General features: G+C 66.6%; 50 protein-coding genes, 1 tRNA gene and 1 other RNA gene (2 of these 52 running past the window's edge). 29 read left to right on the top strand and 23 right to left on the bottom strand.

Annotated elements, in window-relative coordinates; all coding sequences use genetic code 11:
* On the top strand, window positions 1–1,479 hold the 3' portion of the coding sequence (locus AC5P8U_RS06355; protein WP_262090967.1) for a penicillin-binding protein 1A. It extends 945 nt beyond the left edge of the window; 1,479 of the gene's 2,424 nt are visible here — the last part of the coding sequence; its start codon lies beyond the left edge, outside the window; it ends in the stop codon at window positions 1,477–1,479.
* A gap of 191 nt (window positions 1,480–1,670) precedes the next feature.
* Window positions 1,671–2,315, top strand: coding sequence for a hypothetical protein (locus AC5P8U_RS06350; protein ID WP_049411389.1), 645 nt, complete (start codon window positions 1,671–1,673; stop codon window positions 2,313–2,315).
* A gap of 680 nt (window positions 2,316–2,995) precedes the next feature.
* Here the strand turns inward: AC5P8U_RS06350 and AC5P8U_RS06345 are convergent.
* The 15 genes from AC5P8U_RS06345 to gmk all read right to left on the bottom strand — a co-directional run bounded on the left by AC5P8U_RS06345 (window position 2,996) and on the right by gmk (window position 24,069).
* Complete coding sequence (locus AC5P8U_RS06345) at window positions 2,996–3,742, bottom strand: hypothetical protein (protein WP_334271247.1); 747 nt, start codon at window positions 3,740–3,742, stop codon at window positions 2,996–2,998.
* 69 nt (window positions 3,743–3,811) lie between these two features.
* Complete coding sequence (locus AC5P8U_RS06340; RefSeq protein ID WP_495213994.1) at window positions 3,812–8,692, bottom strand: ESPR-type extended signal peptide-containing protein; 4,881 nt, start codon at window positions 8,690–8,692, stop codon at window positions 3,812–3,814.
* A 65-nt stretch (window positions 8,693–8,757) separates the two neighbouring features.
* Entirely contained in the window at window positions 8,758–9,468 is a 711-nt protein-coding gene (locus tag AC5P8U_RS06335) for a pilus assembly protein (RefSeq protein WP_495213992.1), read from the bottom strand.
* A gap of 18 nt (window positions 9,469–9,486) precedes the next feature.
* Window positions 9,487–10,620, bottom strand: coding sequence for a CblD like pilus biogenesis initiator family protein (locus tag AC5P8U_RS06330; protein WP_495213990.1), 1,134 nt, complete (start codon window positions 10,618–10,620; stop codon window positions 9,487–9,489).
* Window positions 10,617–13,343, bottom strand: a complete 2,727-nt coding sequence (locus tag AC5P8U_RS06325; RefSeq protein WP_495213988.1) for a TcfC E-set like domain-containing protein — start codon at window positions 13,341–13,343, stop codon at window positions 10,617–10,619. The genes AC5P8U_RS06330 and AC5P8U_RS06325 overlap by 4 nt, the downstream gene beginning before the upstream one ends.
* Window positions 13,344–13,394: 51 nt before the next feature.
* Window positions 13,395–13,904, bottom strand: coding sequence for a CS1 type fimbrial major subunit (locus AC5P8U_RS06320; protein WP_227837925.1), 510 nt, complete (start codon window positions 13,902–13,904; stop codon window positions 13,395–13,397).
* Between the two features lie 281 nt (window positions 13,905–14,185).
* A complete protein-coding gene (locus AC5P8U_RS06315; protein ID WP_111007626.1) occupies window positions 14,186–14,548 on the bottom strand; it encodes a NirD/YgiW/YdeI family stress tolerance protein in 363 nt (120 codons plus the stop codon).
* 236 nt (window positions 14,549–14,784) lie between these two features.
* On the bottom strand, window positions 14,785–16,062 hold the full coding sequence (locus AC5P8U_RS06310) for a citrate synthase (protein WP_061480588.1): 1,278 nt from the start codon (window positions 16,060–16,062) through the stop codon (window positions 14,785–14,787).
* A gap of 296 nt (window positions 16,063–16,358) precedes the next feature.
* Window positions 16,359–16,601, bottom strand: a complete 243-nt coding sequence (locus AC5P8U_RS06305) for a type B 50S ribosomal protein L31 (protein ID WP_005410871.1) — start codon at window positions 16,599–16,601, stop codon at window positions 16,359–16,361.
* 88 nt (window positions 16,602–16,689) lie between these two features.
* On the bottom strand, window positions 16,690–17,628 hold the full coding sequence (locus AC5P8U_RS06300; protein ID WP_005418952.1) for a nucleoside hydrolase: 939 nt from the start codon (window positions 17,626–17,628) through the stop codon (window positions 16,690–16,692).
* A 395-nt stretch (window positions 17,629–18,023) separates the two neighbouring features.
* The gene (recG, locus tag AC5P8U_RS06295; protein WP_072168456.1) at window positions 18,024–20,135 is read right to left on the bottom strand and encodes an ATP-dependent DNA helicase RecG; all 2,112 of its coding nucleotides are present in this window, start codon (window positions 20,133–20,135) and stop codon (window positions 18,024–18,026) included.
* Between the two features lie 7 nt (window positions 20,136–20,142).
* Window positions 20,143–20,529 (bottom strand): RidA family protein, encoded by a 387-nt coding sequence (locus AC5P8U_RS06290; protein ID WP_005418954.1) that lies wholly within the window; start codon window positions 20,527–20,529, stop codon window positions 20,143–20,145.
* 195 nt (window positions 20,530–20,724) lie between these two features.
* Window positions 20,725–22,887, bottom strand: coding sequence for a RelA/SpoT family protein (locus AC5P8U_RS06285; RefSeq protein WP_005410876.1), 2,163 nt, complete (start codon window positions 22,885–22,887; stop codon window positions 20,725–20,727).
* Between the two features lie 106 nt (window positions 22,888–22,993).
* Window positions 22,994–23,293: a DNA-directed RNA polymerase subunit omega gene (gene rpoZ / locus AC5P8U_RS06280; protein WP_005410877.1), complete on the bottom strand. Its 300-nt coding sequence runs from the start codon at window positions 23,291–23,293 to the stop codon at window positions 22,994–22,996.
* 110 nt (window positions 23,294–23,403) lie between these two features.
* On the bottom strand, window positions 23,404–24,069 hold the full coding sequence (gmk, locus tag AC5P8U_RS06275) for a guanylate kinase (RefSeq protein WP_005410878.1): 666 nt from the start codon (window positions 24,067–24,069) through the stop codon (window positions 23,404–23,406).
* A 290-nt stretch (window positions 24,070–24,359) separates the two neighbouring features.
* Between gmk and fdnG the strand changes: the two genes are divergently transcribed.
* From fdnG to selD, 8 genes are all read left to right on the top strand, one after another.
* The gene (fdnG, locus tag AC5P8U_RS06270; protein WP_353080572.1) at window positions 24,360–27,428 is read left to right on the top strand and encodes a formate dehydrogenase-N subunit alpha; all 3,069 of its coding nucleotides are present in this window, start codon (window positions 24,360–24,362) and stop codon (window positions 27,426–27,428) included.
* 10 nt (window positions 27,429–27,438) lie between these two features.
* On the top strand, window positions 27,439–28,356 hold the full coding sequence (gene fdxH / locus AC5P8U_RS06265) for a formate dehydrogenase subunit beta (RefSeq protein ID WP_151354765.1): 918 nt from the start codon (window positions 27,439–27,441) through the stop codon (window positions 28,354–28,356).
* Window positions 28,353–29,000, top strand: a complete 648-nt coding sequence (locus AC5P8U_RS06260) for a formate dehydrogenase subunit gamma (protein ID WP_061480581.1) — start codon at window positions 28,353–28,355, stop codon at window positions 28,998–29,000. Before fdxH ends, AC5P8U_RS06260 begins: the two co-directional genes overlap by 4 nt.
* A gap of 460 nt (window positions 29,001–29,460) precedes the next feature.
* Window positions 29,461–30,444 carry a formate dehydrogenase accessory protein FdhE gene (gene fdhE, locus AC5P8U_RS06255; protein ID WP_088497265.1) on the top strand — a complete coding sequence of 328 codons (984 nt, stop codon included), beginning with the start codon at window positions 29,461–29,463 and terminating at the stop codon, window positions 30,442–30,444.
* 3 nt (window positions 30,445–30,447) lie between these two features.
* A complete protein-coding gene (gene selA, locus AC5P8U_RS06250; RefSeq protein WP_088497266.1) occupies window positions 30,448–31,872 on the top strand; it encodes an L-seryl-tRNA(Sec) selenium transferase in 1,425 nt (474 codons plus the stop codon).
* The gene (selB, locus tag AC5P8U_RS06245; protein WP_252745101.1) at window positions 31,869–33,800 is read left to right on the top strand and encodes a selenocysteine-specific translation elongation factor; all 1,932 of its coding nucleotides are present in this window, start codon (window positions 31,869–31,871) and stop codon (window positions 33,798–33,800) included. Before selA ends, selB begins: the two co-directional genes overlap by 4 nt.
* A gap of 24 nt (window positions 33,801–33,824) precedes the next feature.
* Window positions 33,825–33,920 (top strand) — tRNA-Sec (locus tag AC5P8U_RS06240).
* Window positions 33,921–33,946: 26 nt separating this feature from the next.
* Entirely contained in the window at window positions 33,947–35,026 is a 1,080-nt protein-coding gene (selD, locus tag AC5P8U_RS06235) for a selenide, water dikinase SelD (protein WP_495213981.1), read from the top strand.
* Window positions 35,027–35,083: 57 nt separating this feature from the next.
* On the opposite strand, the gene AC5P8U_RS06230 is transcribed toward selD, so the two are convergent.
* Entirely contained in the window at window positions 35,084–35,944 is an 861-nt protein-coding gene (locus AC5P8U_RS06230; protein WP_072168451.1) for a YicC/YloC family endoribonuclease, read from the bottom strand.
* 124 nt (window positions 35,945–36,068) lie between these two features.
* Here AC5P8U_RS06230 and rph point away from each other — a divergent pair, with 124 nt between their 5' ends.
* The 7 genes from rph (at window position 36,069) to pepQ (ending at window position 43,316) form a co-directional block, all read left to right on the top strand.
* A complete protein-coding gene (rph, locus tag AC5P8U_RS06225; protein WP_049426699.1) occupies window positions 36,069–36,794 on the top strand; it encodes a ribonuclease PH in 726 nt (241 codons plus the stop codon).
* Entirely contained in the window at window positions 36,791–37,180 is a 390-nt protein-coding gene (locus tag AC5P8U_RS06220; RefSeq protein ID WP_061480722.1) for a VOC family protein, read from the top strand. Before rph ends, AC5P8U_RS06220 begins: the two co-directional genes overlap by 4 nt.
* Window positions 37,177–37,773, top strand: a complete 597-nt coding sequence (gene rdgB / locus AC5P8U_RS06215) for an RdgB/HAM1 family non-canonical purine NTP pyrophosphatase (protein WP_005410891.1) — start codon at window positions 37,177–37,179, stop codon at window positions 37,771–37,773. The genes AC5P8U_RS06220 and rdgB overlap by 4 nt, the downstream gene beginning before the upstream one ends.
* A 56-nt stretch (window positions 37,774–37,829) precedes the next feature.
* On the top strand, window positions 37,830–39,056 hold the full coding sequence (gene hemW, locus AC5P8U_RS06210) for a radical SAM family heme chaperone HemW (RefSeq protein WP_227837605.1): 1,227 nt from the start codon (window positions 37,830–37,832) through the stop codon (window positions 39,054–39,056).
* A gap of 202 nt (window positions 39,057–39,258) precedes the next feature.
* Entirely contained in the window at window positions 39,259–41,538 is a 2,280-nt protein-coding gene (locus tag AC5P8U_RS06205) for a DUF1631 family protein (protein WP_072168448.1), read from the top strand.
* A complete protein-coding gene (locus tag AC5P8U_RS06200) occupies window positions 41,535–41,909 on the top strand; it encodes a PilZ domain-containing protein (RefSeq protein WP_005418979.1) in 375 nt (124 codons plus the stop codon). Before AC5P8U_RS06205 ends, AC5P8U_RS06200 begins: the two co-directional genes overlap by 4 nt.
* Before the next feature lie 75 nt (window positions 41,910–41,984).
* Window positions 41,985–43,316 carry a Xaa-Pro dipeptidase gene (gene pepQ / locus AC5P8U_RS06195; RefSeq protein ID WP_495213978.1) on the top strand — a complete coding sequence of 444 codons (1,332 nt, stop codon included), beginning with the start codon at window positions 41,985–41,987 and terminating at the stop codon, window positions 43,314–43,316.
* Window positions 43,317–43,847: 531 nt separating this feature from the next.
* On the opposite strand, the gene AC5P8U_RS06190 is transcribed toward pepQ, so the two are convergent.
* Complete coding sequence (locus AC5P8U_RS06190) at window positions 43,848–45,170, bottom strand: aminopeptidase P N-terminal domain-containing protein (RefSeq protein ID WP_088123875.1); 1,323 nt, start codon at window positions 45,168–45,170, stop codon at window positions 43,848–43,850.
* A gap of 5 nt (window positions 45,171–45,175) precedes the next feature.
* Window positions 45,176–45,724: a UPF0149 family protein gene (locus AC5P8U_RS06185; RefSeq protein ID WP_005418994.1), complete on the bottom strand. Its 549-nt coding sequence runs from the start codon at window positions 45,722–45,724 to the stop codon at window positions 45,176–45,178.
* 154 nt (window positions 45,725–45,878) lie between these two features.
* On the opposite strand from AC5P8U_RS06185, the gene AC5P8U_RS06180 reads away from it, so the two are divergent.
* The 8 genes from AC5P8U_RS06180 to AC5P8U_RS06145 all read left to right on the top strand — a co-directional run bounded on the left by AC5P8U_RS06180 (window position 45,879) and on the right by AC5P8U_RS06145 (window position 49,974).
* Window positions 45,879–46,100 carry a TIGR02449 family protein gene (locus AC5P8U_RS06180; RefSeq protein ID WP_005418996.1) on the top strand — a complete coding sequence of 74 codons (222 nt, stop codon included), beginning with the start codon at window positions 45,879–45,881 and terminating at the stop codon, window positions 46,098–46,100.
* Window positions 46,097–46,393 (top strand): cell division protein ZapA, encoded by a 297-nt coding sequence (locus AC5P8U_RS06175; RefSeq protein WP_006467013.1) that lies wholly within the window; start codon window positions 46,097–46,099, stop codon window positions 46,391–46,393. The genes AC5P8U_RS06180 and AC5P8U_RS06175 overlap by 4 nt, the downstream gene beginning before the upstream one ends.
* 97 nt (window positions 46,394–46,490) lie before the next feature.
* Window positions 46,491–46,676: non-coding RNA, 6S RNA (ssrS, locus tag AC5P8U_RS06170), on the top strand.
* Between the two features lie 83 nt (window positions 46,677–46,759).
* Window positions 46,760–47,353, top strand: coding sequence for a 5-formyltetrahydrofolate cyclo-ligase (locus AC5P8U_RS06165; protein WP_032954483.1), 594 nt, complete (start codon window positions 46,760–46,762; stop codon window positions 47,351–47,353).
* Window positions 47,350–47,829, top strand: a complete 480-nt coding sequence (locus AC5P8U_RS06160; RefSeq protein WP_005419001.1) for an EVE domain-containing protein — start codon at window positions 47,350–47,352, stop codon at window positions 47,827–47,829. Before AC5P8U_RS06165 ends, AC5P8U_RS06160 begins: the two co-directional genes overlap by 4 nt.
* A gap of 23 nt (window positions 47,830–47,852) precedes the next feature.
* Window positions 47,853–48,500 (top strand): ribose-5-phosphate isomerase RpiA, encoded by a 648-nt coding sequence (rpiA, locus tag AC5P8U_RS06155; RefSeq protein WP_005419003.1) that lies wholly within the window; start codon window positions 47,853–47,855, stop codon window positions 48,498–48,500.
* Window positions 48,501–48,521: 21 nt separating this feature from the next.
* Window positions 48,522–48,968 (top strand): DUF192 domain-containing protein, encoded by a 447-nt coding sequence (locus tag AC5P8U_RS06150; RefSeq protein ID WP_014648292.1) that lies wholly within the window; start codon window positions 48,522–48,524, stop codon window positions 48,966–48,968.
* A 160-nt stretch (window positions 48,969–49,128) separates the two neighbouring features.
* Complete coding sequence (locus AC5P8U_RS06145; RefSeq protein WP_005419007.1) at window positions 49,129–49,974, top strand: SirB1 family protein; 846 nt, start codon at window positions 49,129–49,131, stop codon at window positions 49,972–49,974.
* A 40-nt stretch (window positions 49,975–50,014) separates the two neighbouring features.
* Here the strand turns inward: AC5P8U_RS06145 and AC5P8U_RS06140 are convergent, their stop codons facing one another.
* Entirely contained in the window at window positions 50,015–50,239 is a 225-nt protein-coding gene (locus AC5P8U_RS06140) for a rubredoxin (protein WP_014038358.1), read from the bottom strand.
* A 34-nt stretch (window positions 50,240–50,273) separates the two neighbouring features.
* Between AC5P8U_RS06140 and thiE the strand changes: the two genes are divergently transcribed.
* The gene (gene thiE, locus AC5P8U_RS06135; RefSeq protein WP_072168443.1) at window positions 50,274–50,900 is read left to right on the top strand and encodes a thiamine phosphate synthase; all 627 of its coding nucleotides are present in this window, start codon (window positions 50,274–50,276) and stop codon (window positions 50,898–50,900) included.
* A gap of 18 nt (window positions 50,901–50,918) precedes the next feature.
* Window positions 50,919–52,208 (top strand): glutamate-1-semialdehyde 2,1-aminomutase, encoded by a 1,290-nt coding sequence (gene hemL / locus AC5P8U_RS06130; protein WP_438915055.1) that lies wholly within the window; start codon window positions 50,919–50,921, stop codon window positions 52,206–52,208.
* A 72-nt stretch (window positions 52,209–52,280) separates the two neighbouring features.
* On the opposite strand, the gene azu is transcribed toward hemL, so the two are convergent.
* Entirely contained in the window at window positions 52,281–52,730 is a 450-nt protein-coding gene (gene azu, locus AC5P8U_RS06125) for an azurin (protein WP_151354947.1), read from the bottom strand.
* Between the two features lie 123 nt (window positions 52,731–52,853).
* Here azu and AC5P8U_RS06120 point away from each other — a divergent pair, with 123 nt between their 5' ends.
* Window positions 52,854–53,456: an HAD-IA family hydrolase gene (locus AC5P8U_RS06120; protein ID WP_447897503.1), complete on the top strand. Its 603-nt coding sequence runs from the start codon at window positions 52,854–52,856 to the stop codon at window positions 53,454–53,456.
* A gap of 51 nt (window positions 53,457–53,507) precedes the next feature.
* Here the strand turns inward: AC5P8U_RS06120 and AC5P8U_RS06115 are convergent, their stop codons facing one another.
* Window positions 53,508–54,734 (bottom strand): acetylornithine transaminase, encoded by a 1,227-nt coding sequence (locus AC5P8U_RS06115; protein WP_072168439.1) that lies wholly within the window; start codon window positions 54,732–54,734, stop codon window positions 53,508–53,510.
* A gap of 63 nt (window positions 54,735–54,797) precedes the next feature.
* Between AC5P8U_RS06115 and AC5P8U_RS06110 the strand changes: the two genes are divergently transcribed.
* Window positions 54,798–55,670 (top strand): ion transporter, encoded by an 873-nt coding sequence (locus tag AC5P8U_RS06110; protein WP_069139259.1) that lies wholly within the window; start codon window positions 54,798–54,800, stop codon window positions 55,668–55,670.
* A gap of 102 nt (window positions 55,671–55,772) precedes the next feature.
* Here the strand turns inward: AC5P8U_RS06110 and AC5P8U_RS06105 are convergent, their stop codons facing one another.
* Window positions 55,773–56,714 carry a YiiG family protein gene (locus AC5P8U_RS06105; RefSeq protein WP_088497617.1) on the bottom strand — a complete coding sequence of 314 codons (942 nt, stop codon included), beginning with the start codon at window positions 56,712–56,714 and terminating at the stop codon, window positions 55,773–55,775.
* 160 nt (window positions 56,715–56,874) lie between these two features.
* A protein-coding gene (locus AC5P8U_RS06100) for a YiiG family protein (protein WP_088497618.1) crosses the window boundary here: on the bottom strand, window positions 56,875–57,162 show its end. 705 nt of this gene lie beyond the right edge of the window; 288 of the gene's 993 nt are visible here — the last part of the coding sequence; the start codon falls outside the window, past its right edge; its stop codon occupies window positions 56,875–56,877.

Raw genomic sequence — 57,162 nt, 5'->3', positions numbered from 1 at the left:
TACGACCACCGCCACGGTTGGCACGGCGTGGAGAAGCAGGTGCAGCTGGGCGCCGGCGACGATACCGCCGCGCTTGCCGAGCACCTGCGCGGCATGTACGGCCAGGCCGGCCTGCTGCCGGCAATCGTCGCCAGCACCGCTGCCGATGGCAGCGCCACGGTGGTGCTGGCCAACCGCACCGAGATCGTGCTGCCGGCCGGTGCCGCCAAGTGGACCAACAAGACCCCGGGCAAGCTGGTGCAGCGCGGCGACATCGTGCGCGTACGCGCCGGTGCCAAGGAAGGGGAGTGGCTGCTGGACCAGATCCCGCGCGGCCAGTCCGCACTGGTCTCGCTGGATGCCCACAGCGGCGCGCTGAAGGCGCTGGTGGGTGGCTTCAGCTTCTCCGGCAACAAGTTCAACCGCGCCACCCAGGCCCGCCGCCAGCCGGGTTCGAGCTTCAAGCCGTTCGTCTACGCGGCCGCTTTCGACAAGGGCTACAACCCAGCCTCGATCGTGCTCGACGCCCCGGTCGTGTTCCGCGATCGCCGCGGCAAGACCTGGGCCCCGCAGAACGACGGCGGCGGCTTCCGCGGCCCGATGCGCCTGCGTGAAGCGCTGGTGCAGTCGCGCAACCTGGTCTCGGTGCGCCTGCTCGATGGCATGGGCGTGGACTATGCGCGCAAGTACATCAGCGAATTTGGCTTCGCCGAATCGGAGCTTCCGCCGAACCTGTCGATGTCGCTGGGTACTGCCTCGCTGACCCCGCTGTCGGTGGCGCGTGGCTACGCGGTGTTCGCCAATGGCGGCTCGCGCGTGGATACCTGGCTGATCGACCAGGTCAATGACCGCGACGGCAACCTGGTGTTCAAGGAAAACCCGGCGCTGGCCTGCCGCGACTGCGCCGGCAGCAGCGATCAGCCGGTCAACCAGGTGGTGGATGGCTTCAACTTCGGCGCCCCGGCCCCGAAGGTGGACCCGGCCGCTGTGGCCAAGGCCGAAGCCAAGACCGAGACCCCGGCCGCGCCGGCCAACCCGGATGCCCGCACCGCCCCGCGCGCGATCGACGCCCGCACCGCCTACCAGTTGGTGTCGATGATGCGCGACGTGGTCCAGCGCGGTACCGGTGTGCAGGCCAAGGTGCTCGGCCGCGAGGACGTGGGCGGCAAGACCGGCTCCACCAACGACCATCGTGACGCCTGGTTCTCCGGCTTCGGCGGCCCGTACGTGACCACCGTGTGGGTGGGCCGCGACGACTTCCGCTCGCTGGGTTACCGCGAGTACGGTGGCAAGGCGGCGCTGCCGATCTGGATCGACTACATGCGCACCGCGCTGAAGGACACCCCGATCGCGCAGAACGAGCCGCCCAGCGGCATGGTCCAGGCCACGCTCAACGGCGCGACCGAGTGGGTGAAGGTGGAAGACATGGATCGCCTGACCGACTACGACCTGAACCTCAATACGCCACAGGCCGACGCCGCCGCGTTCGATATCTTCTGAGGAAGGGTGCAGTGGGTGCCAACCGTGGGGTTGGCACCGATGCGGCTGTGGGGCCGAGCCCATGCTCGGCTCAGGGCCCCCGCGTAGAGCAGCCGAGCGTGGGCTCGGCTCTACATCCCCTCCGTGAAATACCTACGCGGATGTCACATCCGTGCGCTAGTCTGTAGCCAGGTCGCAACAGGAGTCATCGCATGCATCGCGCCCGTCAGCATGCTGCCAGCCAGACCCGCGAGCGGCGCCACCGCCTCGCCCACGAAGCCGCCCGCCTGATGGCCGAAGGCGGCATCCGCGACTATCACCAGGCCAAGTTGAAGGCCGCCAGCCGGCTCGGCATCCACGACGATGCCTCCCTGCCCCGCAACACCGAGATCGAAGACGCCTTGCGCGAATACCAGCGGCTGTTCGCCGGGCCCCAGCACGGCAATGAACTGCAGCGCCGCCGCGAGGCCGCGATGCGCGCGCTGGAGTTCCTGCACGGCTTCGCCCCACGGCTGGCCGGCCCGGTGCTGGAAGGCACCGCCGATGCCAACAGCCCGGTGCAGCTGCACCTGCACAGCGACGACCCGGAAGCCGTGCATCGCTTCCTGGACGAGCACGGCATTCCCGCTGAATCGCGGACGCGCCGCCTGCGCATGGACCGCGAGCGCAGCCTGGACGTGCCGGTGTGGGTGTTCAGTGCCGAGGAGCTGACCTTCGACCTGGCCGTGCTGCCATACGATGCGCTGCGCCAGGCGCCGCTGTCGCCGGTGGATGAGAAGCCGATGCGACGCGCGTCTGTCGCGCAGTTGCGGCAGCTGCTGGCCGAAGCGGAGATCACCGCGTATATCGGCGGGTAACGGCTGCGCCGGTTCTGGTGGGTGCGGACCGTTGGTCCGCACGGTGCATCAGGCATCCGGACACCTGACCGAAGAGCAGCCGAGCATGGCTCGGCTCTACAGAAAGCGCGCTACCTGCTTCCTTCTTCTGGTGGGCGCGGACCGTTGGTCCGCACGATGCATCAGGCATCCGGACACCTGACCGAAGAGCAGCCGAGCATGGCTCGGCTCTACAGAAGACGCGTTGCCTGCTTCCTTCTTCTGGCAGGTGCGGACCGTTGGTCCGCACGGTGCATCAGGCATCCGGACACCTGACCGAAGAGCAGCCGAGCATGGCTCGGCTCTACAGAAAGCGCGCTACCTGCTTCCTTCTTCTGGTGGGCGCGGACCGTTGGTCCGCACGGTGCTTCAGGCATCCGGATAGCTGACCGAAGAGCAGCCGAGCATGGCTCGGCTCTACAGAAAGCGCGCTACCTGCTTCCTTCTTCTGGTGGGTGCGGACCGTTGGTCCGCACGGTGCATCAGGCATCTGGACACCTGACCGAAGAGCAGCCGAGCATGGCTCGGCTCTACAGAAAGCGCGCTACCTGCTTCCTTCTTCTGGTGGGTGCGAACCGTTGGTCCGCACGGTGCATCAGGCATCCGGACACCTGACCGAAGAGCAGCCGAGCTTGGCTCGGCTCTACAGGAGGTGCGTTGCCCTACCAGACATCATGGTGCTGCTCCTCCGTCTCATCGCCAAGCAGGCGCATCAGCCAAGGAGCTCCCACCCGCTGCGGGTACGCCATCATCATCCGCGCGTGCATGTTCTGCAGATCGCCCAGCAACCAGGTCTGGTTGTAGACATCGCCGAACGGGTCCGACCACGCCGTCTGGATCCGCGCGCGCTCACCGCCGTTGAGGTTGGGCATCCTGTCCAGCGGCACCTCCAGCACCGGCTCCAGCGCCCGGTTGATGGCCGCGTTCTCCGCCTCCGCCGCACGCATGAGCTCCAGCCGATGGCTCACCTGCCAGCACGGGAAAGGGAAGCAGCTTCCCGTGGCATCGATGTACGCCGCGATGTCGGCCAGCATGTGGGCCTTCAACTGCCACACCATCGCACTGTCAAGCAGCTGCCGCACCCGCAGTGTGCGCAGCGTACCGGCACGGACATCCTCCGGGGTGGTGAACGGCTCGCCCGGGGTTGGGCCGCCATGCCGCACCAGCACGATGCGATGGATCGCCTCCTGGGTGATGTTCTCCACGCGCAGCGCGGCGGCCTCCGGATGCACGCGCGGCGGCGGCACGCTCGATACCCGCCAGGTGTACCAGGCCGCCAAGCCCATGCCCGCCACGCACAGCAGGGCGAACAGCAGCCAGCGGTCCAGATTGCGGGTGTAGTAGTAATACCGCGCCCGCCAAAGGTAGAACGTGCGGTAGCTGATGAACCGGCTTACCCATCGATACACTGCCATCTCCTCGGCAAGGACCCCGGCGCGGCGGGGCGGATTACGCGCGTCACGCCGGGGCTCCATCGCTTACCAGCCGATGCCGACGCCGACGCCCATGCTGCGCTCACCGCTGTTGGTGAACGCCCCATTGAGGCTGAAGGTGGCCGAGCCCTTCTCGTTGAGCACGCGCTGGTAGCCCACCGCCATCGCCGACTCACCCTCGCTGTAGCCCACGCCCGCACCCAGGCGGTTGTAGGTGGCCAGGCCCGCGGTGTTCATCGCCATCGCGGTCTGTGCGCTGCTCATCGCCGCCATGCGGTTGAAGCGCTTGTCCATCTTGTCCAGGCGACGCTCGAAGTTGCTGATCGCGCCATCGGTATACTCGTTGGCGCGTGCCAGCATCTTCTCCAGTTCAGCGGTATCGACCTGGGGCTTCGGGGTGTCCTCCTTCTTCGTCTTCGGCTGCGGTGCAGGTTTCTCACCCTCGCCGACCGACGCCACCTGCTGGCCGCCTTCGGCCTGCGGCACCGGTGCTTCTGGTTCGGGCACCGAAGCGACGGCCATTGCCCGCGGCTGCGGCGCATCGATGCGCTCTTCCAGGCCATCGATACGGCCGTTGAGCTGCTGTTGCATCGAGTGCAGCTGGCCGCCATTGACTGCATCCCGACTGCCAGCCGCGATCAGGCCATTGGCCACGTTGGAAATGACCATGCCGTGGGTTCCGGCGAGGGTGAGCTGGTTGAGACCGTCGGCGCGGACCGAGGGGGTGTCCTGGAACACGGAGCGGAGCTGGGATTCAACCTGGTTCACCCGCGAGCGGTTGCTGACGACTGCGCCGTCGAGCGCTTCCAATGCGCCATTGAGCGTGGTCTGGGACTGGCCCTGCACGGTGAAGCTGGGGCCGACGATGTTGCCGTTGGCATCGACCTCACCGCCGAGCGCGGAGAGCGCCCCGCGCAGCTGGCCGACGGTGGCAGCGTTGTGGTTGGCCGTGCCGTTGGCGATGTTGGTGAGGCGACGCTTAAGATCGCTGTTTCCAAATGAAACAATGCCCTTCTCACCGGCCACCGACCCTTGGCCCAAGGCAACACTCAATTGGGCGCCGGCCTTAACTTCAGATCCCGTGCCGAGAGCCATCCCCCCCTTCTCGGCGACGTAGGATGCGGCTCCCAATGCGAAGCCAGCTTCTGCGTTTTCCGCCACGGTCGCGGCACGCCCAAGTGCGACCGAGTTCTTCGCGTGCGCCCCTGAGAATGCTCCTATTGCGGTGCCGCCCTCTGCAGTAACGGAAGCTAGTGCACCGTTTCCAAGCGCTACGCTGTACTGTCCAGCGCGCGCGGGAGCCATCCCATCTTCCCTTCCAGCGTCAAAGAACATGCTCTTTCTTTCAACCGCCAAAATGCGGAGATTCGAGGAGAACAGCTGACTTCCCGTCACGGCGTCATTGCTACCGGCGCCAAGGCTAGCATCAGCTACCCCAGTGACTCTTCGGTTAGCGCCACCGCTGTTCCGCACATCGATCAGGGCGCCACTGTTCCTTTCACCCAAACGGACAGCTCCCGTCTCTACCACCTGCCCGACCAGACCACTCAGCGCGGATGTTTCAACCAGAGCCCTGCTCGATTCCAGTCTCGCAACATCCGCTGTACTTTGAGCAGCGATCACGCTTGCGTTTGTCTCGTTCAGCTGCGCGCCATTGACGGCATCTCGGCTGCCGACCGAAACATCTCCGTCTGCAACACCAGTCAAACGCGCGCCGCCGAAATCAATCGGACCGCTCGCATCCAATCCACGCATGGCCTGCTCGCCCACCTCTCGCTGCTTGCGCATCGCCTCCAGATCATTCCGATTCTGCGAGATCTTCTGCTCTGCGGCGTACAGCTGATTGCCAGTTACGGCATCACGGCTTCCTGGCGCCACCCGACCGTCAGCCAGATTGGTCAATACCATGCCGTTCGCGCCATTGAGCGCGATCTGGTTCATGCCATCGGCACGGGCCGACGGCGAATCCTGGAAGATCGAGCTGAGCTGATCTTCCACCTTGCCCGCTCGACGACCTGCAGAGATGACGGCGCCATCAAGCGCCATCAATGCGTCTTCGACCGAGTTCTGCGTTCCGGCCTGCACCGAGTAGGTTGGGGCGATGATATTTCCGCTGGCGTCCATGCCTGCTCCGCCGCCAAGGGTAGCGAGGGAGTCTTTGAGCTGGGAGACGGTAGTGGCATTGTGATCGACAGTACCTCGAGCAATGTTCACGAGGCGACGCTGCATACCGCTGTTGCCGAAGGATACAACTCCAGCTTCATTTGCCTGTGCGTCTCTTCCAAGTGCCAGCGAACCATGGGCTCCGCTTCCGATCTTTGCACCCGCACCAATAGCGACACCGTCATTTGCTCCGCCACCTGCAGCCCCCACCTCCGCACCAGCCCCCATTGCAAAGCCATTCTCGGAGTCCTCGAAAACGGTAGCTCCTCGCCCAATCGCAGTTGAATTCCTACCCATTGCTCTGGCTCGCGTCCCAACAGCTGTGCCACTTTCAGCACCGGTTTTGGCCGAGTTACCGATAGCGACCCCTCCCGCTCCAGCTTCAGCAGGTTCACTAATGGGGGCCACGCCGATACTCAGATATTGACTCACGCCTTCTAAAGCTGAGATCCGTGAGTTACTTGAATGCAGTTGCTTCCCAGATACAGCCTCACTACTGCTGGTACTCAGCAAGCCATCCGCCACACCACTGATCTTCCGGTTGGCATTGGCGCTATTGCGAACATCCAACGTCGTTCCGCTGTTCCTTTCGCCCAGACGCACATTGCCGGTCGTAGACACTTGTGCCACAAGCCCGCCAAGCGCTGCGGTTTCGACCAACGCCTTGGCTGCATCCGTCTTTGCCGCCGCCGCCTCTGTGCCCGCAGCCCTGGCAATGCTCTCCACCGCCGCCACCTTGTCATTGGTGGCATTGAGCTGCCTGCCGTTGACGGCTTCATAACTGCTGGCATTGACCAGACCATCGGCCACACCAGTCAGCTTTCGACTCGCATTCGCACTATTGCGCACATCCAACACCGTTCCGCTGTTCTTCCCACCCAGGCGGACATTGCCGTTGGCGGCGGTCTGGCTGACCAGTCCTTCCAGCGCGGTGGTGCTGACCAACGCCTTGGCAGCATCTGCCTTCGCAACCGTTGCATCCGCCTGCGCAGCTGCGGCCGCCTTCTCCACGGCAGCCACCTGCACATTGGTGGCATTGAGCTGCTTGCCGTTGACCGCTTCATTGCTGCTGGCGCCTACCGTGCCATCCGCTACACCGGCAACCTTCCGGCTGGCGTTGGCACTGTTGCGCACGTCCAGTACAGTGCCGCTGTTCTTCTCGCCCAAGCGGACATTGCCGCTGGCGGCGGTCTGAGAGACCAAGCCGGCGAGCGCGGTCGTCTCGGTCAGTGCCTTGGCAGCATCGGCTTTTGCGGCATTGGCCGCCGTCTGCGCGCTTGTAGCCGTGCTCTGCGCAGTGGACACGGCCTGGTTGGTCGCGAACAGCTGATTGCCGGTGATGGCATCGGTACTGCCATTGCTGACCGCGCCATCGGCAATGTACTGGATCTTGCGCTTGAGAGTGGCACTGCCCACCGATACGGAGTTGACCGACGCTGTGACGGCGCCAGCACCCAGTGCCACCGCATTGTCATGGCGGGCGTTGGCCCGATCACCCAGTGCCACGGCACTGGTATTGGCCGATACCGCAAGATTGCCCAGCGCGGTGGCGAACTGCGCCTTGGCCTCGCTGCCACGCCCCAGCGCCGTGGACTGCTTTGCCGTGGCTTTGCTCAGGTACCCCATTGCAGTGGCATGTTCGGCGGCCGCATTGGCGTCACCGCCTACGGCAATGGAGAAGTTTCCGCTGGCAATGGCCCGGAAGCCGGTCGCGACCGCGCCGTTCGCGCTGCGCGTGTTTGCACCGATGGAAACGCCGGCATTCTGGCCGGTCACTCGATTGCCCTCCGCATCGACGCCGGCCAGCGCGTCGAATCCGAGTGCGACACTGCGGCCGTTGTAGGCCTTGGCATTGTTGCCGATGGCGGTGCTGATGCCGTAGCTGCCCGATTCTGCGACCGCGCCCTTGCCCAGTGCCAGGGTAGTGGCATCGATGCGATTGGTGGCGGACTGCGCAAGCGTCCGAACCGCTGTCAGATCATTCTTCATGGTGCCGACGTTTGCTTCGACCGCACCCAGCTTGCTGTTGGTCGCGTACAACTGTTTGCCCGTGACGGCGTCGGTACTGGCTGCGGTGATCCGCCCATCGGCTACGTTGACGATCCGCCGCTTCTCCTTGTCGCTGCCGACGGAGACGGTGTTCACTTCACTGGCAAGGGAATTTGCACCGATCGCCACTGAATTCTCGCTCTGCGAGAGCGATCCGCTACCGATGGCGATCGAGTTCTGCCGTGTGGCCGAGGCTTTGTTTCCGAACGCGGTAGAGCCGATGCCCTTGCCATAGGCGTTGGCACCGACCACCGTACTGTGCCCCAGCTGGGCACTGGCGTTGTAGCCCACGGCAACGCTGTCTACGCCGTTGATGTTGGCCTTGTGGCCCAATGCCGCGTTGTAGTTGCCAATGATCTGGGCCTTGGGACCAAAGGTAGCGTTCCAGGAGCCGTCGTTGTACGAACCTCCCCCCATGATCAGATAGTCCTTGGAGGTGGAGATCTTTGCATTGGCAGAGGTTTTTCCATCCTCACTTTGTCCTGACATGGGCACGCAATAGACGTCCGCCTTGTCCCAATCGAAGGGCGAACATCCCCAGTACATGCTGCCCGCGTTCGCGGAAATGGAGCCGGCCGCAGACATCGATAGTGGAATGACTAGTAGCCGGAGTCTTCTCGGCGATGAGGAACACTGCCTTGCGACAGCCAGCTCGCTCGCTACCACCCAGCACTGGCGTGCAGCATTCCAGATACGTCGATAGATTCGATTCATGGTCTTTCTCCTTAACAGTTTACGGAAAAGACATCCCGCGCCATGCGCGGGACGCAGGGAGGGGGTCAACTGGACTGGATGGCCACGTCCTGGACATGCTCGCGATAACCGTCCTGGCTAAGCCGGTAGCGCAGGCGCAGCGAATTGCCCGGCTGCGGCTGGAACGGCAGGGTGAAATCGGCATCCGGGTACAGGCTGTGCGAGAGGTCGTGTGGCGTGCAGACGCCGGCGGCCGTGCATTCGGCCGCATGGACGATGCCGACGCGCAGGGTGCCGCTGTTGTGCAGCGTGTTGCCGCGTACACTCAGGTTGACCACGCCGTCGGCGGGCACCACGTTCACCAGCGCGCCCCACACCAGGCTGACGCCAACGTCGGCGTGCGCAGCGTCGTCGCTGCTTTCCAGTTCAGTGCCTTCCGGGCCGCGCACACCTTCGAAGTACACGCGGTATGCGGTTTCCTTCTGTACCGGCTGCAGTGGGATCAGCCGGATCAGGCGATTGCCACCGCCTGACAGCGCGAACTTGCCGGGCGTGATGGCAATGGCCGAATCGGCGACCTCGATATCCTGCTCCTGTTCGCGGGGCGTTGCCGGGTTGTCGATGCGTCGCAGGCTGGCCTGTACATACTGCGGGCGGGTGGACTGCGAGTAGACGCGGATCTGCGCACCGCGCTTGGCATCCATCGCGGTTCGCATGGGATGGATGGACAGGTTGGCGTGTGCTGATGGCGCAAGCAGCGCACTCAACGGCAGCATCCAGACGATCAGTTTTTTCATGGCAGGCTCCGTGTGGGATCAGGGTTTGGCGGTGGGTACGCGCAGTTCCACCGTCAGCTCGCCCTCGTAGAGACCGGGGCGCTTGCTGGCGACGGGGGTGGGAGGTGTCAGCAATGTCAGCGGCGTGGGCACGCAATAGACCGGCTGGCTGATGCCGGGCAGCATCACCAGGCGCAGTTCGGCGCTGTCGATGCCATGCAGCAGTTCTTCCACGCCATGCCGCATGCGGATATCGCGCCCGCCGTAGTTCAGGCTGACGTGGTAGTCCAGGCGCTGGCGGTCGTCGCTGCCACCATCGCGGTGCCAGACCGCGAAGTCGCTGCCGGGTGGCGGGCGCGGCCCGCTGTCGCGCACGGTGACGCCGAGGAACTCGCTCTGCGAGCCGAGGCCGTCGTAGAGGCACATCTCCAGCTGCTTGCGGCCGCCCACCATCTGCTTGATGGGGTCGTAGCGCAGGTCCATGTTGACCAGCGGCGCAATGGTGTCGAAGGCTGGGAAGTAGATCGAGATCGCGTCGTAGTCGGTGACGGTGAAGTCGAAGTTGAAGGTGGCTGTGGCGACGGGTGCTGCGGCGGGGTCGGCCTTGATGTTCAGGCGCATCGTGGCCTTCCAGTGACCTGCGACGAGGCGCGCCAGTTCTGATGGTGGAAGCGCAAGCCTCGCACCCGTACCGATTGGCTGATCGATACCACAGGTGTAATAGAAGGCTTCATAGAGCGCCCGCTGACTGCTGTCCCAGTAGTCCGGGCTGCAAGTCCAATCGCTCAGTATTCTCTGAAGGCTTCCGAGCAGCCGAAGCTCTGCCTGCAGGCCGGTCCGGATCTCTACAAGCCGCAAAGCGACTTCGGACGGTCCGCTAACTATCGATGAATCTCCTTCGGTCGGGCACCGACCGAATTCACTGTCTGAAGCAGACTCACACACCACATGGATCTGCCCATACTTCATCGCCACGTCATGACTGAACCCCAGCACCGTCCTCGGCGCCCACAGCTCCACGTCACCGGGCACGGCCGAGCGGTCCCACGTCATCACGATGTCCCGGCTCTGATCGGTGGGATGCGTCTCCGGCGGCCACTGCGCCCACGCCCGTGGCATCAGCACGGCCAGCGCGCACACCAGCATCAACACGAACAACACACGCCGGCTCATGGCGTTCCTCCTGCAGCAGCGGTCTGGGGCGTGGCGGCGATCAGCGCGCGTTCCTGCAGCAGCCGGGTTACCCGGGCCTGCTGGCGGATCTCCGCCGGCAGCTGGGCTATGGCCAGCGGTTCGCAGCGCACGGCGCCGACCAGCAGCACCACCTGGCGGCGCTCGCGCACCTGCAGCGGGCAGTGCAGCAGGCGGTCGTCCTGCAGCAGGTAGAGCGTTGTCTCGCGACGCGGGAAGTCGGCGACGAAGCCGCCATTGGCGCTGGTGCCGGGTACCGGCGCATTGAGGATGCGGGCGCCGCCCAGCGGCACGCCGGCAAGCGTGCGGGCGGTGCCGATGAAGGTATAGGTCACTTCGATCGGCACCGGCATGCGCATCAGCCGTCCTGGCGCCAGGAACATCGGGCGCGCACCGCCTGCGCCGCTCACGCGGATGGCGGCCATGCTGGTGTCGATGCTGGCGTCCTGCAGTTCGGCCCGGTGCGATTGGTAGGCGGCCAACGGCAGCAGCCGGCGCTCGCCGATCTGCAGCCGTTGCCGGCCCGCGCCGCTCACCTGCAGTTCGGCCGCCACGCCCTGCAGGTCCAGGTCATCGGTGGCGGCTACCTGTACCGCCAGCCCGGCGTCGGCGCCGGTGCCTGCGCCCCAGTAGGCACCGCGCCGGCCCAGCGCGAAGGCCGAGCTGTGCGTGCCGCTGTAAGCGGTCTCGCTGCGGCCATGCTGCTGGTAGTACGCCACGGTGGCGCCGGTCTGTCCGTAGCGGTTCTGCAGCTGCCCGCCCAGCGATGCACTGTAGCGGTCGTTGTTGTTGGCGCGCAGCTCGGAGGTCAGCTCACGCAACTGCGCGTCCACCTCCTGGCGATAGCTCTGGCCGACGCTGTAGTTGATCTCCGGCCGCTGGTGCTGCGGCTGGCGCATGTCCACCGCGTAGCGGCGCTGGCCGTTGCCAACATGGCTGCGTTGCAGGCGGGTGAAGCTGACGTTGAGGTAGATGCCACGGTCGCGCGTGCGGGTGTCACGGGCACTGTCGTGGCTGTGCTGCTGCCACAGGCCCAGCCGCGTGGAGACGCTGAAATCCTGCCAACGATGGCTGCGGCTGAAGCTGGCCTGCCAGGTGCGGCTGAGCTGCGGCTCACGGTGCGGTTGCAGCGGTTGCGGCGGCAGGAACGGATCCAGTGGCGCCAACGGATCATCGTCACCGGGACGGCTCCAACCGGTGCGCCAGGTCTGGCGCCGGGTGTACCCCAGGTACGCCGTACCACCGGCGATCGGCAGCGAGACCGATCCGCTGAGCGAGTTGGTGCAGCCCAGGCGGTCCCGTGCATCGGCCTCGAACTGGCAGGCCTTGCCGCGCATGCGCTGCTGGTAGATGTTCCAGGAGGCCTTGCGCCGGTATGACAGCTGATGCTGCTGGCCGTGGCTGCCATCGCTGCCGCGCATGCCGCTGAACGTTGCGCGCATCTCCTGCGTGGCCAGCACGCGGCGCAGGTCGATCCGCAGTTCGCCATAGCTGTGCCCGCCCAGGTGGGCGACGCCCGCAGTGGCCGCCAGATCGCGAGCCAATGGCACGCGCGTGCCGGCCACCGTTACCTGCTCACCATCGAAGCGGTCGCTGCGGCGCTCGTTGCGGCGGCCACCCTGCACGAACCACTGCCATTGGCTGTCGGTCCAATCGCCGCCCTTGTCGAAGGGGGCCTCTTCGGTACGCACCAGCACGCCATCCTCGTAGATGCGCATGCGCACCAGGTAGCTGCCGAACGGGAAGTTGCGGGTATCGATCTGGTTGATGCCGGCCTGCAGGTAGTAGGTCTGCAGCAGGCGCTCGCCGTCGAACACGTCCACGCGCGCATCGCGGGCGAGCAGGACCGTCAGTGGCGAGGCCTGCACGGCAGCATCGCTGTCCACGTAAGCCTGGGTGGTGCCCACGCGGGCACCGTCGAAGCGGTCCAGCGGCAGCATGCTGAAACCGAAGGTGCCGCCCTGTGGACTGGACAGGTTGCGGCGGTCCATGCGCCCGGCCTGCAGGTAGTACTGCTGGCCCAGGTCATGGCGGTAATAGACGTTGTCGAATTCGAAATGCGCATCGCCACCGTTGCTGCGGTAGCGCTGCTGGGTGAAGTACCAGTCGGCGGACATATGGCCCCGCTGGAACAGGCCGAGGACGCCGGTGCCGCGCGCACTGAACGACTGGTAGTCGCGCCCACCGGTGAGGTTGAGCACCTGCTGGTGCAGGAAAGCGTTCTCGGCATTGCTGCTGAGCGCGTGGAAGCGTTCCGCGGCGGGCTCGCCACCGATCCACTGGCGAGCCACGAACAGGCGCACGGCGCCCTCGCCTTCGTCGTACAGCGCACGCGCGGCGGCAGGGTCTTCCGGGGGATCCAGATAGCCGCAACCGGCCTCGGCACCACCGAAGCGGCAGGCCAGGTGGCTGTTGCGTGGCAGCGGCTGAGACAGCGCCGGCAGCAGCGCGGCCTGCGCCTCGGCGGACAGGTCCAGTGCCTGCAGCACGCGCGCGGGATCTTCCAGCTGCACATGCTCCAGGGTGACGCGCACCGGCGACAGCCCGGCCGAGCGGCCGAACAGCCGGATGTCTAGTTGTTCGGTCTGTCCTTCGACCAGATCTTCGAAACCGGGCGGGACGCCGCGCGCGGCCGCCAGCGGAGTGGACAACGCCAGGGCGAGCGCGACCGCCAGCCGGGTGACGGCGGGGGCGTGTGAGGTCATGGGGGTACCGCTGGAGAAGCGGCCGGCCCGGGAGCCGGGCCGGCGCGGGGATTACAGCGTGGTGGTCTTCTGGGTCAGCACGACGTTGACGATGCCGCTGTAGCGACCCTTGGTGGTGATCGGGCCCGGGGTGGCCTGGGCAATGGTCAACGGCATCGAGATCGAGGCGCCCGGGGTAGAGCCGGCACCGTTGAACAGATCGACTGCCTTGTACTCGATGGCGGCGGCACCCAGTGCGCGGTTGTTGAGGCTGATGGTCATCGGCACGGTGACGGTGCCGGTCTCATTTGCGAGGGCAAACGCACCATCGATACGGGCCTCGATATCGGCGGTTTCGTCGTTGGAGTGAATGCGCACGCGCTGCGTGTCCGGAATCAGGCCGCGCAGCGGATCGTGGGTCAGCGTGACCAGGTCCGGCAACGGGGTGCCGTCATCACGCAGCAGTGCCAGGGTCGGGTCGACGTCGGCATAGACGGAGATCTTGGTTTCCAGCGCGTGCGCGGACAGCGAAGCGGTGGCCAGCGCTGCCGCGAGCGCGGTCTTCTTGATGATGGCGTGCATGGTTGTCTCTCTCGGACAAAGGGGGAATATGAAAGCTCCCCTCCCCAAGGAGAAAAGGGAGGGGAGCATCGCCCGCGGGGATGGGTGCGGGCGACGGAGAGAATGTTAGAAATCCATTGCCATGCAGGCCATTCAAGCATTCCTAAAACGTTGAACGTTAAGGGGAATTCTTGAATTCGCTCAATGTTTGAGGGTTATGCAATTTCCCTCATCGGTTCAATGCAACAAACCTCATTGCATTGAATTTGTAGAGCCGAACCCACGCTCGGCTGCCGTTCGCTTCAACCTGCAGGCACGACGGTGACGTGATCGACATCGATGTCGGTGGGCTTGAAGCGATGCGTGTCGACCTTGCCACGCAGCTCGACCACGGTGTCGGCACCGATGGCCTGCGGCGGCAGGTCTTCGTCATCGATCTCGACCTCGATCTGGCCGCTGGCATCACGGAACTGGTAGCGCTCGTCACCGATCTTGGCGATGAGGGTGCCACGCAGCACCACCGGATGGTCATCGCGCTGCGCACGTGCGTCAGCGACGGTGCTGGCAGCGGCCCCTGCCCCCGGCCCCGTGTACTGCGCAAAGGCCTGCGGGCTCAGCAGGGCCAGCGGCGTGGCGATGAAAGCGATGGCGATCAGTCGGTTCATGGCGTTCTCCATACAGGGATCAGTACGCACAGGTTCTATCGCCTTCGACGTGATACCCATGCAATAGATCCGAAAAGATGTGAATGCGACATTCATTGTCAGAACGCGTTCAGATCCGGAAGCGGGCTCTTATCGTGCGGACCAACGTGCCGCAGTCGGCATCCGCCGAAGACGATCAGGACAAAAAAAACGCCCCGCGGATGCGGGGCGTTCTCAGCACAACCTGCTGCGGGCGATCAGCCCTGGTAGTCGCGCACGTCGCTGCCGGTGTAGACCTGGCGCGGACGGCCGATCTTCATTTCCGGATCGACCTGCTGTTCCAGCCAATGCGACACCCAGCCGGAAGTACGGCCCAGGGCGAACATGACGGTGAACATTTCGGTCGGGATCTGCAGCGCCTTGTAGATGATGCCGCTGTAGAAATCGACGTTCGGGTACAGCTTGCGGGCGACGAAGTACTCGTCCTGCAGCGCAGCCTGTTCCAGCTTCACGGCCACGTCCAGCAGCGGATCCTGCACGCCCAGCTGCTTGAGCACCTTGCTGGTCATCTCGCCGATGACCTTGGCGCGCGGGTCGAAGTTCTTGTAGACGCGGTGGCCGAAGCCCATCAGGCGGAAGCCGGAGGTCTTGTCCTTGGCCTTGACCACGGCGGACTCGACGTTGTCGGCGCTGCCGATCTCTTCGAGCATCTTCAGCACGGCTTCGTTGGCACCGCCGTGGGCCGGACCCCACAGCGCGGTGACGCCCGCAGCGACCGACGCGTACGGGTTGGCACCGGTCGAGCCGACCAGGCGCACGGTCGAGGTCGAGGCGTTCTGCTCGTGGTCGGCATGCAGGATGAACAGCAGGTCCAGTGCCTTGACCACGTCCGGGTTCAGGTCGTACTGGCCGTCAGCGGACTCGAAGGTCTGCTTCAGGAAGCGGCTGACGTAGTCCAGCGAGGTGTCCGGCTTGTTGGCCGGCAGGCCCTTGCCGTGGCGGTAGATCAGCGCCGACAGGGTCGGCACCTTGGCGATCAGGCGCACGGCGGCCTTGCGGCGCTGCTCGGCGTCGGACAGGTCCAGCGAGTCGTGGTAGATGGCCGACAGCTGCGCGATCGCGGCCGCCAGGATCGCCATCGGGTGGGCATCCTTGGCAAAGCTGCCGATCAGGGTGTTGATCGACTCATCGACGTTGGCTTCGGCGGTCAGCTCATCGGTGAAGGCCTTCAGCTGCTCGGCGCTCGGGCGCTCGCCGTTGATCAGCAGGTAGGCCACTTCGACGTAGCTCGACTTTTCCGACAGCTGTTCGATCGGGTAGCCGCGGTACAGCAGCACGCCCTTGTCGCCGTCGATGTAGGTGATGGCGGACTTGCAGCTGGCCGTCGCGGTGAAGCCGGAATCGTAGGTGAAGAAACCCGTTTCCTTGGTCAGCTTCGCGATGTCGACGCAGTCGTTGCCAAGGGTGGGTTTGATGACGGGCAGAACGACGGACTTGTCGCCGGCGTTGAGCGTGACCTGATCAAGATCGGACACTGTGTGCGCTCCTTCATGGGAAGGCGCCTGCCCAAGCGCATTGGTCAGGCACGTGAATGACGTCCTCGGCCTGTGCCGGGGATCATGTCATTATCGCACAGCAGCATTTGTCGGGTGCTAGACGGAAGTCGTATACGACAGGCGGCCAGACACCGGCCGTTGAGCGGCCCGGATCGGCAAAAGCGTTGTCACACGAACGCAGTGTTCCGTCCATCCAAACGCCCGTTGGGTTGGCGTTGGGGAAAAACAAACGGCCGCGCAGAGCGCGGCCGTCGGTTCGAAGCTGGATCGACAGATCAGCGCGCGTAGCGCTTCTGGAACTTGTCGATACGGCCCGAGGTGTCGATGACCTTGTGCTTGCCCGTGTAGAACGGATGCGAAGCCGAGGAAATTTCAACCTTGACCAGCGGGTATTCGTTGCCGTCTTCCCACTGGATGGTTTCCTTCGTCGCCATGGTGGAGCGGGTCAGGATCTTGAAATCGGAGGTGACGTCATGGAAGACGACGTCGCGGTAGTTCGGATGGATATCGGCCTTCATGGGCTCACACCGTAAATGGGCTGGTGGTCAAGAGCGGCATTATAAGCACCGGTTGCCGCTCGGGGCAACCGGTGCGGGGCAACGGACGTCAGTCCGCGCCCAGGGCCTGGCGCACCAGGGCCTCGAAACGCTGCTGGTCGTAGGCCATCAGCAGATCGCAGTTGTCCGGCTGGCCGGTCTGGCGGTTCCAGTCGACGATGGTGGCGCCGCGGCTGAACGTGCCATTCAGCTCGACGTTCAGCGGCCGCGACTCGACCTGCAGCTGCCCTTCCGGATTCAGCGCCCACGCCATGGCCACCGCATCGGCGGTATACCAGCGGCCGCCCTTGGCATCTTCCGACAGCGCGCGGGTCTTGCGCGAGATCAGTTCGTAGAAGCGGGCGCGATCGGAATCGGCCTGCAGCCATTTCTCGGCGTCCTCCAGCGGCAGGCCGTGGGCAACGGTGGCCTCCCAGTCCGACACCAGCAGGTGCTTGAACGAGGTGAACACCACGTGCGCGGCTTCCGGATCGAAGGCAATGTTGAATTCGGCTGCCGGGGTGATGTTGCCGTGGCAGGTAACCGCACCGCCCATCACCACGATGCGCTTGATGCGCTGGGGCAGGGTCGGGTCCAGCTTCAGTGCCAGCGCCAGATTGGTCAGCGGGCCCAACATCACCAGCATCAGTTCGCCGGCGTGTTCGTGCGACAGGCGCAGGATGGCCAGGGCCGCGTGCTCGGCCTCGGCCTGGCGGCTCGGCGGCGGCAGGTCCACGTCGCCGTAGCCATCACGGCCATGCACGTGGGCAGCGTCAACGGAGGGGTGCAGCAGCGGATCCGGGCTGCCGGCAAACACCGGTACGTCGGGGCGGCCGACGATGTCACAGAGCTTGAGGGCGTTGCGGACGGTGTATTCGAGGCCGACATTGCCGGCGGCGATGGTCAGGGCGACCACGTCGTGCCGTTCATCGGCAAAGGCCATCAGCAGGGCCAAGGCGTCGTCCACACCGGGATCGGTGTCGATCAACAGGGGGATCTTGTGGGTCATTATTGCCGTCTTCAGATCGGCAACGAAGTGTGGACCGGGATGATGACCGTTGCAAGTACGGCGGTTGGGGTTCTGGCAGGGCTGCGCCCTGCACCCGCAGAGGCAGGAGCAACGGCAACGGCAAAAGCTGGTTTCCTGAGCGATGGCGGGGTGGGTCCGGTTGCGGGGGACGCTGCAAGTACGTCCATGTAAGCTCGGTCGCCGCATCCATGCGGCTCACGCCCCCGCAACCGGCCCCACCGCGCCTTCGACAGATCGCTACCGCTCTTGGTAGGTGTCGACCTTGGTCGACATATCCGCGAGATGATCGAAAAGGCTGTCTGTAGCGTCGAACCATGCTCGACTCCCGCGCGCAGCGCGAACGGCAGCCGAGCATGGGCTCGGCTCTACAGGGATCAGGCCGAGGCGTAACGCACCGCGGTGCCGATCCAGCGCTGCACCACGCGATCAGCCAGGGCCGGTTGCTGGGCCAACAGGCGCTCGGCCAATTCATGCACGCCGGGCAGCAGGCCAGCGTCGCGGGCCAGGTCGGCAATGCGGAAACCGGCCAGGCCGGTCTGGCGCGTCCCGAGCAGTTCGCCGGGGCCGCGCAGTTCCAGGTCCTTCTCGGCGATGACGAAACCATCGTTGGTTTCGCGCATGGTCTGCAGGCGCTCACGCGCCATCTGCGAGAGTGGTGCCTGGTACAGCAGCACGCAGCGCGACACCGCCGAACCGCGGCCCACGCGGCCACGCAGCTGGTGCAGCTGGGCCAGGCCGAGGCGCTCGGCGTTCTCGATCACCATCAGCGAGGCGTTCGGTACGTCCACGCCCACTTCGATCACGGTGGTCGCCACCAGCAGGTCGATCTCGCCGGCCTTGAACGCCACCATCGTCGCAAGCTTCTCGGCGGCCTTGAGGCGGCCATGCACCAGCCCGACGCGAACACCGGGCAGCAGCGCCTGCAGTGATTCGTAGGTGGCCTGCGCCGGGGTGGCATCCAGCTCTTCGCTTTCCTCGATGAGCGTACACACCCAGTACACCTGCCGCCCTTCCTGGCAGGCAAGTGCGATGCGCTCGATCAGCTCCGGGCGACGATCATTGTTGAGCGCGACCGTCTGCACCGGTGTACGTCCCGGCGGCAGTTCGTCGATCGCCGACACATCCAGGTCCGCGTACTCGGACATCGCCAGCGTGCGCGGAATCGGCGTGGCGGTCATCACCAGCTGGTGCGGCACGCTGTTGCCGCCCGCGCCCTTGTCGCGCAGGGCCAAGCGCTGGTGCACGCCGAAGCGGTGCTGCTCGTCGACGATGGCCAGCGCCAGGTCCTGGAACACCACCGCCTCCTGCATCAGCGCGTGGGTACCGACCACCACCTGTGCTTCGCCGTTGGCGACCTGCTCCATCACCTTGGCGCGCGCCTTGCCGGTGACCTTGCCGGCCAGCCAGGCGATGCGCACACCGAGCGGTTCCAGCCAGCCGCGCAGATTGTTGAGGTGCTGCTCGGCCAGCAGTTCGGTGGGTGCGGCCAACGCAACCTGCTTGCCCTGCTCCACCGCCAGCATGGCGGCCAGCGCGGCCACCACCGTCTTGCCGGAGCCGACGTCGCCCTGCACCAGCCGCAGCATCGGGCTGGGGCGCGCGAGGTCTTCACGGATCTGCTTGAACACGCGTGCCTGCGCGCCGGTCAGCGCGAACGGCAGCTGCTTCAGCAGCGCCTTGGCCAGCTTGCCAGGACCGGCCAGCGGCGGCGCATGGTGTGCCTGCAAGGCAATGCGCTGGCGGCGCAGGCTGAGGTGATGGGCCAGCAGTTCTTCCATCGCCAGGCGACGCTGCGCCGGGTGGGTACCGGCGGCCAACGCGGCCAGATCGGCATCCGGCGGTGGCCGGTGCACGGTCAGCAGCGCGCTGCGCAGCGAAGGCAGGCCCAGGCCATCGAGCCAGCCGCTGGGCAGCAATTCCAGCGTGCTCTCCTCGGGCAGGCGGTCCAGCGCCTGGCCGATCAGCTTGCGCATGGTCATCGGGCCGACCCCTTCGACGGTGGGATACACCGGGTCGAGGCGGTCGCCGAGTTCGGGATCGTCGTTGCGGCCCAGCACCTGGTAGCTGGGATGGACGATTTCCAGGCCGAGGTGGCCGGGCTTGGGCGTGCCGAAGCAGCGCAGCCGGGTGCCGACCGCGAACTGCCCGACCTGCTGCTGGCGGAAGTGGAAAAAGCGCAGCACCAGGGTGCCCTGCCCTTCGTCTTCCACCGCCACTTTCAGCATCGGCCGGTAGCGCATGCCGCGCTCGACCGCGACCACCCGCCCTTCCACCTGCGCCGGCACGCCGTTGCGCAGGTCTTCGATGCGGGTCAGCCGGGTCCGGTCTTCATAGCGCAGCGGCAGGTGAAGCCAGAGATCCTGCAGGGTGGCCAGGCCACGCGCCTGCAGCTTGGCGGCCACGGCCGGACCGACGCCGGCGAGCATCGCCAGGGATGCTTCGCCGGACGGTGACAGGACCGGGGTGACCGCCGCCTTGCGTGCCACGTGGCGGTCAGTCGATGACCATCACCGCGTCGACCTCGAAGCTGGCGCCCTTCGGCAGGCCGGAGACTTCGATGGTGGAACGGGCCGGGTACGGGGCCTGGAAGTAGTCCTGCATGACCGCGTTGACCTTGGCGAACTCGCCCAGGTCGGTCAGGTACAGGCCCAGGCGCACGACCTTGTCCAGCGAACCACCTGCGGCTTCGGCCACGGCCTTGAGGTTGTCGAAGGCGCGGCGGGCCTGTGCTTCGACGTCACCGGCGCCGACGATGTCGCCGGTGGCCGGGTCGAGCGGGATCTGGCCGGAGAAATACACGGTGTTGCCGGCGCGCACGGCCTGCGAGTACGGGCCGATGGCGGCGGGAGCCTTTTCGGTGTTGATGATCTGGCGGGACATGGGTCGCTCCGGTGCTTGGGGGAAAACAGAGCGGTGATTGTACCGGCTGGGGGTGCATCCACGCATGGCGTGGATCTACCGCAGTCCGGGCATGTGATGCGCCGCCTGTAGAGCCGAGCCCATGCTCGGCTGCTTCAGGCAAGAGCAGCCGAGCATGGGCTCGGCTCTACAAAATCCACCACGCATGGGGTGGGGTTATTGGCGGCGTACCGATTGCACGACCGACAGGCGGCGCAGGCGGCGCATCACTTCGGCCAGGTGGTTGCGGTCGCGCACCTGGATGTTGAACGCCAGCACGGCGGCGTTGAAGTCGCGGTCCAGGTAGTCCACGCGCTCGATGTTGGAATGGCTCTGTGCGATGGCGGCGGCCAGCTGCGCCAGCACGCCGGTGCCGTTCTCCACTTCCACCACCAGCGAGGTGTCGTAGTCGCCGGAGACGGTGGTGTCCCAGCCGATCGGCACCCAGCGCTCGGGCGACTTGCGCAGCTCGGCCAGGTTCGGGCAGTCCATGCGGTGCACCACGATGCCCTTGCCGGCGGTGTGGTAGCCCATGATCTCGTCGCCGGGTATCGGCTGGCAGCAGCCGGCGAAGGTCACCACGCCGCGTTCGCTACCGTTGATCAGGATCTTCTCCTGCGAATGGTGACGCGAATGCGGGCCGCCACGCAGTTCGGCGTAGGCCATCAGCGCCTGCGCGGCCTGGGTCGGCATCCAGTTGCCCAGTGCGACCTCGGCCAGCAGCGCTTCCAGGCGCGGGAAGCGGTGTTCGGCCAGGAACGCGTCCAGGCGGCCTTTCGGCAGGCGCTCCAGCGATGAATCCATCGCTTCCAGCGCGCGGTCGAGCATGCGATGGCCGAGCTGCACGGCATCTTCGTGCTCCAGCTGCTTGAGCTGGTGGCGGATGGCGGTGCGCGCCTTGCTGGTCACCACGAATTCCAGCCACTGCGGTTTCGGCGTGGCCGAGCGAGCGGTGATGATCTCCACCGACTGGCCCGACACCAGCTTGGTGCGCAGCGGCACCAGTTTCTTGTCCACGCGCGAGGCCACCGCCATGTTGCCCACGTCGGTATGCACGGCGTAGGCAAAATCAAGCGCGGTGGAGTTGCGCGGCAGGGCCAGGATCTTGCCCTTCGGGGTGAACAGGTAGACCTCGTCCGGGAACAGGTCGACCTTGACGTTGTCGAGGAATTCCAGCGAGGAACCGGCGGCGCGCTGCGAGTCGATCAGCTCGACGATCCAGGCGTGGGCACGGCTCTGTGCGCTGTTGGGCGAATCACCACCGAACTTGTAGGTCCAGTGCGCGGCCACGCCGCGTTCGGCGATCAGGTCCATTTCCTCGGTGCGGATCTGCACCTCGATCGGCGAGCCATACGGCCCGAACAGCACGGTATGCAGCGACTGGTAACCGTTGGCCTTGGGAATGGCGATGAAATCGCGGAAGCGCCCATCCAGCGGCTTGAAGGTGGCGTGCACCGAGCCCAGCGCGTGGTAGCAGCTGGGCACGCTGCGCACGACCAGGCGGAAGCCGAACACATCCATCACCTGGTCGAAGGATTTGTTCTCGTCGCGCATCTTGTTGTAGATGCTCCACGGGGTCTTGATGCGGCTGATCAGCCGATGCTCGATCCCCTCCTTGGCCAGTCGCTGCGACAGCTGCACTTCCACCTGCGCCATAGCTTCGCGGCGCACCACCGGCTGGCTGCGGATGTGTTTTTCGATGATGGCGTGGCGCCATGGGTAGAGCGCCTTGAACCCCAGGTTCTGCAGCTCGCTCTTGACCAGGCTCATGCCCAGGCGCTGGGCGATGGGCGCGTAGATCTCCAGCGTCTCGCGGGCGATGCGGCCACGCGCTTCGCGGCTCTGCGCGCCCAGCGTGCGCATGTTGTGCAGGCGGTCGGCCAGCTTGATCATGATCACGCGCAGGTCGCGCGACATCGCCAGCAGCATCTTGCGGAAGCTCTCGGCGGCCGCCTCCTGGCGGTCACGGAACTTCAGCTTGTCCAGCTTGGTGACACCGTCGACCAGTTCGGCCACGGCTTCGCCGAACTCGGCGGCCAGCGCCTCGCGGGTCAGCGGGGTGTCTTCGATGGTGTCGTGCAGGATCGCGGCGATCAGCGCTTCCACGTCCAGGCCGAGTTCGGCCAGCACCTGGGCAACGGCCACCGGATGGGTGATATAGGGCTCGCCCGACTTGCGCGTCTGCCCAGCGTGTGCGGAGGCCCCGACTTCCCAGGCACGGCGCAACAGCGGCAGCTGTTCCGGCGGCAGGTAATGGGCGGCGCGTTCAAGCTGGAGGACGTAGTCGGGTACGGCGGCAGCGGGGGCTGCGGCGACCTTGGCAGTGGGGCCTGGGTTCATGCCCGAAGCCTATTCCAGCGCGACGTTTACGGCAAATCCTGAATGCGAAACAGCCCGCACGGGGCGGGCTGTTCGGTGTATCCAACGATTACGTTGATCGATGCGATCAATCGTCGTTCTTGGACATGTCTTCGTCGGCGACCACTTCGGCGGCAGCCCACTCCAGCGCTTCGCGCTCGGCGCGCTCACGCTCGGCCTTCTCGACTTCGTCGATCAGGGCGTTGTCGATCTTGCGGGCGGCGATTTCGCGCAGCGCCAGCACGGTCGGCTTGTCCTCGGTCTCGCTGTTGTCCAGCGTAGCCTGCACGCCGTTGGCGAGCTGGCGGGCACGCTTGGACGCCATCATGACCAGTTCGAAACGGTTGTTAACGACTTCCAGGCAATCTTCTACGGTGATGCGGGCCATACGGGCTCCCGGCGACCGGTCGGCCGCTCAGTCGAATGAGGGAAAGGGGACGGAGTGTACTGGCAGGGGCTGGACAAAATCAAGCCAACCCCTACCCGATTCTTTTGGAATCAGTCAGTTGCACCCGGATCGGGGGTCAGCAGCGCCTGGATCAGGCCGGCGTGGCGGACCTTCTGGGCCTCCCGGCGCAGGCGGCTGGCAGTGAAGATGGCGCACAGCTCGTCCACGGCAGTGTCGAACACCTCGTTGACGATGACGTAGTCGAACTCGTTGAAGTGCAGCATTTCATCGCGGGCTGCCCCCAGCCGCTGGGCGATGACCGCTTCGCTGTCCTGGCCGCGCTTGCGCATGCGGTCCTGCAGGGCCTGCTTGGACGGCGGCAGGATGAACACGGTGACCGTGCCCGGCACCAGCTGCCGCACCTGCTGCGCGCCCTGCCAGTCGATCTCCAGCAGCACGTCCTGGCCGGCGGCCAACTGCGGTTCCACCGACTGCCGGGCCGTACCCTTCCAGTCGCCGTGCACCCAGGCGTGTTCGAAGAAGTCGCCCGCGGCGATCATCTGCTCGAACTTCTCGGCACTGACGAAGTGGTAGTGCTGGCCGTTCACCTCACCGGGGCGCATCGCGCGCGAGGTGAAGGAAATCGACAGGGCGATCTGCGGGTCACGCGCCAGGGTGGCATTGACGATGCTGCTCTTGCCGGCGCCGGAGGGGGCGGCCACGATGTACAGCGTGCCGCGCGCAACGGCGTCCGACGGCTTCGACGGGGCGCTCATGCGCGGAACCCAATTGGTTGATTTCGCAAAATTTTTCCTCGGTGTTCCAGGTCCGGCGCGGAGGATCGCGCCAGGACGGCGGGGGCTGCGCGGAACATCCTGGAACCAGGCCCGGCAGACGCTTCCCCAGGGGGCGGGCACGCAACTTTACCAGAGCAGGCCCTTTCCGGGCCCGTCCGGCAGGCGCCGCGCCTTGTGCCACATGGGCATCCGGAGGCCTGTGCTATAACCGGCCCGTACCCAACGACAGCCCGGAGGCCTGCGCCTCCCCGCCATCCCAGGAGAACGGCATGCCATCGATGAGCCGCCGCCAGTTCCTGAAAGTGACCGGGACAACCCTGGTCGGCTCCAGCCTGGCACTGATGGGCTTCGCGCCCGGCATCGCGCTCGCGGAGGTCAGGCAATACAAGCTGACCCGCGCGACCGAGACCCGCAACACCTGTACCTACTGTTCGGTGGCCTGCGGCATCCTGATGTACAGCCTCGGCGATGGCGCCAAGAACGCCGAGCCGAGCATCTTCCACATCGAGGGCGACCCGGACCATCCGGTCAACCGCGGCACGCTGTGCCCGAAGGGTGCCGGCCTGGCCGACATCATCCACAGCAAGTCGCGCCTGCTCTACCCCGAGTACCGCGCGCCGGGCTCGAACGAGTGGAAGCGGCTGAGCTGGGACGATGCGCTGGACCGCATCGCGCGGCTGATGAAGGAAGACCGCGATGCCAACTTCGTGCAGAAGAACGAAGCCGGGCAGACGGTCAACCGCTGGCTGACCACCGGCATGCTGGCGGCCTCGGCCACCAGCAATGAAACCGCGGTACTGACCCACAAGGTCGTCCGCTCCCTTGGCATGCTGGCATTCGACAACCAGGCACGTGTCTGACACGGCCCGACGGTGGCAGGTCTTGCCCCGACGCTAGGCCGTGGTGCGATGACGAATCACTGGGTCGACATCAAGAATGCCGACCTGATCCTGATCATGGGTGGCAATGCCGCCGAGGCGCATCCGTGCGGGTTCAAATGGGTGACCGAGGCCAAGGCGCACAACAAGGCCCGGCTGATCGTGGTCGATCCGCGCTTCAACCGCTCGGCCGCGGTGGCCGATGTGTACGCGCCGATCCGTACCGGTACCGACATCGTGTTCCTGGGCGGCCTGATCAACTACCTGCTGACGGAGGACCGCATCCAGCACGAGTACGTGCTGAACTACACCGACATGTCGTTCCTGGTGAAGGACGAGTTCGCCTTCAAGGACGGCCTGTATTCGGGCTACAACGAAGAGAAGCGCAGCTACGACCGTTCCAGCTGGGACTACGCCTACGGTGACGATGGATTCGTGCGCAGCGACCCGACGCTGAAGGACCCGCGCTGCGTCTACAACCTGCTGAAACAACACTACGCGCGTTACACCGTGGAGATGGTCGAGCGCATCTGCGGCACGCCGGCCGACAGCATCCGCCAGGTGTGGGACATGATCGCGTCCACCGCCGGCAAGGACAAGGCGATGACCATCCTGTACGCGCTGGGCTGGACGCAGCACTCGATCGGCGCGCAGAACGTGCGTGCCGGCACCATGGTGCAGCTGCTGCTGGGCAACATCGGCGTGGCCGGTGGCGGCATGAACGCGCTGCGCGGGCACTCCAACATCCAGGGCCTGACCGACATCGGCCTGATGTCCGACCTGCTGCCCGGCTACCTGACGCTGCCGAAACAGGATGAGCAGGACTACGAGGCCTACATCGCCAAGCGCACGCAGAAGCCCCTGCGCGCCAACCAGATGTCGTTCTGGCAGAACTACCCGAAGTTCCACGTCAGTCTGATGAAATCGTGGTGGGGCGATGCTGCCACCGCCGACAACAACTGGTGCTTCGATTACCTGCCCAAGCTCGACAAGCCGTACGACATGCTGCAGGCGTACGAGCTGATGAACGAGGGCAAGATCCACGGCTACATCTGCCAGGGCTTCAACCCACTGGCTTCGGCGCCGAACAAGGGCAAGCTGATCAGTGCGTTCTCCAAGCTGAAGTTCATGGTCAGCATGGATCCGCTGGAAACCGAGACCATCGCCTTCTGGCAGAACCACGGCGCACTGAACGACGTCGACCCGAGCACGATCCAGACCGAAGTGTTCCGCCTGCCCACCACTTCCTTCGCCGAGGAGAACGGCGCGGTGGTCAACTCATCGCGCTGGCTGCAGTGGCACTGGAAGGGGGCCAACCCGCCGAGCGAAGCGCGCAGCGACATCGAGATCATGTCCGAGCTGTTCCATCGCATCAAAGCGATGTACGAGAAGGATGGCGGTGCGTGGTGGGAGCCGGTGCGCGACCTGGCCTGGAAGTACGCCAACCCGGAGCTGCCGACGCCGGAAGAACTGGCGATGGAATACAACGGCAAGGCGCTCGTGGACGTGTTCGATCCGAAGGACCCGACCAGGCTGGTGCGCAAGGCCGGCGAGCAGCTGGCCGCGTTTGGCGACCTGCGCGACGACGGCAGCACCGCCTCCGGCTGCTGGATCTACATCGGCGCCTGGGGTCCGACCGGCAACATGATGGCGCGGCGTGACAACAGTGACCCGACCGGCATCGGCAACACGCTGGGCTGGGCCTGGGCGTGGCCAGCCAACCGCCGCGTGATGTACAACCGCGCCTCGTGCGACGTGGCTGGCCAACCGTTCGATCCGCGCCGCACGCTGCTGGCCTGGAACGGCAAGAACTGGGGCAACGTGGACGTGCCGGACTTCAAGGCCGACGAAGATCCCGCCGGCGGGATGGGCCCGTTCATCATGAACCCGGAAGGCGTCGCCCGCTTCTTCGCCAAGGCCGGCATGGCCGAGGGACCGTTCCCGGAGCACTACGAGCCCTTTGATACGCCGCTGCGCAGCAACCCGCTCAGCCCCGGCCAGGCGCTGACGCTGAACAACCCGGCGGCACGCGTGTTCGCCAGCGACCGTGCACAGATCGGTTCGCCGGACGAGTTCCCGCATGTGGCCACCACCTACCGCCTGACCGAGCATTTCCACTTCTGGACCAAGCACGGCAAGTTGAACGCCATCATCCAGCCCGAGCAGTTCGTCGAGATCGGCGCGGCATTGGCCGACGAGCTGGGCATCACCAACGGCAGCCGCGTGCGGGTGAGTTCCAAGCGTGGCCATATCGAAGCCGTTGCGATGGTGACCAAGCGGATCAAGGCCCTGCAGATCGATGGAAAGACCGTGCACCAGGTGGGCGTGCCGATCCACTGGGGCTTCCTCGGTGCGGCCAAGCCCGGATATATCGCCAATACGCTGACCAATGCCATCGGTGACGGCAACTCGCAGACGCCCGAATCGAAGTGCATCCTGGTCAAGGTCGAGAAGGTGTAGGAGAAACGCCATGTCACTGCAATCGCTGGACATCATCCGCCGCTCGGCCACCACCACGCCCTCACCGGAGGCGCGCGGTGCGCACACCGGCCAGGTCGCCAAGCTGATCGATGTGAGCAAGTGCATCGGCTGCAAGGCCTGCCAGGTCGCCTGCATGGAGTGGAACGACCTGCGCGACGAAGTGGGCAGCTGCGTTGGCAGCTATGACAACCCGCCCGATCTGAGCGAACAGTCGTGGACGGTGATGAAGTTCCGCGAGTACGAGGACGAGAAGGGCAAGCTGGAGTGGCTGATCCGCAAGGAGGGCTGCATGCACTGCAGCGACCCGGGCTGCCTGAAGGCCTGCCCGTCGCCCGGCGCGATCATCCAGTATGCCAACGGCATCGTCGACTTCCAGGAAGAGAACTGCATCGGCTGCGGCTACTGCGTGACCGGCTGCCCGTTCGACGTACCGCGCATCTCCAAGAAGGACCACAAGGCCTACAAGTGCACGCTGTGTTCGGACCGGGTGGCGGTCGGCCAGGAGCCGGCCTGTGTGAAGACCTGCCCGACCGGGGCGATCACCTTCGGCAGCAAACAGGCGATGACCGAGCATGCCGCCGGACGCGTGGAAGACCTGAAATCACGGGGTTACGAGAACGCCGGGTTGTACGACCCGCAGGGCGTCGGCGGTACCCATGTGATGTACGTGCTGCAGCACGTGGACAAGCCCGAGCTCTACGCCGACCTGCCCAAGGACCCCCGCATCAGCCCGATGGTGGAAGTCTGGAAGGGCGTAGCCAAGCCGCTGGGCGTGCTGGCGATCGCCGCCACGGCCTTTGCTGGGTTCCTGCATTACATCGGCATCGGCCGCAACACGGTCAATGACGAGGAAGAAGAAGAAGCCGAGCACGAGGCGAAGACGATCGAAGAGGAGCAGCGGCCATGAAGTACGCCCCGCACCCGCGGCAGATCGTCCGCTACCGCGCGCCGACCCGCATCAATCACTGGATCGTGGCGATCTGCTTCGTGCTGACCGCGCTGTCCGGGCTGGCGTTGTTCCACCCTGCCCTGTTCCCGTTGACCCAGCTGTTCGGTGGCGGCCCGTGGACGCGCATCCTGCATCCGTTCATCGGCCTGGCCATGGTGGTGGGCTTTGCGCTGCTGGCGTTGCGCATGTGGCGCGACAACCTGCCGACCGCCGATGACCGCGCGTGGATGCGTGGCATGCGCGACGTACTGCGCAACGAGGATGAAAAACTGCCGCCGGTCGGTCGCTTCAATGCCGGCCAGAAGCTGCTGTTCTGGGCCATCATCGGCTGCCTGTCGGCACTGCTGCTGACCGGCTTCGTGATCTGGCGGCAGTATTTCAGTCATTTCTTCCCGATCGGAGTGATTCGCTTCTCGGTGCTGGCCCATGCGCTGTTCGGCTGGGTGCTGGTCTGCGCGATCGTGGTGCACATCTATGCGGCGCTCTGGATCAAGGGATCGGTGCGGGCGATGACCCAGGGCAAGGTGACCTATGGGTGGGCGTACAAGCATCACCGTCAGTGGTTCCGCGACATCCTGCGCGGGCGCCGGGAACAGGGGTAGCGGCAGGGCCTGCGGCCCTGCACCCGCAGAATCAACGTCAAGAGCGGGCCTTCTGAGGGGTGGCGGGGTGGGCCCGGTTGCGGGGGACGCTGCAAGTACCCCTCCGGGGCCCGGCCCAGCCGCTGGCGGCTGTGCGTTCGGGCGCTTGCGAAGCAGTGCTTCGCAAGCAAAGCGCCCTCACCCATGTAAGCTCGGTCGCCGCATGCGGCTCACGCCCCCGCAACCGAACCCACCCCGCCTTCGACAGTTGGCCGCGATCTGTCGGTGGGTGCCGACCGTTGGTCGGCACTGATCGAATCCCGACCAACGCTCGGGATCCACTTTCAACAACCGATGGGGTCAGATCCGTTTTTCTTTGGAAAACGGATCTGACCCCAACCATTTCAGATGGCCGGCAACACGCTGGACGCCAGCGCCGACAACAGCGACGATGGAGCCTGGTTCTTCTGGCTGGCCCTGCATGGCGCAACGCATCCTTGAACCCGGTGAGATCGAGACGCTCGCCTCGCGCGATGTGCCGCGCATCATCCTGCCTGATACCGAGTCACTGTTTGCTACGCGCGCGGCACGCCTGCGCAGCCTCGCCGCGCACAGTGCCATCGGCGGCTACCTGCAGCTGCTGGCGGCGCTGGCCGATGCACAGCAGGCGCTGCTGGAGGATCTGACACCGCAGCAACGCGAGGACCTGCAGGCACAGGCGCGTGCACAGCAGTCGAGCGCGGCGGCCGGCGCCGGCATGCCATTGCGGCCGGCCAACTCGCTGCAACTGGATGGGCGCTGGCGCGACTGGCTGCGCACGCTGTGCCAGCACTGTGCCGACGAAACGGGCCTACCGGTGGAAACCCGGCAGGAGCTGCAACGCGTCGCGGCTGCTGATGATGCGTGGCTGGATGCACAGGCGCATGCGGTGCTGGAACGCGATGACGCGCCCTCGGTCGACGCCGTCGCTGCGCTGCTGGTGATGAACGCGCTGCAGGTGTACTGGGCGGTGCTCGCCGCCAGCTTCCATCCGACCGACCTGAAGCCGCTGGCCGATGCACCAGGGCTGTGCCCGCTCTGTGGCACGCTGCCGGTGGCCAGCGTGGTGCAGGCGCGCCCGCCCTACGCCGCCTATCGCTACCTGTCGTGCTCGCTGTGTGCCTGCCAGTGGCATTACGTGCGCGTGCAGTGCAGCCAGTGCGGCGCCGCAGGCAAGGACATTGCCTATCGCGCCCTGGCCGATGTGGACGGTGACCGCGGCGAGGCGGTGCGCGAGAGTGCGGTGCGCGCCGAGACCTGCGACCACTGCCACAGCTATCGCAAGATCCTGTACCTGGAGAAAGATCCGTCACTGGAGCCGGTGGCCGATGACCTCGGCACGCTGGCGCTGGACCTGCTGCTGGCCGAGGAAGGCTATGCGCGCGCCAGCCAGAACCCGCTGCTGTGGCAATCCGACGGCGACTGACCGATGCCACGCACGCACGCCACACCGGCATCGGCCGCCGCCCTGCCTTCGCTGGACCGGCTGCTGCGCCTGCCTGCGTTGTCGGCCATGATCGAACGCCACGGCCGCAGCCGCATCACCCAACTGCTGCGCGCACACCTGCAGGAACTACGCGACCGTATCAGCGCCGCGCAGCTCTCGGCCGAACGCCTCGAACAGGCCATCAACGGCCCGTCGCTGGTCGCGGCGCTCGACGCCGCACTGGCGGCCGATGCACGGCTGGACCTGAAGCCGATGTTCAACCTGACCGGCACCGTGCTGCACACCAACCTGGGCCGCGCGCTGTTGCCCGATGCCGCCGTGCAGGCGGTCACCCGCGCAATGACAGCGCCGGTCGATCTGGAATTCGACATCACCCGCGGCCGCCGCGGCGACCGTGATGCACGGGTGCAGGCGCTGGTCTGCGAACTGACGGGCGCCGAAGCCGCCACCGTGGTCAACAACAATGCGGCGGCGGTCCTGCTGCTGCTCAACAGCCTGGCCAACCGCCGCGAGGTGGTCGTCTCGCGCGGCGAACTGGTGGAGATCGGCGGCGCCTTCCGCATTCCCGATGTGATGCGCAGCGCCGGCGCGCGACTGCTGGAAGTGGGCACCACCAACCGTACCCACCCGGCCGACTTCGCCCATGCCATCGGCGCCCGTACCGCGTTGCTGATGGAAGTGCATGCCAGCAACTACGCGATCACCGGTTTCACCGCCAAGGTCGACACTGCGGCAATGGCTGCGATCGCGCACGAGCACGGCCTGCCGCTGGTGGTGGACCTGGGCAGTGGCAGCCTGTGCGACCTGGCGGCCTTCGGCCTGCCCCACGAGCCCACCGTGCAGGAAGCACTGGCGGCCGGCGCCGATCTGGTTTCGTTCAGTGGCGACAAACTGCTGGGCGGCCCCCAGGCCGGGATCATCGCCGGCCGCGCCGACCTGATCGCGCGGATCAACCGCAACCCGCTCAAGCGGGCGCTGCGCCTGGACAAGATGGGCCTGGCCGCACTGGAAGCCGTGCTGGCCCTGTACCGCGAACCGGAACTGCTGGCACTGCGGCTGCCGACCCTGCGCAGCCTTTCGCGCCTGCGGGATGCCATCGACGAGCAGGCACAACGCCTGCTGCAGCCGATGCGCGCGTCGCTGGCCGCCGACTATGCGTTTGAACGGGCTTCGATGTACAGCCAGATCGGCAGCGGCGCGCAGCCACAGGCGCAGCTGGCCAGCGCCGGACTGCGCGTTACCAGCGCGCGCCGCGGCGGGCTGGATCGCTTGGCCAAGCGCTTGCGCCAGCTGCCGCGGCCGGTGCTGGGCCGCATTGCCGATGACGCGCTTTGGCTGGACCTGCGCTGCCTGGAACCCACCGACGAAGCCACCTTCCTCGCGCAATGGAGCACGCTGCAGGCATGATCGTCGGCACCGCCGGGCATATCGACCATGGCAAGACCAGCCTGGTGCGCGCGCTGACCGGCATCGAAACCGATCGCCTGCAGGAGGAACGCACGCGCGGCATCTCCATCGAGCTGGGCTATGCCTATGTCCCGGTGGAGAACACAGGCGGCGGCAATGCCGAGGCGACGCTGGGCTTCGTCGATGTGCCGGGCCACGAGCGCTTCGTGCATACGATGGTGGCCGGCGCCACCGGCATCGATGTCGCCCTGCTGGTGATCGCCGCCGACGACGGTGTAATGCCGCAGACCCGCGAGCACCTGGCGATCCTGCAGTTGCTGGGCGTGGATCGCGGTGCAGTCGCCCTGACCAAGATCGACCGCGTGGACGCCGCGCGCATCGCCCGGGTCGAGATCGAGATCGCCGCGCTGCTGGCCGGAACGCCGCTGCAGGATTCCCCCGTATTCGCCTGCAACAGCACCGTACCCGACGATGCTGGCATCAACGCGCTGCGTACCCAGCTGCACGCGTGGGCGTCGGACGACGCCAACACGCGCCAGGCCGAACTGCGCGGCGAGCTGTTCCGCATGCCGGTGGACCGCGTGTTCTCGCTGGCCGGCCACGGCACGCTGGTGACCGGCGCAGTGCACGGCGGCATCGCTGCCGTGGGTGAGCATCTGCAGCTGATGCCGGCCGCCACGGACGTGCGCGTACGCAGCATCCACGCGCAGAACCAGGCCAGCGAACACGCCATGGCCGGGCAGCGCTGCGCGTTGAACCTGGCTGCCATCGCCCGCGACGACATCCACCGTGGCGACTGGATCGCCGACCCGCGCGCCCTGCTGGCGACCCGTCGCGTCGACGTGCGCCTGCGGCTTTCCGCACTGGCCACACCGTTGCACGACTGGGCGCCGCTGCACATCCACTGGGGCACGATGCACCGGCAGGCCCATGTGGTGCTGCTGGAGGATGTCGATCATGGCGACGGACAGTTGGTGCAACTGGTGTTCGATGCACCGGTCTGCGCGATGTGCGGTGATCGATTCATCGCCCGTGATTCAGCGGCCATCCGCACGCTGGGTGGTGGCATCGTGCTCGATCCGGACCCACCACAGCGGCGCCGGCGCAGCCCGGCACGGCTCGCCTGGCTGGGCGCACTGGAGCAGCTGGCCACAGGTGCGGGAATCGGCCCACTGTTGCAGCAGGCTTCCTTCGGCATAGCCATGGCCGCCCTGCAACGCTACTGCCGGCGCGCGGCCGACCGGATCGATCTTCCTGCGGGCACGCGGCGCATCGTCACCCGCGAAGACACGGTGGTCATCCTTGCTTCGCACTGGCAGGCGCTTCGCGAACAGGTGATCACGTCGCTGCGCAGCTGGCACGAGCTACGTCCGGACGAGCCCGGTGTTGATAGCAGGCGCCTGCAGCGCAGTACGCTGCCCGCGCTTGCAGCGAGCCTGTGGAATGCCCTGCTGCAGGGCCTGCTGGACGACGGCAGCGTGCAGCGCGTGGGCGCCTGGTGGCGCCTGCCCGGCCATGACCATGCGCCACCGGAACGCGAACGACTTCTGCTCGAACGCGTGCTGCCGCAACTGCACGCCGGTCGCTTCGATCCACCGTGGGTGCGCACGCTGGCCACCGACGCCGGTCTGGCCGAAGACGAGGTCCGCGCCGTCCTGCGCCGCGCCACCGCGCGTGGCGAACTGTTCCAGGTAGTGCCGGACCTGTTCTATGCACCGGCCCGCATTGCCGAGCTGGCCGCGATCGTCGCGCAGCTGTCGCAGGCCACCGGCACGGTGGATGCGGCCACCTTCCGCGATGCCATCGGCCTGGGCCGCAAGCGCAGCATCCAGATCTTGGAGTTCTTCAACCGCGTTGGCTACACTCGACGCGTCGGTGACCAGCATCGGCCGCGCGGCGACCTGCAGTGGAACGCAGCCCGCGAATGAGCCCACCGGTGCCGCCGTACTTTCGGAAGGCATGCGCATCCGGGCATGCGGCTGGGCTTCAAACCCAGTAGGGGGCGTCGATCGTTCCCTGGTAGGTTCGACTCCTGCTGCCTTCCGCCATTGGTGTTTCCGCAGGAGATGTCGGCATGGCCACGCACGCGCAGTCCCCCGCCCCTTCAACGGCCGATGCCCCGCAACGACTGACTTCGCTGGCACACGGCGGCGGCTGCGGCTGCAAGATCGCGCCGGGCGCGCTGTCCGAACTGCTGCGGGGCGTGCCAGCGCTTCCGGCACCGGCCGAACTGCTGGTCGGCCGCGAGACCAGCGACGACGCCGCGGTGTACCGCCTCGATGACCGCAAGGCAATCGTCGCCACCACCGATTTCTTCATGCCGATTGTCGACGACCCGTTCGACTTCGGCCGCATCGCCGCCACCAACGCGCTGTCGGACCTGTACGCGATGGGGGCACGACCATTGTTCGCGCTGGCCATCGTCGGCATGCCGATCAACACGCTGCCGCAGGAAACCATCCGCGGCATCCTGCAGGGCGGCGAGCGTGCCTGCGCCGATGCCGGCATCGTGGTCGCTGGAGGCCACAGCATCGATTCGGTGGAACCCATCTATGGCCTGGCCGCGATCGGCGTGCTCGACCCGCAGCGGCTCAAGCGCAATGCTGATGCCCGCGCCGGCGATGTACTGGTGCTGGGCAAGCCGTTGGGCGTGGGCGTGTATTCGTCGGCGCTGAAGAAAGAAGTGCTGGACGCCGACGGCTACCAGCAGATGATCGCGTCGACCACCCACCTGAACACCGTGGGCGTGGCCCTGGCCGCGCTGGACGGTGTGCACGCGATGACCGATGTCACCGGTTTCGGCCTGCTCGGCCACCTGCTGGAAGTGTGTCGCGCCAGTGGTGTCGCTGCGGAGGTGGACAGCGCACAGGTGCCGCTGCTGCCTCAGGCCCTGGAGCTGCTGCAGCGCGGCTGCTTGACCGGCGCGTCCAACCGCAACTGGGCCTCGTATGGTGCGGAGGTGCGTTTCGCCGATGGGTTGCCGGCACACTGGCAGCCGCTGCTGACCGACCCACAGACCAGCGGTGGGCTGCTGGTGTCCTGCGCCCCGGAAGCGGTGGCCGCGGTGCTGGCCTGCTTCCACGACGCAGGGTTCGGCCAGGCAGCCGTCGTGGGGCGATTGAGCGCGGGCCTGCCGGGTGTCAGCGTCCGCTGAGACGCTGTAATGAGAAGGGCGCCCGAAGGCGCCCCGGCTGTAATGCTGGATGCAACATCACTCGATGTTCTGCACCTGTTCGCGGATCTGGTCGATCAGCACCTTCAGCTCCACCGCGGCATTGGACGTACGGCTGTCCACCGACTTCGAGCCCAGCGTATTGGCTTCGCGGTTGAACTCCTGCAGCAGGAAGTCCAGGCGACGACCGACCGGCTCGCGCTGCTTGAGCACGCGGCGGATCTCGACAATGTGGCTGCCAAGGCGATCCAGCTCCTCATCCACGTCCAGCTTCTGCAGCCAGAGCACCAGTTCCTGCTCGGCGCGGCCGGGATCGACCGGGTGCGGCAGGTCGGCCAGGCGTGCAGCCAGCTTGGCGCGCTGGCCGTCGCGAATGGCCGGAATCAGCGTGCGCACTTCAGTCGCGATGCGTTCGATGCCGTCCACGCGCTCGCTGATGGCGGCCGACAACTTGCCGCCTTCGCGCTCACGGGCCTCGACGAAGCCGTCCAGCACCTGGTCCAGCAGGGCCAGTGCCTCGGCCTGCAGGGCGGCGGCATCGGTGGCCTCGCCGCGGGTCACGCCGGGCAGCTGCAGCAGCTCGGTGAAGCTGACCTGCAGATTGGGGAAATCCGAGGTCAGCCGGTGCGCCAGGCGGCCCAGCTGGCCCAGCAGGGCCTCGTCCACCTGCAGGTTGGCCGCTGCCTCCGGTGCACGCAGGCGCATCACCAGATCCAGCTTGCCACGGCTCAGGCGCGCGGCGATGCGCTCGCGCAGCTGCGGCTCCAGCGCCCGCAGTTCCTCGGGCAGGCGGGTGCCGACCTCCAGGAAGCGGTGGTTGACCGAGCGCAGCTCGCAGCCCAGCGTGCCCCACGGGGTGACCCGCTCGCCGCCGGCATAGGCGGTCATGCTTCGAATCATGGAATGTGTCCGGTGCGTGCAAAGGGGGAATGGTACCCTAGCGCCCTCACCAGAGCCCCCTTGCCCGCCCCGTGAAGGCCGCGGGCGTGGCGGCGTACTCCCTCGCCATTACGGAACCCGCACCATGTCCGATTCCCGCCCCAGCGGCCGCCAGCCCGACCAGCTCCGCCCGGTCGTCATCCAACGCGGCTTCACCCGCCACGCCGAAGGGTCGGTACTGGTGTGCTTCGGTGAAACCCGTGTGCTGTGCACCGCCAGCGTCGAGAACCGCGTGCCGGGCTTCCTGCGCGGCAAGGGCGAAGGCTGGGTGACTGCCGAGTACGGCATGCTGCCGCGCGCCACCCACACCCGCAGCGACCGCGAAGCAGCCCGTGGCAAGCAGGGCGGTCGCACGCTGGAGATCCAGCGCCTGATCGGCCGCAGCCTGCGTGCCTGCGTGGACCGCAACGCGCTGGGCGAGCGCACCATCACCTTGGACTGCGACGTGCTGCAGGCCGACGGTGGCACCCGCACCGCCGCCATCACCGGCGCCTACGTGGCCCTGGTCGATGCGGTGAACGTGCTGATGAAGCGTGGCGACATCAAGCGCAACCCGATCCTGGGCGCAGTGGCGGCGGTGTCGGTGGGCGTGTACCGCGGCACCCCGGTGCTGGACCTGGACTACGCCGAAGACAGCGACTGCGACACCGACATGAACGTGGTGATGAACGACGGTGGCGGCTTCATCGAACTGCAGGGCACCGCCGAAGGCCACGCCTTCCGTCGCGATGAACTGGACGCGCTGCTGGGCCTGGCCGAAAAGGGCGTGGCCGAGCTGCTGGCCGCGCAGCAGGCGGCGCTGTCGGCATGAACCGGCGCCTTGCCCTGACCACCCTGGTGGTGGCCGACTATGACGAAGCCATTGCCTGGTACACCGGCAAGCTCGGCTTCACGCTGCTGGAAGACATCGACCAGGGCCACAAGCGCTGGGTGGTGGTCGGCCCGACCGACGGCAGCGCCGCCGCTCTGTTGCTGGCCCGTGCCAGCGACGAGGCGCAGCGCAGCCGCATCGGCAACCAGACCGGTGGCCGCGTCGCCTTCTTCCTCAACACCGACGACTTCCACCGCGACCACGCAGCGATGCTTGCCGCGGGCGTCGAGTTCCTGGAAGCGCCGCGCGAAGAACCCTATGCAACGGTCGCGGTGTTCCGCGATCTGTATGGCAACACCTGGGATCTGCTGGAGCCCCGTCAATGAAGAAACTGGTACTGGCCAGCCACAACGCCGGCAAGCTGGTGGAGATGCAGGAGATCCTCGCCGACCTGCCGCTGCAGATCACCTCGGCCGCCGAACTGGGCCTGGGCGACGTGGAAGAGACCGGCCTGACCTTCGTCGAGAATGCGCTGCTGAAGGCACGCGCGGCCTGCGAAGCGACCGGCCTGCCGGCACTGGCCGATGATTCGGGCCTGATCGTCGATGCACTCGGCGGCGCGCCCGGCCTGTACAGCGCGCGCTATGCCGGCCACCCGACCAACGCGGCGGCCAACAACGCCAAGCTGCTGGACGCGATGGCCGACATTCCCGACGGCCAGCGCAGCGCCCGCTTCTATGCGGTGATCGTGCTGCTGCGCCACGCCACCGACCCGCAGCCGTTGATCTGCGAAGGGCGCTGGGAAGGACAGATCATCCGCGAGCTGCGTGGCACGAATGGTTTTGGCTACAACCCGGTATTCCTGGACACCACCCACGGCCTGACCGCCGCGGAAATGGAGCCGGCACTGAAGAATGCCATCAGCCACCGTGCCATCGCCCTGCAGCAGCTCAAGCAGCAGCTGGCGACGCTGTACTGACGCCGCCTGATCGAACCAGGGAAGCCGGCCAGTGGCCGGCACTACCGAAGAAGCCCATGCCGCACGACCACGACCACTGCAACCACCTGCCCGGCGAAGCCTGCTCCGCTGCCCACGACAGCCCGCCGCGGCTGGTGCCGCCACCGCTGTCGCTGTACGTGCACCTGCCGTGGTGCGTGCGCAAGTGCCCGTACTGCGATTTCAACTCGCACCAGGCCAAGGGTGAGCTGCCGTTCGATGGCTACATCGATGCGCTGCTGCGCGATCTCGACCAGGACCTGCCGCTGGTCTGGGGCCGGGTGGTGCACAGCGTGTTCTTCGGCGGCGGTACGCCCAGCCTGTTCCCGCCGGAAGCGATCGACCGTTTCCTGCAGCAGGCCAGCGCACGCCTGCGCTTCGCGCCCAATGCCGAAATCACCCTGGAAACCAACCCGGGCACCGCCGAGCATGGCCGTTTCGACCGCTACCGCGCGGCCGGGGTGAACCGCCTCAGCTTTGGCATCCAGAGTTTCGACGATGCCATGCTCAAGCGCCTGGGCCGCATCCACGACAGTAGCGAAGCCGAGCGCGCGGTGAAGATGGCGCAGGACGCGGGCTACGACAACTTCAACATCGACCTGATGTACGCGCTGCCGGAACAGACCCTGGCCGGTGCCGAGGCCGATCTGGAACGTGCATTTGCACTGCAACCGGCCCATATCTCGCACTACCAGCTGACCCTGGAACCGAATACGGTGTTCTTCGCGCGTCCGCCGCAGGGCATTCCCGATGAAGACAATGCCTGGGACATGCAGGAGCACTGCCAGTCGCTGCTGGCGCAGGCCGGTTTCAGCCAGTACGAAGTCAGCGCCTACGCACGCCCCGGTCGGCAGAGTGCGCACAACCTGAACTACTGGCGCTTCGGTGACTATCTGGGCATCGGTGCCGGCGCGCACGGCAAGATCAGCTCGGGTGCCGAAGAACACGTGCTGCGCCGCTGGAAGCTGAAGCATCCGCAGGCCTACCTGGACAGCGCGGGCACCCCGGCCTCGTTCGGTGGTGACGACGTGATCGCGCCCGAGCGCCTGCCGTTTGAGTACATGCTCAACCTGCTGCGCCTGCACGAAGGTTTCGGCCTGCGCGATTTCGAGTCGCGCACCGGGCTGCCGCGCAGCGTGCTGGACGCGCCCCTGGGCGAGGCCGTGCAGCGCGGCTGGCTGGACGTGGCGGATGGCCACGTACAGCCAACCGAGCTGGGCCGCCGATTCACCAACGATGTGGTGAGCCTGTTCCTGGAGGAATAGACCTTCCCGCCGTTAGCGGGTAGTGCCGGGCGCTGGCCCGCACTCCGGTGGAGACAGCGCTGCCGGCCAGTGACCTGCACCATCGCTCATCCGTCGTCCCCCCCAGCGGACGTGAGACACGTTCACCCTAAAGTAGCGCCGACTGCGGCCGACACGGTAGATTCACAAGATCGATCCGCGGGAATCCGGGTACCGCTCGCCGATGTCAGCTGTCTTTTCCATTACCTCTGCCGACAAAACCCGCCTGGCCGCCAGCGACCTGCCACCGCGGGTGCGTGAGCTGCTGGGCGCGTTGATCGGCCTGTGCCGGCAGACGCTGGCCGCGCCGCTGATCCTGACCGTCGAAGCGTTGGAGCAGACGCTGCTGCACGACGCGGATCGCGCGCGCAATCCGCAGCTGCAGGCGGAGCTGATGGCCCAGCGCGGCCAGTTGCATGCCTTCTCCGGTCATTTCGCTGACCGCATGCTTGATGCCGTGGCCGATGCGCTGATACGGCTGCGCGAACCCACGGCCCACTTCAGCCCCGGTTCCACGCCGCCGCCGCTGCCCGGCATGCTCGGGCTGTCGCTGGTCGATGAGCATGAAGTGGACCGCGACCTGCTGCTGACCGAGATGGTGCGGCGGGAGACGCTGCGTTCGACCAACACGCTGAACCTGCTGGGCCAACGCCTGGGCGTACTGGCGGCAGCACCGGCCTTCGAGGCCGACACCCTGCCGCTGGCACCGCAGGCACTGTGCGCCATGCTGCGCCGGATTGCCGAACAGGATTCGCTCGCTGTCGACGTTCAGCTGGCGCTGTACCGCAGCTTCGAACGCCAGGTGCTGGAGCGCCTGGGCGACATCCTCGACCGTGCCAATGCCCTGTTGGCCCAGCACGGCGTGCTGCCCGGCCTGGTCTACACCCCCTACCTGGCGCGTTCATCGAGCACCCGGCGGATCATCACCCAGTCGGTGGGCGGTGGTCGCACCACGCAGCCGGCAAAGCGTGCCGCCGCGCCACTGACCGGCTGGAACGGATCGGCACCGGCCGGCTCCTGGTCGAGCCTGGTGCAGGACGCTTTCCAGGATGACAGCACGGCCGGCGCGGCCATGCCGGGCCTGACCACCTCCACGGGCAGCGCGCTGCATGCGCTGCTGCAGCAGGCACGCCATGCCAGCGCAGCACCTGCGGATCGCGATGCAGTGCCGAGCGCAGCCGTGGATGCGGTCCTCGCACGCCTGCAGGCGCAGTCCAGCGCCGCCACCGGCGTGGCCGACCTGCAGGCGGCCGTGGTAGCGCAACTGCGCAGCGAGCATGGCATGCAGGCCCAGCTGGGCAGCCACGACCGCGACAGCCTCGACCTGCTGCGCATGCTGATGCAGCAGGTGCAGCAGCAGCAGCGTCCGGACCCGGTGCCGGCCGCCCTGCTGGCGCGCCTGCAGGTACCGCTGGCACGTGCGGCAATGGCCGACCCCGGCTTCTTCGTGCGCGACGAGCACCCCGCGCGCGAACTGCTCAACCAGATTGCCGAAGTCGGCGCCAACTGGCTGGGCGACGATGATGTCGACCCGCAGTTGCTGCAGCGCATGGCACAGAGCGTGCAGGGCCTGCTGGGTCAGGATGCGCGGGCGCCGGAGGCCTTCGCCAGCGCGAACGAGGACGTGCAGCAGCATCAGCGCGCCGCAGCGCATCGCGCCGAGTTGGCCGAACGCCGCCATGTCGAAGCTGCACGCGGCAAGGAGCGGCTGGAACTCGCGCGGCGACAGGCCAGTGCACAGATCGACCAGTGCTGCGACGCGCAGCAGCCGCCCCGCTTCGTGCAGACCCTGCTGCGTCAGGCCTGGGCCGATGCCCTCACCCTGACCCGCCTGCGCCACGGCGACGATTCATCGCAGTGGCAGGAACGCCTGCAGCAGACCCAACGCATCGCCGCCATCACCGCGCAACCCGTTGATGCACCCGGCGGCACCGATGCAACGCTTGCTGCCGAGGTCGAGGCCGCCCTGCTGCAGGTCGGCTACCACGCCGAGGAAGCCGCCGCCGTCGCACGCAGGCTGGCCACGCCTGGCGGCGAGGACGAGAGCACCTCGCGTACCGAACTCAGTGCCCGCCTGAAGGCACGCGCGCGCCTGGGCGAGCACGCCGGTACGGCCGCCGGCACGACGCCCGCGACACCGCGCAGCAGTGCCGAGGAAGCCGCTTACCAGCAGCTGTCCTCCCTGCCCTTCGGCAGCTGGTTCGACATCGACACTGGCGATGGCACACTGCGCCGCCAGCGCCTGTCCTGGTACAGCCTGCTGACCGGCCACGCCCTGCTGGTCAATCCACGCGGGCAGAAGATCGCCGATACCGACCTGGATACGCTGGCCCGGCAGATCAGCGCCGGCCAGGCGCAGCTGGTCACTGAGGACAAGGCCCGGCTGGTTGACCGAGCCTGGGAGGCCAGCCTTGGCGCATTGCGTGCACTGGCGGCCGGCCATACGCAGGAGACCTCCGCATGATCACCCAACCGCCGCAGGACACCCGCCGCGCGCCGCGCCGCCAGGTCTCGGACCTGGTACCGGTCACCGACCAGATGCGCGAAAGCGTGGTGGGCCGGCTCGGCAATATCTCCGAAACCGGCATGCTGATGCTGGCCAGCGCACCGTTGCGCGAGGATGCGCTGTACCAGTTGCGCTTCCCCTTGCCGCTGGGCGACGGCCGCCACCAGGACATCGACGTGGGCGTGCACCTGCTGTGGAGCGAACCTGCACACGCCCCCGGACAGAGCTGGACCGGCTTCCGGTTCCTCACCCTGTCGCGCGAGCATCGGCAGCTGCTGCGCCAGTGGGTGGGCGAAGACAGCGACGAGGGGCCGGTTTCGACGGCCTGAGTGCCGGTTCCAGCACAGCGGTTTTTCCCGGTATGCGGCAGAATCTAGGGCCGTTTTCCGTGTCGAGCCACCGCAATGCTCCAGCAAGACCCCGGCGCCCTGTATTCCGACCACCTGGCCGTGCTGTGCCGACGTGCCGAACAGGCGCTGGCCCGCGGCGGCTTCGATCACCTGGTGGTGCCCAGCGGCACCCTGCACTACCAGGTGTTCGACGATCGCGACTACCCGTACGCGGTCAATCCGCAGTTCAAGGCCTGGCTGCCGCTGACCCGCGTGCCCAACAGCTGGATCGTGTTCACCCCCGGCAAGCGCCCGGCGGTGATCTTCCACCAGCCCTTCGACTACTGGCACGTGGTGCCGGATGCCCCCAGCGGCTGGTGGGTGGAGCACTTCGACATCCACATCATCCGCAAGCCGGAAGACGCGCTGGCGCTGCTGCCGGCCGATCCATCGCGCTGCGCGATCCTCGGCGAGCCGCAGAGCGCGCTGGGCAGCTACGTGCCGAACAACCCGGCGCCGGTGGTGAACTACCTGGAATGGCACCGCGGCAGCAAGACACCGTATGAGATCTCACTGATGCGCGACGCCCAGGTGCTGGGCGTGCGCGGCCACCGCGCTGCCGAGGCCGCATTCCACAATGGCGCCGACGAGTTCAGCATCCACATGGCGTACTGCCAGGCCGTGGGCCAGGATGCCAACGAACTGCCGTACGGCAACATCGTGGCGTTGAACGAACATGCCGCCGTGCTGCACTACACCGAGCTGGGCCGCAAGGCACCGCAACCGCTGCGCAGCTTCCTGATCGATGCCGGCGCCAGTGCCCACGGCTACGCCAGCGACATCACCCGCACCTACGCCGCGCAGGGCCACGACGAATTTGCGGCGATGATCGCCGCCGTCGACGCTGCCCAGCAGCAGATGTGCGCAGCGGTGCGCCCGGGCTTCGACTACAAGCAGCTGCACGTGGACGCACATCTTTCGCTGATGGGCGTACTGAAGGACTTCGGCGTGATCAAGGTCTCGCCGCAAACCGCGCTGGAGACCGGCGTCAGCGCCGCGTTCTTCCCGCATGGTATCGGCCACCTGATCGGCCTGCAGGTGCACGACGTGGCCGGTTTCGCGGCCAGCGACGAAGGCGGCCGCATCGAGCGCCCGGCGGGCCACCCGTACCTGCGCCTGACCCGCGTGCTGGAGCCGGGCATGGTGGTGACCATCGAACCGGGCCTGTACTTCATCGACATGCTGTTGAATGAAGTGAAGGACGCTGGCCACGGTGATGCGATCAACTGGGACCGCGTGGACTTCTTCCGTCCGTATGGCGGCATCCGCATCGAAGACGAAGTGCTGTGCACCGACGGCGAAGCGGACAACCTGACGCGGCCGGCGTTTGCGGCGGCCAACGGCTGAGCCCCTCGTGGTTGGCTGCTTGGAGCAATAGCCGCGCTTGGCGGGGCGGGGTGGGTTCGCGGGGGACGCCGTGAATCCATCCCTGGAGGCTTGGCCGCGGCATCCATGCCGCGGACACCCCCGCGAACCCACCCCGCCCCACCTCTGACAGTTTCCGTGTGCGTCCAACCACGGAAGAAAGAAAGAAAAGCAAAAGCGGGTCGCTTGCTGCGCTCGCTCTGTGTCGACCAAGGTCGACACCTACCAGTAGATCCACGCCATGCGTGGATGATTCATTCGATATCTGACAGATGTGCCGACCAACGATCGGCACCCACCAACAGCCGCGCGAACCTGTCGAAGGTGGGGCACTGTGGGTTTGCGGGGTGTGAGCCGCATGGATGCGGCGACCAAGCCTACAGGGATGTACTTGCGGCGTCCCCGCAAACCCACAGTGCGCCGCCATCCCACGGATAACCCGTTGTTGCTGTTGCTGTTGCTCCAGCTGTTGCCTCTGGGGGTGCAGGGCCGCAAGCCCTGCAGAAAAACACCCTACCCCGCCATCACCGCTTCGATCTCATCGGCGCTGCGCGCCAGGCCTTCGGTCAGCACGCGATGGCCATCATCGGTGATCAGCACATCGTCTTCAGTGCGGATGCCGATACCGCGCCAACGCGGTTCCACCGTCGTGTCGTCCACGCCGATGTACAGCCCCGGCTCGATGGTGAACGCCATGCCAGGCTCCAGCAGACGTGAATCACCGGCGAGGCGGTAATCGCCCACATCGTGCACGTCCAATCCGATCCAGTGGCCGGTCTTGTGCCGGTAGAAGCGCTGGTACAGGCCTTCGGACAGATTTTTTTCCAGCGTGCCCTTCAGCAGGCCCAGGCGCAGCAGGCCCTCGGTCAAGGTCTGCACTGCGGCCAGATGGCCGGCCTCGTAGGGCACGCCCGGCTTGGCCTGGGCCAGCGCCGCCGCCTGCGCTTCACCGACCAGGTCGTGCAGCGCGCGCTGCTCGGCACTGAAGCGGCCGTTCACCGGGAAGGTGCGGGTGATGTCGCTGGCGTAGCCGCGGTACTCGGCACCGGCATCGATCAGCACCAACTCGCCATCGCGCGACCGCGCGTTGTTGTCGCGGTAATGCAGGATGCAGCCGTTGCGGCCGGCACCGACGATGCTGCAATACGCAGGCACCGCATCGCTGGCGCGGAACACGCGTTCCAGCTCGGCCTGCAGTTCATACTCGTGGATGCCGGCCCTGGCGGCCTTCATCGCCGCCAGATGCGCACGCACGCTGATCTGTGCGGCGTGGTGCATCAGTGCCACTTCGGCGCCGGATTTGAACAGGCGCTGCTCGTGCAGCAGGTGGCCCAGCTCCAGGAACTCATGGGGCGGCTGCGCACCGTGGCGTACCTGCGAACGCACGCGGTTGACCCAGCCGATCAGCTTCAGATCGAAGTCGGCGTCGCGGCCGAAGTGGTAGTAGACGCGCGAGCGCCCTTCCAACAGGCCCGGCAGGATGTCGTCCAGATCATCGATCGGGTAGGCATCGTCCATGCCGTACTGCGCTACCGCGCCTTCCTGGCCGGCGCGGCTGCCGTCCCATGCCTCGCGCTCGGCATCGCGCTCGCGGCAGAACAGGATGGCCTCGCCGTGGCGGCGGCCCGGAATCAGCACCAGCACCGCTTCCGGTTCCGGGAAGCCGGTCAGGTACTGGAAATCCGAATCCTGGCGGAACGGATAATGGGTATCGAGGCTGCGCACCTTCTCGGCTGCGGCCGGCAGCACCAGGATCGCGTCCTCGCCAGCCATGTCCATCAGCTGGCGGCGGCGACGCTTGTATTCGCCGGCCGCGATGCCGGTACGCTGCTTGATATCCATCAGTTCAGGCGCTGCCGATGGCGCGCGGCCAGCACCACGTCGCCGTGCAGCAGCAGCACCGCCACGCGGATGAACTCCTCGATCTCCGACAGGGCTTCGTCGTCGTCATCGCCGCCGGCCTCGAAATCCTCACTGGACGCACGCGCCAGGCTGGCCATGTCGGTCAGCGCTTCTTCGCCCTCTTCGGACAGGGCCGGGCGGCGGCCGCCACTGCCCAGGCCGAAGCCGCCCAGGAACGAGCGGGTCCAGCTGAACATGGCATCGGCCTGCGCGGACACGTCGTCGCTGTCGGCGAGCAGCAGTTCGAAGGCGAAGTCACGGTCTTCCAGCTGCTTGATGGTGGCCTGCAGCAGCTGCCCCAGCACGCTGTCGGCGGCCACCGGCGGCAGGGTGTCGTCGGCCAGCACGCGCGCCGGCCAATCGTTGCCGGGGGCGCCGCCGGCGGCCAGCCAGCCGCACAGCGCGCCGTGCAGCTCGGCAGCGGTAGCGCCCAGGCCCAGCGCCTGGCTGGCGCGGGTAACGTCGTCGACGGAGGGAAGTTCGGTCATCGTGCGGCTCGTTCGGAATAAGAAAACCCGGGGTGCGCACGCGCGCGCCCGTGAGACCCCGTAGTGTAGCAACCCTGCAGCATCCTCTCGTGGCCGTCCGGCCTTGCTGCGACAGCGCTTGACCGCCCTCACCCGGCTTGCCTATCGTGCCCGCATGGAACCCGCCGATCCCCTTGCCCAGCTGCAGGACTTTGCCGCCCGCGTGGACGCGTTGCTTGAACGCAACCAGCGTCTGGCCGAGGAGAACCGCAGCCTGCGCCACCAGCAGGAACAGCTGGTGGCCGAGCGCTCGACGCTGTTGGCCAAGAACGAGCAGGCACGCTCGCGGGTGGAAGCGATGATCAGCCGGCTCAAATCCCTGGAGCAGCACACATGAGCGCCGAACCGGTCAGTGTCCGCATCCTCGATCGTGAATACACCGTGGGCGTCGGCGGCGATGAGCGCGACAGCCTGATGGCCGCCGCACGCCTGCTCGATGCGCGCATGCGCGAGATCCGCGGCAGCAACCGCATGGCCGCCGTCGACCGCGTCGCCGTGCTGGCCGCGCTGAACCTGGCCCACGAACTGCAGCTGCTGCGCGACGAGAACGCCCGCCAGGCCGTGGCGCTGCAGCAGACGCTGGCCGACCTGAACCGGCGCCTGGACCGCGCGATCGACGGCGGCGCCTGAAGACCGTGCACAACGCGTCTTCTCATATCTGAATTGGCACGGACTGTTGCCGACGAACGGCCTATCCAGATCCTGCGTGCTGGCTATAATGGCCACGCGTTCTCTGCGGTACTCGACGGCATGTGCAAACATTCGCCTTGTCCCTTAAGAACGACACCGGGAGCGCGACAGCGCCGGGAGTGCAGGTCCGCCTTGTAGCGGGAAGCCCGATGGTTCTCCAGCGTTCCCACTTGAGCCCCCGGGTTCAAGGTCGTTTCGCATGCATCGACATTGCGGAGAATGCAATATTCCAGCAAGGGCGGCGTCTTCGGGCGTCGCCCTTGTTCTTTCCGGCACAATGACGGCTGATCCTTGCCGCTCGCTGCCATGACCGACCCGCGCCAGGCCCTGCGCCACGACCTGCGGCAACGCCGTCGTGACCTTAACGCTGGTGAGCGCATCGCCGCCGCCGAATCGCTTGCCGATGCCCTGCTCGCCCTGCCGTTCGCCCCGCGCGAAGGCGCCGTGGCCGGCTACTGGGCGCTGGATGGCGAAATCGCCCTGCACCGCTGGCAGCTGCAGCTGCCCGAAGGACTCACCTACTGCCTGCCGGTGCTGGCCGGCGACGTGCTGCGCTTCGCACCATGGCGGCCCGGGCAGCCGCTGACCAGCAACCGCTATGGCATCCCCGAGCCGGACGTGGCCGTGGAAGACACCCTGGAACCGGAACGGATGGCGCTGGTCGTGACTCCATTGGTGGGTTTCGACGCACAGTGCCGTCGGCTGGGCATGGGGGGCGGCTGGTATGATCGCAGCTTCGCCTTCCGCCACGACCGGCCGGCGCCGCCCTGGCTGGTCGGTGCTGCGTTCGCGGTGCAGCAGGTCGAGTCCTTGCCGGTGGCGTCGTGGGACGTGCCGGTGGATGCGATCTGCACCGAAGACGGCACCCTGTTCCCCTCCGCTGCCCCCGTGAACGCATGACCGCCCGCAAGCGCTACTGGCTGATGAAGTCCGAACCGGACGCCTTCTCCATCGATGACCTGGCCAAGGTCAAGGTCGAACCCTGGAACGGGGTGCGCAACTACCAGGCGCGCAATTTCATGCGCGATGGCATGCAGGTGGGCGACGGCATCCTGTTCTACCACTCCAACACCAAGGTGCCCGGCATCGTCGGCCTGGCCACCGTCGCCAGCCCAGCCTACCCGGACGACACCCAGTTCGACCCGAAATCCGACTACCACGACCCCAAGAGCACGCGCGAAAACCCGCGCTGGATGCTGGTGGACGTGGCCTTCGACCGCAAGCTCAAGCAGGTGATCGCGCTGGACGAGATCAAGCTGCACGCTGACGAGCTCGGCGAGGGCTTCCCGCTGGTTGCCAAGGGCAATCGCCTGTCGGTGTTCCCGGTGACCGCCGCGCAGTGGAAGCTGCTGCTGTCGCTGGAAAAGAAATCCTGATTCCCCGCCTGAGAGTTCTTCCCATGTCCGAAGCCAAGCGCCTGGCCGCCGAGAAAGCCATCGAGTACGTCGAAGACGGCATGATCGTCGGTGTCGGCACCGGTTCCACCGTGGCCTATTTCATCGATGCCCTGGCCCGCATCCAGCACCGCATCAAGGGAGCCGTGTCCAGCTCCGAGCAGAGCACCGCACGCCTGAAGCAGCACGGCATCGAGGTGATCGAGCTGAACCACAGTGGCAACCTGTCGCTGTACGTCGATGGCGCCGACGAGTGCGACCCGAACAAGTGCCTGATCAAGGGCGGCGGCGCCGCACTGACCCGCGAGAAGATCATTGCCGAGGCCAGCGAGCGCTTCATCTGCATCGTCGACCCGAGCAAGCAGGTGCCGGTGCTGGGCAAGTTCCCGCTGCCGGTGGAAGTGATCCCGATGGCGCGCAGCCTGGTCGCCCGCCAGATCCGCGACATGACCGGCGGCCAGCCGACCTGGCGCGAGGGCGTGGTCACCGACAACGGCAACCAGATCCTGGACATCCACAACCTGCAGATCACCGATCCGGAAAAGCTGGAGCGCGAGCTCAACCAGTTGCCGGGCGTGGTCTGCGTCGGCCTGTTCGCGCGCCGTCGCGCCGATGTGGTGATCGTCGGCGGCGAGCCGCCGGTCGTGCTCTGACCCTTCCGAAGGAGCCTGACGATGTCGCTGTTGCGTTCGCTGCTGATGCTTCCGCTGCTGGCCCTGGCCGGCTGCGCCACCGACGCGGCCCGCCATTGGGTCGAGCTGGACGGCGCCCGCTACCAGGTCGAGCTGGCCACCAACGATGAAACCCGCGCGCGCGGGCTGATGTTCCGCGACCAGATGGCGGCCGACCACGGCATGCTGTTCATCCACGACCGCGAGGAAATGCAGGCGTACTGGATGAAGAACACCAGGATCGCGCTGGACATCCTTTACTTCGACAGCCAGCGCAGGCTGGTCAGCCAGCAGCGCGACGTACCGCCGTGCTCGGCCGGCGACATGTGCCCGCCCTATCCCAGCGGCGGTCCGGCGCGTTATGTACTGGAACTCAACGCCGGCCAGGCCGAGAAGCTGCAGCTCAAGGACGGCACGGAGCTGAAATTCGGTCCGGGCATCGAAAAGTAAACGATGCGGCCGGCCAGCGGCCGGCACGCGCGGTAGTGCCGGCCGCTGGCCGGCAACCCTGCAGGGGTCAGATCCCATTCGCTCGCGAAAGGCATCTGACCCCTGAATTTTTCACGCGATACCGCTTGAAACCGCCTGCGAATGACGCCAGTCTGTGGCCATGCAGGACCGGATCACACTCCCCGACTGGGATGCCCTGGCCGACCTCGAAGACGAGGCGCTGCCACTGTTGCCGACCGCGCTGCTGATCGCGCGCGATGAATACCCCGATCTGCAGCCGTCCACCTACGACGCGCTGATCCAGAGCCATGTCGAGCACCTCCGCTCGGAAGTGGAGAGCATCGACAACAGCCCGCTGAAGATGGCGGCGATCAACCGCCACCTGTTCGACGAGCTGGGCTACAGCGGCGACCACGACGAGTACTACGACCCGCGCAACAGCTACCTCAACCAGGTATTCGAGCGCCGCCTGGGCAATCCGATCTCGCTGGCGCTGGTCCAGATGGAAGTCGCGCGCCGGCTGGGTATTCCGCTCGATGGCGTGTCCTTCCCCGGCCACTTCCTGGTGCGCCTGCCGGTGGACGACGGCGTGCTGGTGATGGACCCGTTCAACGGTGGCCGACCGCTGGACGTGGACGAACTGCGCGAGCGGGCCAAGTCACACCTGGGCGGGCAGATGCCCGACGACCAGGTGCTGGCGCAGATCCTCGACCCGGCGCCCGCGCGCGCGATCCTGATGCGCATGCTGCGCAACCTGCACGGCGTGTATGCCGAAGCCGGCGAGTGGGACCGCGCCGCGCGCAGTGCCGACCGCCTGCTGAAGCTGGCCCCGGAGCAGGACGATGCGCTGCGCGACCGCGGCCTGGCCTACCTGCAGCTGGAGTACCTGGCCGGTGCCCGGCACGATCTGGGCCAGTACCTGAAGCGCAACCCGGAAGCCAGCGATGCGCAGTGGCTGCGCGAGAAGCTGATCGACCTCGGCGGGCCGATGCCGCGGCTGCATTGAGGGAGTCGGTGTGTGGACCGGCAGTCCACACCTACCCTCATCAATCGACCTCGACCATCTCGAAATCAGCCTTGGTCACCCCGCAATCCGGGCAGGTCCAGGTCTCGGGAATGTCCTCCCAGCGCGTCCCTGGCGCGATGCCTTCCTCCGGCAAGCCTTCCGCTTCGCTGTACAGGAAGCCGCAGACCACGCACATCCAGGTGCGCAAGGTGGTGGGGGTGGCATCGCTCATCGGATAATCAGGACTGGATTCACGGGCCGCCATTGTCCCATCGCGGTCCACTCACCGGTAGCCATCGATGACTTCTGCTTCCCCGGCGCCCCGCGGCGTCTACCTGATCACCCCGGACGAGCCCGATACCGCACGCCTGCTGGCCCGCACCGCGCCGCTGCTGGCCACGGGCGCCACTTGGCTGCAGTACCGCAACAAGACCGCAAGCGACGCGCTGCGGCGGGAACAGGCCACCGCGCTGCAGGCACTGTGCGCAGACCACGGCGTGCCGCTGATCGTCAACGACGACCCGGCGCTGGCCAAGGCCGTGGGCGCGGCGGGCGTGCACCTGGGCGGTACCGACGGCGACATCCCCAGCGCGCGCGCCCTGCTCGGCCCCGAGGCCATCATCGGCGCCTCCTGCTATGACCAGCTGGCCAATGCCGAGAGGGCCGTCGCCGCCGGCGCCAGCTACGTGGCCTTCGGCGCGTTTTTCCCGACCACCACCAAGATCACCACCAGCCGCGCCCATACCGACCTGCTGCGGCAAAGCGCCGCACTGGGCGTGCCGCGGGTGGCGATTGGTGGCCTGACGCCGGACAATGTCGGTCCCATCATCGACGCCGGCGCCGATCTGGTCGCCGTGGTCAGCAGCGTGTTCGCCGCCGAAGACCCGGTCGCGACCCAGCGCGCCTTCCTCGCCCAGTTCGCGTAACGCCCAGGATATTCCCCCATGAACCACGACCAGTCCCACGCCCTGTTCTCCCGCGCCCAGCAGCTGTTGCCGGGCGGCGTCAATTCGCCGGTGCGCGCGTTCAAGTCGGTCGGCGGCGAACCGTTCTTCGTCGAGCGCGCCGACGGCGCCTACCTGTACGACGTCGACGGCAACCGCTACATCGACTACGTCGGCTCCTGGGGCCCGATGATCGTCGGCCACAACCACCCGGCGGTACGCCAGGCGGTGAAGAAGGCGATCGACAACGGCCTGTCGTTCGGCGCGCCATGCGCGACTGAAGTCACCATGGCCGAGACCATCACCCGCCTGGTGCCGTCGTGCGAGATGGTGCGCATGGTCAACTCCGGCACCGAGGCCACCCTGTCGGCGATCCGCCTGGCGCGTGGCGCCACCGGCCGCAACCGCATCGTCAAGTTCGAAGGCTGCTACCACGGCCACGGCGACTCGTTCCTGGTCAAGGCCGGCAGCGGCATGCTGACCCTGGGCGTGCCGACCTCGCCGGGCGTCCCGGCCGGGCTGAGCGAACTGACCCTGACCCTGCCCTACAACGACTTCGAAGCGGCCACTGCGCTGTTCGAGCAGCAGGGCGATGACATCGCCGGCCTGATCATCGAACCGGTGGTCGGCAACGCCAACTGCATCCCGCCGCGCGAGGGCTACCTGCAGCACCTGCGCGAACTGTGCACGAACCACGGCGCGCTGCTGATCTTCGACGAAGTGATGACCGGCTTCCGCGTTGCCCTCGGCGGTGCGCAGGCGCACTACGGCATCACCCCGGACCTGACCACCTTCGGCAAGATCATCGGCGGCGGCATGCCGGTGGGCGCCTACGGCGGGCGCCGCGAGCTGATGCAGCAGATCGCCCCGGCCGGCCCGATCTACCAGGCCGGCACGCTGAGCGGCAACCCGGTGGCGATGGCCGCTGGCCTGGCGATGCTGGAGCTGATCCAGCAGCCGGGCTTCCACGCCGACCTGGCCGAGCGCACTGCACGCCTGTGCGCCGGCCTGGAAGCGGCCGCCGCCGAAGCCGGCGTGGCGGTGACCACCACCCGCGTGGGTGCGATGTTCGGGCTGTTCTTCACCAGTGAGAAGGTGGAGACCTATGCGCAGGCCACCGCCTGTGACATCCCAGCGTTCAACCGCTTCTTCCACGCGATGCTGGAGCAGGGCGTGTTCCTGGCGCCGTCGGCGTACGAGGCCGGTTTCCTGTCCAGCGCGCACGATGATGCCGTGATCGAGACCACCCTCGCCGCTGCACGCGTGGCATTCAAGGCCGCCAAGGGCTGATCGCAAAAAAAGGGGACGGAGGGGATTAAGTCGTTTGTGCATAAACGACTTAATCCCCTCCGTCCCCTTTTTTCAACCGAAGACGAACTTGCCCTTCATCATCGCGAAGTGGCCGGGGAACGAGCAGAAGAAGGTGTAGTCACCGCCCTTCTGCAGACCCTGGGTAGAGAAACGCACGCGCGTGATCTCGCCACCGCCGATCACCTTGGTGTGCGCCAGCACGCGCTTGTCGGCCTTCGGCAGGTAGCTGTCGGCCAGGGTCATGCGCATGCCCGCCATCGCCACCGGCTGGTAATCGGCCGTGCGGGTCAGCACCCAGTTGTGGCCCATCGCGGTAGCGGCGAGCTTGCCGGTATGGCGCAGGGTCAGGTCCACGGCAGTGCAGTCGGCGGCAAGCTTGATCTCGCGAGTGCTGAAGCTCATCTGGTCGGTGCTGTCGATGCTCACCGCACACACCCGCGCCATCGCCGGCGGCGCCAGCATCAGCGCGCCCAGCCCCACTGCCACCCACCAAGCCTTCATCGTTGCCTCTCCTGCGGATTCAAGCACCATTCTAGGCAGGCCCCTGCGGCCGCGTCTGCGACCGTCTGTCGCATGCCTACTCCAGGGTTTCCCGCGCACTCACTGCAATGGCATGCTCGACCGATGCGGATCGACCTGTTGCTGCTGGATGTGGATGGCGTGCTGGTGCAGTACCAGCGCGCGCAGCGCGTGCTGCACCTGGCCCAGGCACTGCAGGTTCCGACGCAGGCCGTACAGGCCGCGCTGTATGACAGCGGACTGGAAGCGGCGCATGACAACTGCACGCTGGATGGCCCGGCCTATCTGGCGCAGCTGGGGGAGTGCCTGGGCAGGACCATCGATGTACCCAGCTGGATCGCCGCACGCCAAGCGGCCAGCCATCCGCAGCACGCGGTGCTGCAGCGGCTGCAGGTTCTGCAGCTGCCGCTGGCGGTACTGACCAACAATGGCGCGCTGATGGTGCAGGCGCTGCCCACCCTGCTGCCGGAACTGTTCCCTGCGCTGCAGGGACGCGTGTTCTGCAGCGCCGATTTCGGCCTGCGCAAACCCGCACCGGAGGTCTTCCTGCGCACGCTTGAGGCCCTCGGCGTGGCGCCTTCGCGCACGCTGTTCGTCGATGACCTGTTCGCCAATGTGCGCGGTGCACGCGCCGCCGGCCTGCACGCGGAAACCGTGCGCGATGGCCGTGGCTTGGGCAAGGTGTTGAAGCGTTACCAGATTGCGTGAACCACTGTAGAGCCGAGCCCATGCTCGGCTCTACAGATGCCTCTGCCGGCTTCAGCGCGCGGCGATGAACGCCGCAATCGCTGCGCGCAGGCGCTTGAGGCCTTCGGCCACTTCTTCGTCGGTGATGTTCAACGACGGCACGAAGCGCAACACGTCCGGGCCGGCCTGCAGGGTCAGCAGGCCGTGCTCGGCGGCATGGTCGAGGATCGCCCCGGCCTGGCCGGCGAAGTCCTTGCCCAGCACCGCGCCCAGCATCAGGCCGCGGCCGCGCACTTGGCTGAACACACCGAACTCGTCGTTGATGCGGGCAAAGCCATCGCGCAGTGCCTTCGACTGGCGGCTGACATTGGCGGCGATCTCTGCCGAGGCCAGCTTGCGCAGCGCCACGCGGGCCACCGCAGCAGCCAGCGGGTTGCCGCCGAAGGTGGTGCCGTGCGCGCCGAACTGCATGGTCTCGGCCACCTTCGGGCCGGCCAGCATCGCGCCGATCGGGAAGCCGCCACCGAGTGCCTTGGCCAGGGTGACCATGTCCGGCACCACATCATCCTGCCAGTGCGCGAACAGCGTGCCGGTACGGCCCATGCCGGCCTGGATCTCGTCCAGCACCAGCAGTGCGTTGTGCTGGTCGCACAGTTCACGCACGCGCTTGAGGAAACCGGACTTGGCCGGCATCACGCCGCCCTCGCCCTGGATGGGCTCCAGCATCACCGCCGCCACGTCGCCGGCGGCCATCGCGGTTTCCAGCTGCACCTCATCGTTGAAATCGATGTAGCGGAAGCCGCCAGGCAGCGGCTCGTAGCCTTCCTGGTACTTCGGCTGGGCGGTAGCGGTCACCGCGCCCATCGTGCGGCCGTGGAAGCTGCCACGGAAAGTGATGATCACCCGCTTGTCGGCGGGACGGCCCTGGCTGGAGGCCCACTTGCGGACCATCTTGATCGCCACTTCGTTGGCTTCGGCGCCGGAATTGCACAGGAACACGCGCTCGGCGAAGCGGCTGGCCTTCACCAGCTCCTCGGCCAGATGCAGCGGCGGTGCGCTGTAGAACACATTGCTGGTGTGCCAGAGCTTGCCGGCCTGCTCGACCAGCGCGGCCACCAGGTCCGGATCGTTGTGGCCCAGGCCGCACACGGCGATACCCGCAGCCAGGTCGATGAACTCACGCCCCTGGCTATCCCACACGCGGGCGCCCTGCCCTCGCTCCAGTACCACCTGGCGGGGCTTGTAGACCGGCAGGTAATAGTGCGAAAGGGAGATCAGCGGATCGGTCGCGGTGGTCATGGCAGTCGGCAGGGTTCAGGAACGCCCATTCTCGCGCCGGAGCCCCTGCTGCACAATGCGCCCATGCGACCGTTTTCCGCCCCCCAGCTCAACCCCGCCACCGAGACCGGCTGGCGCCGTCGGTGGTTCGACATCATCTACCGCCATGACTCGCGGCCCTCGCGCAACTTCGACCTGATCCTGGTGGTGGCGATCGTCGCCAGCATCCTGGTGGTGATGATCGACAGCGTGCAGCACCTGCATGCCGAGTGGTCCACCGGCCTGTACATCCTGGAATGGGGCTTCACCATCATCTTCACCGCCGAGTACCTGCTGCGCCTGGCGGTGGTCAAGCGCCCGCTGCGCTACGCGGTGAGCATCTGGGGCATCATCGACCTGCTGTCGATCCTGCCCGCCTACCTGTCGATGTTCATCCCGGGCGCGCAGAGCCTGCTGGTGGTGCGTGCGCTGCGCATCCTGCGCGTGTTCCGCATCCTCAAGCTGACCCGCTACATCGAGGAAAGCGGCGTCCTGATGACGTCGCTGTGGCGCAGCCGGCGCAAGGTGCTGGTGTTCCTGTTCACGGTGATCACCATCACCATCATCGCCGGCGCGCTGATGTACGTGATCGAGGGCCCCGAACACGGCTTCACGAATATCCCGGCCAGCATGTACTGGGCGGTGGTGACCATGGCCACGGTCGGCTTCGGCGACATCGTGCCGCAGACCGTGCTTGGCCGCTTCGTCACCTCGGTGCTGATCCTGATCGGCTACAGCATCATCGCCGTGCCCACCGGCATCTACACCGCCGAACTGGCCAGCACCATGCGCGAAGCCGAACTGGCCGCGCGCCGCGATGCCCGCGGCTGCCCGCATTGCGGGCTGGAGGGGCATGAACCGGATGCGCGCCACTGCCGCAAGTGTGGTGGCCAGCTGCCGGATGCGTTCAGCCATTGAGGCACATGCCGGCCCGCGGCCGGCACTACCGGACCAACAGGGTGCGCGCCGGGCATGGCCCAGCGCTACCGTGAGCAGATCCACGCCCCGCGTGGATCGCCCTCAACGCATGCGGTTGCTGGTGGTTACCAGGTCGTTGTAGGCATCCAGAATCGTCGACTGTGCGCCTTCAGGGTCGGTGGTGAGCCAGCTGCCCGACGCCTTGCGCTCGGCAGCCAGCGCATCGTCGGTGATCGGTTTGCCCTGTTTCAGGCGCTCGACTCCGCGCCCGGCTGTACGCACCAGCTTGTCGGCCGAGCGCTGCACATGGCCCCACATCGGGTCGTCCTTGCCGACACCACCGTTCTGGATTTCCGTCACCAGCGCCTGAAAGTCGGCCAGCTGGCCGCGCAACACCGCAACGTCCGGTGCCTCGCCCTGGAACGTCATTGCCAGCTGCTTGCCATCGCCGACAAGGCGCAGATGGTAGTACGCCAGCGAGCGGCCTTCGCTTTCCTCGATCTGCTTCAGCTGGACGGCGCGGCGATCGTTCTCGTTCTTTTCCAGTGCCGCATCCATCGCCTCGCTGGCCTTGAAGAAATCAGCATAGGCCTGCATCAGCGGGGCATGCTGGCTGCGCATCCCTTCACCACCGTCGCGACGATAGTCCTCGCGGGTGAAATAGCCATCGGCGCGCTCGATCAGGGTGTTCAGCGCCAGGAACGCCTGCTGGTACTGCCGCGCGGCCGCATCCAGCGACGTCGCCGGGGCCTTTGCCAGCGCCTCGCTCAACGGCTGGCCGCAGTATTCCACGCGGTGCGAAAGCACCTTGCCCGGTGAGCGCGGCTGTGCTTCCTTGCCGGTCGGACCCGCCTCAGGATCCTTCATCCAGCCGGTGTAAGTCTGGAAGCCTTCGTGGATGGGCTGTTCGACGCCGTTGTAGCACTGGATGTAGGCGTTGACCTTCTCCAAGCCGGGATCGGCGACTGCCAGCCCGGCCGGGTTGTTGCAGCCGGCCAGCACGCCAAGCAGGAGAACAGGAATCAGGCGTGTGGATGCATGCAAATCAGTTCCTTGCACAAGTGAAAACTGCAGGCATCGTCATGCATGGCGCGAGCGCGCGCTCCAGCACCTCGGCAAGGTGCTGGCATTCGGGGCTGCAGGGCGTGTCATGCCGCAATCAACCTGCTCAATCGCGACAAAAATGAAGCGTTGAGCTTCCCGCTTACTGGCGGTTGCTCTGGAAAACCAGCGAGTTGTATTCCTGCATCAGCTTGTTGGCCGAGCCGCGTGGCGCCATCGAGGGCGAATCCAGCATGCGCCGTTCGAAATCGCTGTAGGGCGTCTTGCTGCTGACCCGCTGCAGCCGCTCCTTGCCTTCCCGACGGAAGTTCTCGGCTTCGCGCTCGAAGCTGTTCCAGTCCAGCTTGCCCGGCTCCTGATCGGCCACCTTGGCATGCGCCTCGTCGGAAATACGGTTGAAGGCGTCGAGTCGTTCACGGGCTTGGGCCGG

It is taken from the genome of Stenotrophomonas sp. YJH_SMC_81 (assembly GCF_059370875.1).
Note: the sequence above shows the minus strand (reverse complement) of the source record. Positions and strands in the feature narration are given on the sequence as shown.

What these genes read in the sequence shown, in the direction of transcription:
- hemL (WP_438915055.1), top strand. Translation starts at nt 50,919, where the DNA reads ATGAACCACGACCAGTCCCACGCCCTGTTCTCCCGCGCCCAGCAGCTG.
- AC5P8U_RS06140 (WP_014038358.1), bottom strand. Translation starts at nt 50,239, where the DNA reads ATGGCGGCCCGTGAATCCAGTCCTGATTATCCGATGAGCGATGCCACC.
- AC5P8U_RS06320 (WP_227837925.1), bottom strand. Translation starts at nt 13,904, where the DNA reads ATGCACGCCATCATCAAGAAGACCGCGCTCGCGGCAGCGCTGGCCACC.
- fdhE (WP_088497265.1), top strand. Translation starts at nt 29,461, where the DNA reads ATGGCGCAACGCATCCTTGAACCCGGTGAGATCGAGACGCTCGCCTCG.
- rdgB (WP_005410891.1), top strand. Translation starts at nt 37,177, where the DNA reads ATGAAGAAACTGGTACTGGCCAGCCACAACGCCGGCAAGCTGGTGGAG.
- selA (WP_088497266.1), top strand. Translation starts at nt 30,448, where the DNA reads ATGCCACGCACGCACGCCACACCGGCATCGGCCGCCGCCCTGCCTTCG.
- selD (WP_495213981.1), top strand. Translation starts at nt 33,947, where the DNA reads ATGGCCACGCACGCGCAGTCCCCCGCCCCTTCAACGGCCGATGCCCCG.
- AC5P8U_RS06335 (WP_495213992.1), bottom strand. Translation starts at nt 9,468, where the DNA reads ATGAAAAAACTGATCGTCTGGATGCTGCCGTTGAGTGCGCTGCTTGCG.
- AC5P8U_RS06325 (WP_495213988.1), bottom strand. Translation starts at nt 13,343, where the DNA reads ATGACCTCACACGCCCCCGCCGTCACCCGGCTGGCGGTCGCGCTCGCC.
- AC5P8U_RS06300 (WP_005418952.1), bottom strand. Translation starts at nt 17,628, where the DNA reads ATGACCCACAAGATCCCCCTGTTGATCGACACCGATCCCGGTGTGGAC.
- AC5P8U_RS06315 (WP_111007626.1), bottom strand. Translation starts at nt 14,548, where the DNA reads ATGAACCGACTGATCGCCATCGCTTTCATCGCCACGCCGCTGGCCCTG.
- gmk (WP_005410878.1), bottom strand. Translation starts at nt 24,069, where the DNA reads ATGAGCGCCCCGTCGAAGCCGTCGGACGCCGTTGCGCGCGGCACGCTG.
- AC5P8U_RS06110 (WP_069139259.1), top strand. Translation starts at nt 54,798, where the DNA reads ATGCGACCGTTTTCCGCCCCCCAGCTCAACCCCGCCACCGAGACCGGC.
- AC5P8U_RS06120 (WP_447897503.1), top strand. Translation starts at nt 52,854, where the DNA reads ATGCGGATCGACCTGTTGCTGCTGGATGTGGATGGCGTGCTGGTGCAG.
- azu (WP_151354947.1), bottom strand. Translation starts at nt 52,730, where the DNA reads ATGAAGGCTTGGTGGGTGGCAGTGGGGCTGGGCGCGCTGATGCTGGCG.
- AC5P8U_RS06175 (WP_006467013.1), top strand. Translation starts at nt 46,097, where the DNA reads ATGAGCGCCGAACCGGTCAGTGTCCGCATCCTCGATCGTGAATACACC.
- AC5P8U_RS06305 (WP_005410871.1), bottom strand. Translation starts at nt 16,601, where the DNA reads ATGAAGGCCGATATCCATCCGAACTACCGCGACGTCGTCTTCCATGAC.
- rpoZ (WP_005410877.1), bottom strand. Translation starts at nt 23,293, where the DNA reads ATGGCCCGCATCACCGTAGAAGATTGCCTGGAAGTCGTTAACAACCGT.
- AC5P8U_RS06150 (WP_014648292.1), top strand. Translation starts at nt 48,522, where the DNA reads ATGTCGCTGTTGCGTTCGCTGCTGATGCTTCCGCTGCTGGCCCTGGCC.
- AC5P8U_RS06230 (WP_072168451.1), bottom strand. Translation starts at nt 35,944, where the DNA reads ATGATTCGAAGCATGACCGCCTATGCCGGCGGCGAGCGGGTCACCCCG.
- fdxH (WP_151354765.1), top strand. Translation starts at nt 27,439, where the DNA reads ATGTCACTGCAATCGCTGGACATCATCCGCCGCTCGGCCACCACCACG.
- AC5P8U_RS06180 (WP_005418996.1), top strand. Translation starts at nt 45,879, where the DNA reads ATGGAACCCGCCGATCCCCTTGCCCAGCTGCAGGACTTTGCCGCCCGC.
- AC5P8U_RS06145 (WP_005419007.1), top strand. Translation starts at nt 49,129, where the DNA reads ATGCAGGACCGGATCACACTCCCCGACTGGGATGCCCTGGCCGACCTC.
- AC5P8U_RS06205 (WP_072168448.1), top strand. Translation starts at nt 39,259, where the DNA reads ATGTCAGCTGTCTTTTCCATTACCTCTGCCGACAAAACCCGCCTGGCC.
- pepQ (WP_495213978.1), top strand. Translation starts at nt 41,985, where the DNA reads ATGCTCCAGCAAGACCCCGGCGCCCTGTATTCCGACCACCTGGCCGTG.
- AC5P8U_RS06115 (WP_072168439.1), bottom strand. Translation starts at nt 54,734, where the DNA reads ATGACCACCGCGACCGATCCGCTGATCTCCCTTTCGCACTATTACCTG.
- selB (WP_252745101.1), top strand. Translation starts at nt 31,869, where the DNA reads ATGATCGTCGGCACCGCCGGGCATATCGACCATGGCAAGACCAGCCTG.
- AC5P8U_RS06285 (WP_005410876.1), bottom strand. Translation starts at nt 22,887, where the DNA reads ATGAACCCAGGCCCCACTGCCAAGGTCGCCGCAGCCCCCGCTGCCGCC.
- AC5P8U_RS06185 (WP_005418994.1), bottom strand. Translation starts at nt 45,724, where the DNA reads ATGACCGAACTTCCCTCCGTCGACGACGTTACCCGCGCCAGCCAGGCG.
- AC5P8U_RS06165 (WP_032954483.1), top strand. Translation starts at nt 46,760, where the DNA reads ATGACCGACCCGCGCCAGGCCCTGCGCCACGACCTGCGGCAACGCCGT.
- hemW (WP_227837605.1), top strand. Translation starts at nt 37,830, where the DNA reads ATGCCGCACGACCACGACCACTGCAACCACCTGCCCGGCGAAGCCTGC.
- AC5P8U_RS06260 (WP_061480581.1), top strand. Translation starts at nt 28,353, where the DNA reads ATGAAGTACGCCCCGCACCCGCGGCAGATCGTCCGCTACCGCGCGCCG.
- AC5P8U_RS06350 (WP_049411389.1), top strand. Translation starts at nt 1,671, where the DNA reads ATGCATCGCGCCCGTCAGCATGCTGCCAGCCAGACCCGCGAGCGGCGC.
- AC5P8U_RS06290 (WP_005418954.1), bottom strand. Translation starts at nt 20,529, where the DNA reads ATGTCCCGCCAGATCATCAACACCGAAAAGGCTCCCGCCGCCATCGGC.
- thiE (WP_072168443.1), top strand. Translation starts at nt 50,274, where the DNA reads ATGACTTCTGCTTCCCCGGCGCCCCGCGGCGTCTACCTGATCACCCCG.
- AC5P8U_RS06200 (WP_005418979.1), top strand. Translation starts at nt 41,535, where the DNA reads ATGATCACCCAACCGCCGCAGGACACCCGCCGCGCGCCGCGCCGCCAG.
- AC5P8U_RS06160 (WP_005419001.1), top strand. Translation starts at nt 47,350, where the DNA reads ATGACCGCCCGCAAGCGCTACTGGCTGATGAAGTCCGAACCGGACGCC.
- rpiA (WP_005419003.1), top strand. Translation starts at nt 47,853, where the DNA reads ATGTCCGAAGCCAAGCGCCTGGCCGCCGAGAAAGCCATCGAGTACGTC.
- AC5P8U_RS06330 (WP_495213990.1), bottom strand. Translation starts at nt 10,620, where the DNA reads ATGAGCCGGCGTGTGTTGTTCGTGTTGATGCTGGTGTGCGCGCTGGCC.
- AC5P8U_RS06220 (WP_061480722.1), top strand. Translation starts at nt 36,791, where the DNA reads ATGAACCGGCGCCTTGCCCTGACCACCCTGGTGGTGGCCGACTATGAC.
- rph (WP_049426699.1), top strand. Translation starts at nt 36,069, where the DNA reads ATGTCCGATTCCCGCCCCAGCGGCCGCCAGCCCGACCAGCTCCGCCCG.
- AC5P8U_RS06340 (WP_495213994.1), bottom strand. Translation starts at nt 8,692, where the DNA reads ATGAATCGAATCTATCGACGTATCTGGAATGCTGCACGCCAGTGCTGG.